Raw genomic sequence first — 55,189 nt, 5'->3', positions numbered from 1 at the left:
TGTAACAATGAAATTTTTTATCGGATCAACCACTTGGTCGATCATTTGGACAACAATAATTGTGTTCGCAGTTCTGATTGCTGCTAATCTTGTTAAAAAACACTTAAAGTAATATTTTTAAGACCTATGCCAAATTATACTTTAAAAACATGAAAACTAAAAAGGATGAGGATTAAACCCATCACAATTGGAAAAAGGTAGATCCAATTACTGTCTTTAGTCAGGTTAAATTTTTTCATTTCGATATTCATTAGGAGGATATGTTGTAAAGTTAAATTTTTCAAGTGATTTTGTTTGGATTATTCAGCTTTGTTGTAACTGACAGTAATTAAACTTTCCCGACCTAAAAACCCCCTGTATAGCTTTTTTGTTATCATGCTACAGTTAAATTGTCGCATATTAAACTGACAGCTACCAACGCGCTTGATGTCAAGCGGGAATTAAATAAATGAAGGATGAGCCTGAAAGCATACGAACAAAAAAGGGACTTTAAAAAGACGACCGAACCAAAAGCAGGAAAGAGTAAAGATAAAGATCATCTGATCTTCGTTGTTCAAAAGCACGACGCCTCCCGCCTGCATTACGATTTCCGATTGGAGATGGACGGCGTCTTAAAGAGCTGGGCAATTCCGAAAGGCCCGATGCTTGACCCAAAAGTAAAACATCTGGCTATGATGGTGGAAGATCATCCTTTCGATTATTTGAACTTCGAAGGCATTATTCCAAAAGGTGAATACGGTGGCGGAACCGTAATCGTCTGGGACTAAAGCACCTACGAACCCATCAAAACGATCAAAGGAAAAAAGGCACAGGAAAAGGCGTTGCTCCAGCAACTGGCATCCGGTCAATTAAAGATCAAATTGCATGGTGAAAAGCTGAATGGTGAATTTGCTTTAGTGAAAACGCATGGTATGGGTGAAAATGCCTGGCTCATGATCAAACATAAAGACGAATTTGCTACCGGCGACGACGTAACGAAACAAGACAAATCAGTGCTTTCCGGAAAAACCATCGAAACAATGGCGAAGACCAGTGAAAAGGTGTGGCAGCATGGTCATGAAGAAGCTGTTGTTCCCGACCGGGAACCTAAGGCCTCAAAAGCGGATGTCACTAAAATCTTAAAAACTGCGCCAAAAGCTAAAATACCCGCCAATATCAAGCCTATGAAAGCCACATTAGTGGATGAGCCATTTGATGAAGCCGGCTGGCTTTTTGAGGTGAAATGGGATGGTTACCGTGCTATCGCTTTACTTGACAAGAAAGACGGGGCGAGCCTTATATCCAGGAACAACCTTCCATTTGAAAAATATTACCCGATCAATGACGCGCTGAAAAAATGGCAAATGGATGCGGTGCTCGACGGAGAATTGTTAGTGTTGAATGATAAGGGCATTTCTGACTTCGGCGCCATGCAAAACTGGCGGAGTGAAGCAGACGGCAACCTGGTTTATTATATCTTCGATATATTATGGTACGAGGGTAAGAATCTGATGGGTCTACCCCTGACCGATCGGCAGGCGGTGTTGGATTCCATCATTCCCGCTGACAATGAGCACATTCGTCAAAGTAAAGTTTTTGATGCCAACGGAATAGACTTTTTTGCCGCGGCCGAACGAATGGGCCTGGAAGGGATCATTGCGAAAAAGGCCGATAGTGTTTACACTTCTGATCTGCGGAGTAAAGAATGGCTGAAAATTAAAGTTCAGCGACGCCAGGAAGTGGTGATCGCCGGCTTCACCAAAAATGAAGGGACGGGTAAAACATTCAGCGCATTGGTGCTCGGCGTTTATGATGGCAAAGGCGAACTGCAGTTCGCCGGCAAGGTCGGCACCGGCTTTTCGGATAAACTCCAGAAAGAGATGATGGCGCAATTCAAGCCATTAATTACAGCTCAGAGTCCTTTTGATTACGAGGTAGATGTGGATAAGCCGACACGCTTCCGTCCAAAGCGCATGGGTGCAAAGCCAACCTGGCTAAAGCCAGAACTGGTTTGCGAAGTAGGATATGCTGAAGTTACCGGGGACGGCGTTTTCCGTCAGGCATCGTTCAAAGGCATGCGTACCGACAAAGATGCCAGGGATGTTGTCCTGGAAACTGCATCAGGCACGGAAGAAACCATAGCGGAAACAGATCGGAAAGCAGATGCGAAAAATAAAAAGGCAGCGCCACAAACTAAAACGACGGATTTGAAGCTTAATCCCATCAAAAACACCGAAAGAAAGACCCTGCTTAATCCGACCGAGGACACCCAAACCAAAAAAGTCTGCGGGCATGACTTAAAATTCAACCACGTCACTAAATTGTACTGGCAGGAGGATAAGGTGACCAAAGGCGATATGCTTAATTATTATTATAAAGTTGGTGAACTGATGATGCCCTACCTTAAAGACCGGCCCATGTCGCTCAACCGTTTTCCGGGGGGAATCCACGGACAAAGTTTCTATCAAAAAAATGTGACTGACAAAGCCCCTGATTGGGCTGAAACATTTGACCATGTGACCGGTGAAGGAAAAGTTACCAAATATTTGGTAGGAACAGACGAAGCCAGCCTTTTATGGATGAACTCACTCGGCTGCATAGAGATCAACCCCTGGTTCAGCCGTGCCCAGACACCGGACAACCCAGATTATTGCGTCATCGACCTGGATCCGGACAAACATACTTACGACCAGGTGGTGGAAGCGGCCCGTATTACCAAAGAAATATTGGATGCCATCGACATACCGTGCTATCCCAAAACATCCGGCTCGACAGGAATGCATATTTACATCCCGCTGGAGGCCAAGTACACCTATCAGCAATCACAACTATTTGCGAACATTATCGTTAAGCTGGTGCACAAGCAGATCCCTGATTATACGAGTCTCGAACGGAGTATAGCCGCCAGAAAAGGTAAAATGTATCTCGACTTTTTGCAGAACCGCCCGGGTGCAACTATTGCTTGCCCATATTCGCTTCGCCCAAAACCCGGCGCTACCGTATCGACGCCCTTGAGTTGGGATGAAGTTAAACCCGGCTTAACTATCCAGCATTTTAACATTCGAAATGTAATCGACCGCTTCAAAGAAACAGGCGATCTTTTCAGGGGAGCCCTTGGTGAAGGCATCGATCTGGAAATAACATTGAACAAAGCGCAGAGCTTGTTTAAGTAGCTAATCACTCGCTACTTCTTTTTCCTTTTAGCAGCTATCGCCTGCAACATTTTTTGGTAAGGTTCCTTAAATTTTTCGATGCCTTCAGCTTCCAGTTGGCGGCTAACCGCTTCCAGATCGATACCGGCATTTTTCACTTGTCGTAATGTAATGCCGGCAGTTTCTAAACCGCTTTCCAGAGTCGCATTAACAATACCATGATCACGGAATGCATTAATGGTATCGAGTGGTGCAGTATCAACGGTGTCGGGACCGATCAGGGCCTCAATATATTTGGTATCTTTTATCGCCGGGTCCTTGACGCCGGTGCTTGCCCAAAGCAAACGTTGCGGTTTGGCGCCTTGTTCAGCAAGACGTTGCCATCTTTCTCCGCTGAACATACGCTTATAAATAATATAGGCGGCTTTCGCTAATGAAATTGCTGTCTCTCCCTTAAGATCTTTCAGCCCTTTCTCTTCCAGCATAGGATCTACCAGGATGTCAATCCTGCTTAAAAAAAAGCTCGCAACTGAAGCAATTCCGCTTACAGGCTCGCCTTGACTCAACCTATCTTCGAGTCCGCAGATATAAGCGTTAGTAACAGCTTCGTACCGCTCCAGGCCGAATAATAAAGTCACGTTAATATTTAATCCGGCAGCAATCGCTTTTTGAATCGCAGGTAAACATGGTTTTGTGCCTGGAATTTTGATCATAACGTTTTTCCGGTCAACTCTCTTCCACAGGTCGAGTGCCTGACTGATCGTATCGTCCGTTTGCAGGGCCAGTTCGGGGGACACCTCCAGGCTTACAAATCCATCGGCTCCAACAATCTTATCATTGTAAACGACATCAAACAGGTCGGCTGCCTTTTGGATATCACCTATAGCGAGCTCGTAAAATAATTCCTCGTCACTTAGACCGCTGTCGGCGCGTGCTGTGATATCTTCATCATAATCCGCGCTTGACGCTATCGCTTTTTCGAATATGGCCGGATTAGAGGTCACGCCCCTTAAACCATCCTCCTCAATCATCCGCTGCAACTTACCCGTGCGCATGATGGCGCGGTCTATAAAATCAAGCCAGATGCTTTGTCTGTATGCGTATATTTCCCTAACCTTATTTTCTTCCATAATCATTCTTTAACAAGTCAAAGCAAACCTTGTTCTATTTAAATCATAAATTAAAAAGTTTAACAATTACTAAAAATTGGAAATAAAAATGCAAAGAGCCTGTTCTACTAAACCAGCGACCTATGGCCCCAGAAAAGACGATCAATAAATTATTTTAAAGCTTTTAGAACAGTTAGCCGGAGATCTTCCAGGTCGAAAGGTTTGGCCAACACATGATCAGCACCTGCGGTTATTGCCAACTCCCCGATATTACTGTTGGCTGAAAAATAAATCACTGGAATTCGCTGAAGTACCGGGTCTTTTTTCAAGATTTGAGTAGCGACGATGCCCCCTTCATCAGGTATCCAGTTATCCATTAATATGACATCGGGGCGGAATGCTGCTGTTCTGGCGATGACATCCCGGCAATCCGTATAAGCAATTACTTCCCAGCCGGCATCCTCCAGAACATAAGTACAAATCGCCAAAATATCCTCATCATCATCGAATATCAGCACTTTTTTCATGCCAGCGGTAGGGTAAAGTAAAAAGTGGAACCACTGCCTTCTTTGCTTTCAACCCAAATCTTGCCCTGGTGGTCAGTGACGATCTTCGACGTGATGTAAAGACCCATGCCCAGGCCGGTATGGCTTTTAACTACATCGCGGGCCCGGTAGAATTTTTCAAAGACCGAAGCCGTTGTTTCAGGGCTCATGCCTCTTCCCTGGTCGCTGATGCTGATCATAATCATGCCATTCTCCGTCAAACTGGTACCCACAGTAATCCCCGTATTTTTTTCTGAATATTTACCCGCATTTCCCAAAAGGTTGGCCATAACCTGTTCCATGCGCAGCTCATCGATCAGCACGTTTACATTTTCATCAAAGACAGTATTAAATTCATGATAGGGCAGAATATGACGCATGATAGCTACCTGACCACTGAGAAAATCGTTTAAGCTAACCACCTGTACATTGTATTGCAGGTTCCCGTTCTCTATTTTGGAAATGTCCAGTAATTGCTGAACCAGCGTAAGTAACTTATTAGACTGCAGGTCAATCTTATCGAGAAGGCTACGAAGCTTATCGCTGACCGGTTCGTTAATTGCCTTAGCCATTTGGGTGTAAGCCTTCAATACTGTCATAGGAGTCTTGATCTCATGGCTTGCTATAGAGATAAATTCCGTTTTCTTTTCATCGATTAATCGGTTCTGCCGAAGTTCCTCTTCCTGGGCACTGGCGATGCGGTTCAGACTGGCATTACGCTTTTTGATTTCTTCATATGCGTTTAGCGGAGCTTCTTCATCAAAGCTCTTCTTTAATGCGGCTATTTTGGGCGGGTCCAGTTTTAATGAACGCGGAAGCCCGATCTGCATAATAATGGTATTTTGGAACTCTGTCTCCGTTAATTCGAAACCGGGTACGAGTTTTTGTGCATAGTAAAAGCCGGCATCCGCGTTGGTAAAGCGGATCTCTTTGTCAAAGGATACCGTAGCCATCAAACTGTACCGAGTCTTGTTTTGTACCAAGCCAATGTCCAGCAGTCCGTCATCAGTATGTTCTATCACCGTGCGGGCGATCTCGGATACCGCGGTCGCAAACGTCGTTTGAGTGGCCACCGTAAGGCCAAGCCGCTCTGCGACTTTCATGGACCGTTTATGTGCCAACACCAGGTCCATCTCATTTTCCAAAGAGATAGCAACTATATTGATCATTTTGCTTTTGCGATTACCACCGACATGTCATCATTCCGGCGGGCGTGGTCTTTGTAAATAGCTGCAGCTAATATAGTTAAATCATATTTATACATCAGCGGATAACGCGCCATATCGATCCGCGTCTTGATTCCGTCCGAACAAAGCATCACCTGGTTAAATTCCTCCGCAGGATAATCCTGGTCGTTCATGGTATTTGGGATATTATGCCCGACAATTCCATTGTAGGACATTTGGTTCTTGAAGTTCACCGGCCCAAACATCCGGGCGGCAATATTGCCTACTCCCGCGGATGTCCATATTTTACGTGCAAAGTCGTAACACAATACGTTAATGACTGCGCCGCGGGTTTTTTTGATGGTGCTATGTATAAAGCGGATAGTTTCGGTCGGGCTGTAATCCGGGAAGACTTTAAAGGCTGCCGCCGCTTCGTTTACTGCCAGGTTAGCCTCCGGGCCATGGCCCAAACCATCGGCCAGCATCATTTTTACATATTTATCGGTCTTTTTATAAATAAAAGCGTCACCGCTGGTTTTTTCACCGGGTTTGAAAACCACAATGGGCCGCATGACGACCTGGTGATTATTTTTGATCTTTTCAGGATCGCTGTAAACCCGGCTGAGTACGATAGTACCCCAGCCGATCTGAGAGTACAACTCGAAAGTATCTGACATTCTTTTCATACTGCCTAATCCATGGCCCAGCGTATTGGAGGTAGACACGCCATCCTGCATCATCCTGGAGGGATTGATCATCCCAGGTCCATTGTCGATGCTAATGAGTTCAACGTAGGGATTGCCGCCATTGGGAAATACGCCCATCAGCAATTCGCCATCGTCACTGTATTTAAATAGATTAGACGTCATTTCGGCCACGATCAGGTCGAGCGCATTGATCCGTGCGGGTACAATGCCTCCTTCGGTCGCCATCCGGTGAATTTCTTTTTTGATCAGCGAGAAATAGCTGCGGTCGTCGGCCGCAAAACTGATATGCGTGGCATCAACCATTGGCCCATTTTAAAATCGTTACTACTGTCCCTTGACCCACTTTACTTTTGATATCAAATTCGTTCACTAATCGTTTGGTGCCTGGCAGGCCCAGACCGAGGCTTTTGCCGGTGGAAAAACCATCGCGCATAGCGGCCTGGATATCCGGTATACCCGGCCCCCGGTCAGAAAACGTCAGGCGAACACCATTAACTCTGCCGCTGGAAACCACTTCAATAATACAAACGCCGCCATCGGCATAGCGCATCATGTTCCGCACTAATTCACTGGCTGCAGTCAGTAATCGGGTTTGGTTTACCAGTCCCATTTTTATCTTGACAGCAGTTTCTTTAATACGATTCTTTAAAAAAACCACATCCTGCTCTTTCAATACCTGTATGGTATCTTTACTCAGCGATAAAGTCATCATGAGTCTGGTCTTCGTCTGCGTCTTCTTCGGTCTCGTCGATCATAGATTTCAGCAACTTCATGCCTTTTTCCATATCCAAGGCCGTATGCACACCTTTCAGCGGCAAACCCAGCTCGATTAAAGTAATTGCTACTGCCGGCTGCATGCCTACAACTACCGTTTCCGCATCCAGAATCTTAGACATACTGGCAATATTTCCAATGATTCGGCCCATAAAAGAATCGACGATAGACACCGCCGAAATATCGATTAAAACGCCCTTTGCGCTGGTTTTGTTGACCATCTGTACGAGGTCGGCCTCCAAGTTTAGCGCCAGCCGGTCATAAAGGTCTACTTGGATCGTCACCAGCAAAAAGGCACCCATCCTTAGAATAGGAATTTTATCCATTGCTTAATGATTAAGGTTTAGAAACTGTGCTGATCTTTTTAACCTCCAGGCGCATCACTCTAAAAGAATAAGCCAGCGCGCTGGCGAGGCTTGCTTTGGTAATGATATTGGAAAGATCGATACCGAGATGAACTACGGTCTGCGCAATCTCGGGACGTATACCGCTGATAATACACTCAGCACCCATCAGGCGTGTGGCGCTAACGGTTTTGATCAGGTGTTGCGCTACCAAAGAATCTACCGCGGGTACCCCTGAAATGTCCAGAATTGCAATGCTCGAACCGGTTTCCACGATTTCCTGCAGCAGGTTCTCCATTACTATCTGGGTGCGGGCGCTATCCAAAGTGCCGATGATCGGCAGCGCTAATATTCCATCCCAAACCCGGATCACCGGTGTTGAGATTTCCGTGATCTCATCTGTCTGGCGGAGGATCACCTCTTCTCGGCCTTTTATAAACGTTTCAAAGGTGACAACGCTCAGGCTATCCATCAGGCGATTGATCTTTTGACTTTCCGTATACAGGTTGGACTGATCGCCGGTAATTTCCTGTTGAAGGACTTCCAGGATAGCCTCTTTTAATGAAAATACAAAATTTCCGGTCTCGCGCGGGCTAAAACCCTGTCGTGCCCGCGTGATGGCGATGCCGCCTAAAATTTCGATGACCGGACTCCATTCATCAGCATCCAGGTTGGTAAAATTCTCTCCGGACAGATTGGTTACCAACGCGTTGATTAGTTCTTCCGACTGGCTTCGCAGTTCGTCATTACTGATCAGGTCTTCTCTTAAGCCTTCATCGGCCAGCTGGTTCTTCATCCAAAGCTCCAGAATATTTTTTTTCTTGTTTTTTAACAATTGATTTGCTTTTTGTGACATGAATGAGAGATACAGGTTAAAAATTGATAAGCTATATTATCCAAACTTGGCAAGTTGAATTAGGGTGGAAAGCTACTCATAAGGATTGATAATAAAAAACTATTTTTAGTAAGAGTTGGTGGCTGATAGAGTCAGCATTCGGGCATAAAAAAAACCGCCTTGCGGCGGCTTTCCAATCACAATTTTTGAACTTATTCTACTTCTGCCGCCGCAGCTTCATTCACGTAATTCTCTGCAACCTGGGTTAGCAAAGTATCCGCATTTTTTTCTTCAGCTAAAGTTTCATCCAATAAACCTTGCGCTTCACCGAATCCTAAAGTACCAGCCAGCGTACGCAGCGTGCCGTACGAGGCGATCTCGTAATGTTCCACTTTTTGAGCGGCTGAAATGATGGCAACGTCGCGTACTTCGGTACCTTTTTCCGTATCTTCGAGCAGCTCGGTCGCTTCTTTCAATAAACCTTCCATGGCCAGGCATTTTTTTGCCGCCGCTTTTTCGCCCACAGCGGCAAAAACGCTTTCCAAACGGGTGATCTGGTTCTTGGTTTCCTCGAGGTGAGTGCTGATCGTTTTCTTCAGTTCTTCCGAAGTAGCGCCTTTCACCATTTTTGGAAGCGCTGTAGCCAAATGTTTTTCCGCCCAATAAATATCTTTTAATTCATCAACGAATAATTCTTTTAAAGCGCTTTCCGCTTCCGGAGTACGGGCTGCAGCTGCTGCAGTCGACTTTTTGTTTGTTTTTGTAGCCATAGTGTAAATAATTTAAGGTGTTTGATTAATTTTTGATTGCCCGTATCAGGCACAAAGTCATAGTGCAATTATTGGTCCGTTAATCTTTGGATGAAGGATTAAGTCCATTCCTTTAGCCAGCCAGTCGATGCAATGCGCGGCGGTTCATGATCTTGGCAACCAGAATGTTCAATCGCGCTTTGTAATCATCCTGCAGCCATTCGGTATAATTCTTAGTGACCCTGCCCAGGCACTTCGCATATTGCTTAACACGCCAGGCAATTTCTTTATCCAGTAATTCGGTTAATGCGAGGGCTTCAGTTACGTTATCGCTATTGTCGGCGCACATGAGCGCATGCTGACGAATGGCGTCGCGGATCACGATCTTTGACTTTAGCTGGTTGGCTACGGCCCGCTGGTGCGCTTCCTGCACATCGAAGGATAATTGCAGTGTATTCGGAAAATGCAGGCGGAGCTCACCCGTTAAGTGATGTGCCTCAAATTCGGTTTTGCTGTGCAACGCTTCATGGTAAGCCTCGGGACGTTCAAAAACTTCCTGCCAGTCGATGGGTGTTTGCCACTCGCCGAAACGTTCAGTGTTATTGCCCAGGTCAATGATATTAAATGTTTTCTTTTGCGGGAGTCTTCGGGCCCCACGACCGATCATTTGATGATATAGGGTCAGCGAAGTCGTCGCCCGGTTCAGGATTACCGTCTGTACGGTCGGTTCATCAAAACCGGTGGTCAGAATTGACACTGATGTCAAAATAGCGCTTTTTGTTCTTTTGAACCATTGCAGGATCTCGGCGCGTTCGGCCGGAGGCGTATGGTTATCCAAATGACGGATGGGGTAACCCGCATCGCGAAATCGTGCCAGCACGGCTTTGGAAGTAAAAATCCCATTATTAAAGATCAGCGTCTTTTTATTTTTTGCGTGAGTCTGATAAGCGTGCTGCAGTAATTCTAGCATGGCCGGTGAGCTGTACAGCGCATCCGAGGTGGCCACCGTAAAATCGCCGCTGATGCCTGTCTGCAGTGTGTTTAGTTCAACGTCATAGCGCCAGGTTGACGGCCTAGCCAGGTAACCTTCTGCAATCAGGTTACCGATGCTTTCGCCGACGACAAGCTCGCGATAATGTTTATTCATGGGCAGGTTAATATCTGAACTGAAAGGCGTTGCAGTGACGCCAATGATCGCAGCCCGTTTAAACTTCCCTAATAGTTTATGAAAGGAGTTATGATGTGCCTCGTCGATAATCACTAACCCCACATCATCGGTATTGATAATCCCGCTTTCCATCCGGTTTTTCAGCGTTTCGACCATCGCAACAAAACAGGCATAACGTTCGCGGGCGGCGAGTTGTTTAACCTGGCTGTTAATCACTTTATTGCGAATGCCCAGCGATTTTAAAGTCAATGAGGTTTGGCTGCAGAGTTCTTCCCGATGTGTCAGGACCATCACTTTTTTGCCGAACTGTCGGTTGTAGCGGTTCGCAATCTCGGAAAAAATCCGGGTTTTTCCGCCGCCGGTAGGCAACTGGTAAAGTAGCCGATATTGTTCATCAGCGTGCTCCAGCCGTTCAAACAGGATGTCCAGGTCACGTGCCTGGTAAGGGTAAAGTTGGTTAAGCAAGTGTTTGCGGGTGTTTAGTTAAACGATAGGTGATGGTTGCAGCCACGGCAAAAATAATATGTGCCGGAATGCGCTGCAGGTAGTAATGGCTATAATTAAGCCAGGGCGGCAGCGGATGCGCTTTAAATGTCGCTTTCCAAATCAGGTATCCCAAAACGCCGCTAATGGCGCCCAGAATGATTCCGTTTCTGATACTGTGCCTGACCTTTTTGGTTTCCCAAAGTTCGACATAGATAGCCGCGAAGACCAGACCCATGGCAAAATGAGCGCCCCAACCAGCAATTTGCTTAGCTTGTTTCGACAGGTGCGGCAGTAACCGGCTGATCAGTGTTTCCAAATGTTCAGGCTCCCGGAAATTTTCATGAAAGATAAGCGACATCAATTCACTACCGGCGGTCATAACCGTAGTACCGGCCAGCCCGGTCAGTGCAGTCTTGCTGAGTTGATCCATGGCATATAAATCACAATATCCGTGCCGTCAACGATCCGCCAGGCAATTGCTGTTCCATTTCGCCGCTACAGGTCAATTGTTCCTTTTTTCGCTACATTTGAACAAGAAGTAGGAAATTTGCCATCTTATATTTATCATGCGCGCTTTAGTTACTTTTTGATCGCGCTGATCTCGCCGTTGCGTTCGATGTAAACTTTTTTGATCTGGCTCATGTCTTCGGTTAAGGCCGATTTCCTGACGCCCTGCATCAGATCTTCTTCGCAGACCAGCGCACGTTTCATATGATCTTTTAGAAATACACCATTCTCATACAATAAAATCTTTTCGCCTTCCACCACACGGCTAAACTTTTTGCTAACGGCAATCAGCCGGCCGGTCCCGCGGTGCAGCAACACAATAACGAAACAGCAGACTACCACCGGAATAAATGGTGAAGCGCCGACCACGGCCCTGCTCATGATAGCACCGAGCGAAATAGCGATGATATTATCCAGCGCGGTGCGTACGCCAAATGAGCGCCTGCCCGAAATGCGGATCAATAAGAGCATAACCAGGAACATGACGATTCCCCGGCAGCTCATCTGGAGGGCATTCAATTGTTCGCCCTCTCCAAAAAGTTTTAATAATAAGTCCATGATACATTAAAGTTCTTCAATCCCAACCATGCTGAACGGCTTATTTTCCATGATCTAAAAGTTTGGCTGCCTCTGCAGCGTTTAGTCTTTTCATTACCCGGAATGCTTTACCTGCCTGTTCATTGTAGTTTTTGAAAAAGTGTTCCAGTTGATTTAAAATGGCGTCCGGCAATTCATTTAAATCATTGACCTCTGAAAATAACTGCGAAACGCCCGGTATCGCTACATAACGGTCGTTGCGCATGGTCTTTCCGTCACGCTCCGTTTGTTCGCAGGCAAATGCGCCGATCAGGCGGCAATCTACCAGGCAGCCCGGAAAAGTGCCATGTTCCTCCACCAAAATGATGTCAAGCGGATCCCCGTCCTCCCCTTTCGTGCCGGGGATCATCCCGAAATCGAATGGGAACGCCAATCCTGCCGGGAGGATCTTGTTCAGTTTCAATCGCCCGCTTTCGGGCTCATAATCAAATTTCTGGTTAAATCCCTTCGGGCTTTCTACCATCACTGTCAATACCATATTTTCCCTTTTTAAAATCTTTCAAAAATTCCCGGTAATACTTTTTAACCGTAACCGCATAATGCTGTGCATAAGTGATCACTGCCTCCTGCCAGCCCTGATCCGCGCCGAAACTCATCAGGTCATCAAGCGTACCCGAGCCCTGCATGCCACCACTGCGCAATTGTGCCGAAGCCGTCAGCGCTGCCATATCATCGATCACCTGGTACATGTCACGGTAATCATCGAGCAACTTAAATTTAATGCTATCCTTTACCGGCTGCAGTTCCTGAATGATAAAGGGCTTGTCCCGAAAAACTGTTGTGCTCAGCAAAGCCGCGGGCACGTTTTGCATTCGTTGCTGTACGCTGATTACTCTTTGCGCTTCCGTTTCCCATTGCAACTGTTGCACATGGACGTAGGGTTGCGCCGATGAGGGCCGCGCCTGCTTCATATCAAGTAACAAATAATGATTCTTCGTGTTCGTGCTTTTCAATAAAAACAGGTAACGATTTACGCCAATGCTGCCGGTTCCGGCCAGCCGGAAAACCGAACCAATGACCTTGTAATTATAGGGACCGTCACTGCTGGTCTGTATCCAGTCGTTGATATGCGATTTTAATTCGCGGCGAAGACTTTTTTCCAGCTTAAAATGGCGTTCATCGGATAAAGCCAGCATGATACTTTTCTTTTTGCTGACCGTTCTTTTTTTGAGCAGGTCCTTGTAGGTGGTTTTCGTTGCCTCCGTCAAAAAATTACAAACAATGCCTTTGGCAGTACGCGGCTCAATGCTGATCGCTTTACCTTTGGCGAGCGTCGCCGAATATGTTTTCAGGAACAGCTGCGCCATTTTGAGCGCTTTTTCTTCTTCAAAGCCCAAGTTATCAAAAGCGATAAAAATGCTGCAGACCATCCGCACCGTTTCATAACTGGCGGGCCCCAGCAGCGCCTCGTCAAAGTCATTCAGGTCAAAATAGACGAGTTTATTATCGGCTTTATAACTGCCGAAATTTTCAATGTGGAGATCGCCGCAAATCCAGGCCAGCGGAGATAGAGGCAGTGGTTCCGCTGCTGCCAGGTCTTCGTAAAACAGGTGGCAGGTACCTCTGAAAAAACGGAAGGCATTTTCCGACATGGCTTCGTATTTCAGCTGTACTTTATCAGGCAGCAGGTCTTTGTTAAAATCGGTTAGTCTTTGGTACAATTCGGACATTTTTAAGTTGATGTTAGTTATCGCTCACGAGCGCTTTTTTCTTGCGTTGTTTATTTACACTATGAGGCTTTAAAAAATTGTAGGTCAAAGCCAAACCCATATATTGCGTGCTCCGGTTGTCATTGGTACCATCATAAAAGACATAGCCCTGTGTTACCGCAACCGCGATGTTTTCGGAAATATTAAAATTGATGCTGTTGCAGATCTCGGTCATCAGCGCCTGTTTGGCCCCGAAGACATAACCTCCTCCGAGGCATAAGGCTTCCGCGAAACGCCCTTTGGAAAAAACATTGATCGTCGGACGGAATTCCAGGTAATGAGTAGTATCCCCGCGCAGCGTGTTGGTATAACCCGTAGCCAGTCCGATATCAAAAATACCGTAAGTACGGCCAAACTCTATGGCCGGAGCAAAGCGTTTGGCAAAACCGCCCCGGGTGTTGACAAATACATTCGTATTGACCGAGAGGTAATAATACCTGGGCTCTTTATTCTCCTTAGAGGTATCGGCTTCCGTAGTTGTATCGTGATGGGTCAAAGCGGCTCTGGCTATGATGGGTGCCGTTGGGGGTTTCTGTGCGAAGCCGGAAAAAGCCAAAAGTATGAGCGAATAGGTAAACAAGTTCTTCATAGGCTTAACTGGTTTTTGAAGGATTCGGCCGCTGCCCCGACTTCCGTTTTTGATTTTCTGCGGCCGCGTCTATGGAATGGGTCCGGGTCAGATCGGCGTCTTTTTCAGCAAGCTCCGAAAGCCGGATATAAAATTTATACAAATGGTCCAGCTCAGCTTCGGTCAGGTCTTCGATATTGACCATGCGGTTACTGGTTCCTTCGTGCGAAGCCAATAGTTCATTTAATTTTAAGTGAATGGCTTTGGAATCCTTGTTTTGGGATTTCTGAATAAGGAATACCATCAGGAAGGTAACGATCGTCGTACCGGTATTGATCACCAGCTGCCAGGTTTCTGAATAATGAAACAATGGCCCGCTTACCGCCCAGACCACAACGGTTGCCGCGGCGATGATAAATGCGGCAGAACTCCCGGTGGCGACGGTCGCCCAGTTGGAGAAACGCTCAAAAAAACTTTTTTTCTTTTTCATTTTAATTCCATTTAATAGCTAAGCTGCTGTTACCCGGCACTGTATATTCAATATTGCCGTTTTTTACTTTCTTACCCGGCAGTTCAGCGTTTTGATTTTTCACGCTCAGTTCGGGCAATTTCTTTTTGCCGTTTTTAATGACCAGCAAGCGGCATTCCAACCTTTCGTCGCCTTTCACCTTCAGGTAAATTTCCCCCCTACTATGCTTAAAACTTCCGGTTGGATAGTCGAGATAGATCATAAACTCTTCACCCGGCACCTGGTAAAAATGCCGCGGAATAATGCCGAAAGCAACGCCTGCACCGTAAACTTCCTGGCCCACTGTGCCTGATTGTTCCCAGCCATCGTGTATGTCTTCAATGGCAATCCAAAGTTGATGATCGATCTGGCCTGTCTTGACATCATCGGAAAGCATTTCTTTGGGCAGGTTCGGCGGATAATAATATGGAGAACGGTTAACCACGTATTTAAGAAATTCCGGGATCAGTAATTTCACGGACGGCAATATATCCTCATCTTCAGCATACAACAGGAAGTTATGTAGTGCGGCAAATACCTCCTGTTCTTCGTAAGCTGCTGTATAGGGTGCGTCGTTCAGGGGAAACATGGCGAAGAATGTCGGATAATCTTTCGCATAACCGTAGTCACATTCCCAAAGCTGGATATTTTTAAAAATGCCGGCGATGCACAGGTAGGCGAGGTCAAGGTATTGCTGTTCTTTAGTTTCTTTGTAAAGCCAGAGCATCGCGTTTGCACCAAAAGCAGTATTGTTCGCCTGGTAAAAAAGATCGAAGCCCTTTCCATGCAGGGTCTTTGCCGCTTTTTTAGCCTCCAGCAGAAATTTGTTATCTTTAGTCAGCTCCCAGGCATGCAGCATCACCGAGGCGTATAGTCCGGCTACATCTTTTTCCCCGCCTTTACCGGGTTGCGTTTCCGCTTTGACTGGTTCCAGCGTTTCCATGTTGTACAATACCGGCCATTCATAATTGAAATGGTGCGCTACACGGATGGTAAAATCCAGCGAGTCCAAAAATAGTTTTTTACCTTGTTTATCACCGCGCAAAGCCATCCTTCCCAGGTTAAGTAAAGGGTGATGCAGATACCAAGCATCCATGACATTAGGTTTAAGCTGTTCTTCATCGCCGCTCAGCTCCTGTGCCAGTGCCGGGAGGAAACGCACGACGGTTTTGAGCTTTTCGCTATAAAATGCGTCCAGTCCGTTTTGTATCTTCCGGATCGCAGGAAGGTCTGCCTTGCACCAATCATAATAATCGATCAGCGGTAATAATACGGCGAGCTGCACCATCAGTTCAGGCGGCGTTTTATAATCAGCAACATACGCGTTCAAATAGTCCTGTTCAGCGCCGTGCGACCAGCAGCCATGACTAAACTCCAAATCATGGAGCCCCTGGTCAACCATGTCGGGCCAGCTATAATAGCTAGTTTGAGGTTTTGGCAATACGAGATAAACATCAGCCAGCAGATTAAGAAATTGTTTAGCTCGCGCAGCTTCATCTTTGGGATAGTCTTTGTTGAAAGCCAGAAAGGCATCCGCAATAACCAGCTCCTGGCCTGCCGGTATCGGTTTATCTTTGATGGTAGGCGGCAAAGCAAAACCCAGTTCCGGCCACTTACCGCCGACGGTATTACCCATTGAAGTTTCGGTCGCCTGCGCATAATCGTTGAGCGCGGTCAGGTTTTGAAAATAAAGTAAGGTACCGTCTTTAGGCTGATCGAATGTGAGATACAGCAAGCCGGAACGCGTACCTGCCTGGCTGATGTGCACGGTTTCTTTTTGTCCTCTCAAGACCATATCGCGCGGCCAGAAAGGCACCAGCAAGGATGTATTCGCTTTGAGTGTCGTCGTGTAGCGAATAATGGCAGTCTTTTCTGACGCAAATTCCAGTCGGACCCGGTAATCACCCATGGCCGCTTTTAATTGCACCGTAACGCCTGTCTCGTCCTCGGTTAGCGTTCCTAATTCCAGTCTATCGTTTGGTGCATAGGCCGGGCGAAGCAGCACCTGGGAATCGCCGGGGCAGGTAATGGAAATCCATAAGGACTGTTCAGCATGATGAACCGCAATGCTGTAATCGCCTAATTCCCGCTTGAAAATGGCGGACAGTTTTTTTGTGGCAAAAAGATGCAGGGCTGCGGCAGCCCAGGGTGAAAGTCCGTCCATAGCGATGTTGTAAGGGTTAGTCGAATCGTGTTAATAACTGATGCTAAATTTTTTTGTTTTAAATTTACTTTGAATTAAATATTTTAATTTAAAACATCGCGTCTCCCCTGGGGTTATATGAATGCGATCCTTCTCTACCCAGCCGCTTTCCGCACTATTCATTTACCATTAAATTCATTTTAATATGTTTCACCACGTTAAAGACTTACAATTCAATGCGCGTGTATCGCGCCCTGACCCGCGTTTTGCCAACTTATTATTAGAACAGTTCGGCGGTGAGAACGGCGAGCTGGCTGCGGCTATGCAATATTTCACCCAGGCATTCGGCGCCAAAGTGCCGCACCCGGATAAATATGATATGCTGATGGATATCGCTACCGAGGAGTTTTCCCATTTGGAGATCGTCGGAGCGACAATTCAAATGCTGTTAAAAGGCGTAAATGGCGAATTGAAGGATGCCGCCGAACAAAGCGAGATCATGGTTGCCATGAACGGAAAGGCCGAAAAAGAAAGCGTCATCCACGCTGCATTGTCCGCCAACCCGCAGTTCCCGATAATTACCGGCGGGGGCCCGACGCCACGCAACAGCCAGGGCGTACCGTGGTGCGCCTCATATATTAACTCCAATGGAGACCTGACGGTTGACCTGCGCAGCAACCTGGCATCTGAATCACGTGCCAAACTGGTCTATGAACACCTGATGAAATTTACGGATGACCCTTATATTCACGAGACGCTGGCCTTCCTGATGACACGGGAAGTGACGCACTATAAGATGTTCGAGGCGGCATTGAACAGCATCCAGCCTAATTTCCCGCCGGGCGTTTTGGCGGCCGATCCCCGCTTCCTGCAAAACACCTATAACTTGTCTGCAGGCACGGTTCGCGGCCCATGGAATGAAGGCGAGATCAAAGGAATGGGTAAAGATTTCGTCTATGTAGAAGACCCGATTGCCCAGGCCAGGAAAACGGAAGGCCAGACAAAATTACCTGATGATTTTAGCAAAGAGTTAAAAGCCACTAATAAAACGGATAAGCAAATGAGTGAAATCAAAAGTGCTGAAGTTAAAAATGCGGAGCCGGATGGTGTGGCACAGTGGAGCACTTATAACGAAAAGGAAAAATAAGATGGATGAGCATTTGTTCTTAAAGGGCCAGCGGGTAATCACCCCCGAAGGTGAAGGGGAGGTTGCCGATGCCATTGGCGATAAGGTCGTCATTAAACTGGATAACGGTACTACGCAGACTTTCTCTTCGAATGATGTGCATGATAATAACAGCGCAGGCTGAAGCGCAAATCAACTTAATCGAATAAAAAAATACTACCTATGGAATTTAATGAAAAAACAGTTGATGTGATCAATGATCTTATCAAAATCAACAATGACCGCATTGCGGGTTTTGAAAAAGCAGCATCAGATCTCGAAGGGGATGACAATGGCATCGTACCGGTATTTACCAAACTGGCCGACGAAAGCCGCCAGTACGTAGCTGAACTGACTGTAGTTGCGCAGCAGCATGACGGCGAGGTTGCCGAAGGTACCAGTACTTCAGGCGACCTGCACCGTGCCTGGATCGGAATTAAGGCAACATTTACCGGCAATGACCTGCTGTCCATCCTGAACGAATGCGAACGTGGGGAAGATGCGGCTAAAACCGCTTACCTCGACGCCTTGAATCCGGAATACGAACTGGATCCGGAGGTAGAATCTTTATTGCGCACCCAGCAGCAGGGAATAAACCAGGCACATGATACCATTAAGTCTTTACGGGACCAGGTCGATACGGAAGCAACCGGTGAAACAGAAAATGTTTATACGCCGGGCGGAGCCGCAACTGAAGATGATGATTTCACCCATCAGCCAGCCTTTGAAGGTGACGCAAGGGAATTTCAAGACCGGGAAAGATTTATTCCTGAACCGGAAAGCATTGAGCAGGAAGAAGCTTGGGAAGAAGAACAGGAAAGCGGTGAATCCAAATTAATGGAATTCTTTGTTAACGAGTTAAAGGACCTGCTTTGGGCAGAGCGTGAACTGATCGATACCCTGCCTGATATGGCAGAAGCAGCAACTTCCCCGGAACTGAAGAATGCTTTCGAGCTGCATTTATCGGAAACGGAAACCCATGTTGCCCGTCTTGAGCAAGTATTTGGCATTTTGGGCCTGGAACCGGAAAGCAGAAAATGCGAGGCAATGTCGGGGATAATAGATGAGGGCGATGAGATCATTAGTGCCACCGAGGAAGGCACCGCGCAGCGCGATGTAGGCTTGATCTTTGCAGGTCAAAAGGCGGAGCATTACGAAATAGCCTCTTATGGTGGCATGATCGCATTGGCAAAAACGTTGGGTTATTATGAAGTGGCGGAATTGTTCGTGCTGACGCTGGATGAAGAAAAAACTGCAGATGCCAAACTTACCGAGATTGCTGAAAACCAGGCGAATTATGACGCGAGCACGGAGCGTGCAGCAAATTAATAATAGGTGTGTGTGTTAAGAGGCGGCCGCATGGCCGTCTTTTTTAAGGATCCATCCCCTTTCTGTTACCTCCGCTTTCCTGAATGCAGCCCAAAATTCAGCAGCATCAGCGAAAGTAAGTTGTGGAATCAGCCTGACCTCAAAGTAAATTCGAAAATGCTTGCGCTCAAAAGGCCATGGCCGGACGGTTAGTGTGTCCGCAGCGAGCTCGACCAGATGATAGGCTTTATCCTCCGGTCCGTTGCTGATTTCGATGACCCTGGCTTCCGGTTGGTTTTCGTGTTGACATAATAACAAGGACAAAGCATCACACCATTCCAGTAAACGGTAATCCTTTTCTGCCTCTTCCCGGCTCAGTCCCAATTCTTTTCGCCAGCCTTTTTGTGCAATTTTTTGTCCTTGCAAAAACCTAAGGGCTTTGCTGTTATGCTGACATTGAGCGCCATAAACAAAATCCAGGTGCATCGAACACAGGAGCGCGATGTAGCGGCTCTTAGACAAAGCAAAGTCCATGGTCTGCGTGCAGTGCCGCTCCTCAAATGTTTTCATTTTGAAATCGACCGGGCCGCCAAGCGGCGTAAGCAAGTTATCACGTTCCAGTTCCACCTGCGCATCATCGTGATCGGCTATGGCAACCAACAGTTCTGTCCAGCGTTTGTGCCGGAATGAACTTTTCCATTGCTGTGCAAATTGTGCCGCCAGCAGGCCATGGGCCCGCTGTGTGATTACCTCCCAGCCATTTTCTGTATAACTGACAATCATCAGCGCCAGTTGTATGTTATGATCATTTTAAGTTAATTTCGTCATAATTTCCCGGATGGAGAAACGAGCGCCGCAGACAAATTCATCCGCCGCGCCGTAATAAATGGTCAGCTCATCGCCGTCCACGACATGCCCGTTGGTAAATACCACGTAACCAAAAAAACCGCTAAGTTCATAAGCTTCCGTCGGTACCATGATTGGCTCTTGGGTACGTCCGATCACCTTTGACGGATCATTCAGGTCCATCAAAAATGCGCCAAGGCAATATTGATTTTCAGCGTTTGCGCCATGATAAATTTCCAGCCAGCCCTGCTCCGTGCGGATGGGTGCTGCCCCTGCCCCAACCCGGGCACTGTCCCACATTCCCTGCCGGGTCTTAATCAGGCAATGGTGGTTTCCCCATTGCCGGCAGTCTGAGGATTCGGCCAGCCAGATATAATTGCCACCGATCTCTTTACTACTGGGTCGGTGCAGGCAATAGTACTTATCATTAAAATATTCCTCAAATATGGCGCAATCTTTATTATGCGGAGGCAGGATCATTCCGCCGGATTCAAAATTTAGCCAGTCCTTCGTAATTTTCAATCCCACGCCTACCCCGCTATCAGAAACAGCTGTATAGGTTAAATAGTAAGTATTGTCGATCTGACTTACCCTGCAGTCTTCGATTCCGAAACGCTCCAGGTAGCCTTTGCCGAACAGTGCTGCATTAACCGCAGGCTGGGTAAAATGCACACCGTCATCGCTGCACAATAAGCGCAAATGTGATACTGTGGTTAAATAATCCAGCCCTTTATAATTGATGACCCGGGCGTCGGTCGCAACCAGATCAGGGTCATTCAATGGCACCTCGACGATTTCGGTATTACCGGTGGCATTGAGTGCCGGAAAAAAAATCACGCCGTCTTTTTGCGCAATACTTTCAGCGACCCTAACCAATAGCCAGGTTCTGTCTTCAAAACGAAATACGCCAGGGTTAAGCAGGCTGATGATTTGAAAGCCTTCGACGCTTGGCTTTAGGTCCTTCGGTAATAACAAGGGGTTTTCCGGGAAACGCCGGGCGAGGTCTTTTTGTATGGCCATAGTATAACTACAAAGACATAGCCGCACTGTTTGAACTATCTCACATATTATTAAACAAATTATTTTACTTCAGGTTAAATAGATATATCAAAACTAAAATCTACTTATGAAAGCAGCAGTATTTCACAAACCCGGCGATATCCGATATGATAACGTTGAAGATCCGCGACTGGAGCAGGACACGGATGTTATTTTAAAAGTGACTTCAACGGCGATCTGCGGTTCGGACCTCCACATCCTAAGTGGTGGTGTGCCGCAGCCCAAACCAATGGTGATGGGCCATGAGTTTATGGGTATCGTCGAAGAAGTGGGCAAGAGTGTAAAAAACTTAAAGAAAGGCGACCGGGTGGTCGTACCTTTTCCTATTTCCTGCGGGCACTGTTTTTTCTGCCAGCATGATGCCTCGCCGGCCTGTGAAAACTCGAATTACAAGCACTATGGACCGGATGGGGACATGGCCGACCAAAAAGGAGCGGCGCTATTTGGTTATACCGATTTGTACGGCGGCTATTCCGGCGGACAAGCCGAATATGTCCGTGTTCCCTATGCCGATATCAGCCCGAGGGTAGTGCCAGAAAACATGACAGATGAACAGGTTCTGTTTTTGACAGACATATTTCCCACCGGCTGGTCAGCAATCGACTGGGCGCAGCTTAAAGGCGGAGAAGTGGTGGCTATTTTCGGCTCGGGACCGGTAGGTCTAATGGCGCAAAAAGCGGCCTGGATCAATGGCGCCAGCCGGGTGATCGCGATCGATCCGCTCAACTACCGCCTGGAAAAGGCTAAAGCCGTCAATAAGGTAGAAACGCTTAACCCGCATGAAGTTGACGTGGTGGAAGCTATTCGTGCAATGACCGGCGGCCGCGGTGCCGACGTTTGTGTTGACGCAGTCGGCTTTGAACCTGAACGTGATATCCTCGATAAGGCCAAGGCGCTTTTTAATTTCGAAGTGGGCAGTATGAAGGTACTCGATATGGCTTTCAAAGCCGTGCGCCGGATGGGTACGGTTTCTATCATGGGCGTGTACGGCTCAACTTATGACAACTTCCCATTGCACCGGGTCTTTGATAAAGGCATTACTTTAAAAATGGGACAGGCGCCGGTGTTGAACTATATCGATCACCTGATCGAACTGGTTAAAACCGAAAAGGTAGTATTGGACGATATCATCACCCACACATTGCCATTAAGTGAAGTTACCCATGGCTACGAAATCTTTAACAAGAAAGAAGAGGACTGCGTGAAAGTGGTGCTTAAACCCTGGGAACAGCGCAAGGAAACCAATACAGAACCAGTTAAAATAGAGAACTAATGGAAAATCAAAAAACAGCGTTGATCACCGGGGGCACCAGCGGAATCGGCAAAGAACTGGCAAAACTGTTTGCCAAAGATAAATACAACCTGATTATTGTCGCACGCGACCAGGCTGAGCTGGACAGCACGGCCGCTGAGTTGGGGTCAGACGATGTGAAGATAACAACAATCGCAAAAGATCTTTCCGATATGGAGCAGGCGAAAGCGCTGTGTTCCGAAATTACTGAGCAGATTGACGTTCTGGTTAATGATGCGGGGCAAGGGGTTTACGGTTTATTCACCGAAAATGACCTGGAACGCGAACTGGGAATTATCCACCTAAATGTATGTGCCACAGTCATCCTGACCAAACATTTTTTAAAAGAAATGGTCAACCGTGGCAATGGCAAAATATTGAACCTTGGTTCGGTTGCCGGTAAATTGCCCGGCCCCTGGCAGGCAGTTTATCATGCCACCAAAGCATTTGTTTTATCTTTTACCACTGCGGTTCGGGAGGAAGTTAAAGACAGCGGCGTAACACTGACCGCTTTGATGCCGGGTGTAACGGATACGGATTTCTTTAACAAAGCGGGCATGAACGACAGTAAAGCCGTGCAGGATAAAGATGCTATGGCCGATCCGGCTGAGGTTGCGAAAGAAGGCTACGATGCGCTGATGGCAGGTAGAGACCGCGTGATTGCCGGCTGGAAAAACAGCGCGGAGGTTCATGCTGCCAACTTAATGCCGGACAGTACGGTCGCCCACCAGCTTTATGAACAACAAAAACGGGTAACGAAACAGTAGATCATGGCAAAGACTCCAAAAAAACAAAACAGGCAGCCGGGTATCGAGGCCAGGATGGATCCGGCACCGGAATACATCAAAAGCAGCTATACCGGTTCGGGAAAATTACAAAATAAGGTTGCCCTGATCACCGGCGGTGATTCCGGGATCGGCCGCGCGGTCAGTGTCCATTACGCCCGCGAGGGCGCGGATATCGCTATCGTTTATTTCAATGAAGATACCGATGCCAATGAAACCAAAACCTTAATTGAGACCGAAGGCCGGAAATGCCTGCTGTTGAAAGGCGACGTTAAAAAAGCGGCATTTTGTAAAAAAGCGGTGGCGGCCACGGTAGAGAAATATGGTAAGCTGAACATCCTGGTCAATAACGCGGGGATGCAGTTCCCGCAAAAGGATCCGAAATCCATCGATGAACAGCAACTGGAAAATACCTTCAGAACCAATATCTTCGCTTATTTCCATTTTGCCAACGAGGCGTTGGAATACTTGCAGGAAGGCGATTGTATCATCAATACCACTTCAGTTACGGCTTACCGCTCCTCCCCCAACCTGATCGATTATTCTTCGACCAAAGGGGCGATCACCAGTTTTACCCGTTCGCTGGCAACCAACCTGACCGACAAAAAGATCAGGGTCAACGCGGTTGCGCCCGGCCCGGTCTGGACGCCGCTGATCGTGGCTACTTTCGACGAGGAAAAGATCAAATCATTCGGCAGCGAGACGGCCATGAAACGCGCGGGTCAGCCTTCCGAAGTGGCACCGGCTTATGTTTTCCTGGCTGCTGACGACGCCTCATTTATTACCGGGCAGGTGATTCACGTCAACGGTGGCGAAGTGGTCAACGGCTAATCTCATGTAAAGTGCATTATTAACAAGTTGAATATAAATTTTAGAAACAAAATCAAATGAAAGACAACACCATTGAGCGCAGAGATTTTTTAAAAAAATCCATGGCATTAAGCGCAGGCCTGACATTAGCAGGCGGTATGCTACAATCATTTAATGCCGGGGCAGCAACTGTTGTCGATCATCCTATGGCAGCAAATGAAAAGGAATTCCGGATGGGGGTTATCGGCCCTGCCGAACTATCGCTGGCGACCAGCCAAATTGCAGTGAACAAAGCTACCAACAAGAACGCGAAAGAATTTGCCGGTTTTGAGTTGGGCGAAGCAATTGCTGTGACCGGTGTGCTGAAAGACCTGGGGACACCCGTGCCGGCCATGGATGCCAAGGCAAAAGCCACGCTGGAAAAAATTAAATCTACCCCGGCAGGACCCGAGTTTGACAAGGTCTACATCCAGGCGCAGTTGGAGAACCATGAGTTTCTCCGCGATCTGGCACAAAATTACATCAGCAAAGGGAAAATGGCCGGCGCGGCTGAAAACCAGGGACGACACCTGGCTACATTATCATTGGCTGTATTTAAAGAACACGTAGCCATTACCAGCAGGATTTTAAAAGAGCTGGGTGCTTAAAAAAAACCTATGAAAGAAGAAAGTAAAATGACCCGGCGCCAGGTGGTGGCCGGGTTAGGGACTACGCTGGCAGCAGCAGCGGTAGTACCCGCATTCGCCGGGAACGGATTGAATTTGAAACCGGCAGATGGCGTAAAAATCAGCGATCCCACTACCCTGCATCCCAAACCGCCCTTTAAAAGTCAGCCCCAGCCCTGGCCAGGCCTGCAAAGTAAAATGGACCCGGTACCGGATTGCGGGGAAACCAGTTATAAAGGCTCCGGTCGTTTGATGGGCCGGAAGGCACTGATCACCGGCGGCGACTCCGGCATGGGGCGTGCTGCTGCTATCGCATACGCACGTGAGGGAGCGGATGTCGCGATCAATTACTACCCTACCGAAGAGCAGGACGCGCAGGAAGTGATCGCACTGATCAAAAAGGAGGGCCGTAAAGCCATTGCTATTCCCGGCGATCTGCGCAGTGAAGAGTTTTGTAAATCTTTGGTACAGAAAGCCATTGCCGGTTTGGGCGGTCTGGACATTATCGTGAATAATGCGGGACGCCAGCAGTCGATCAATTCGATTGTGGATGTAACTACTGAAGAATTCGATTCGACGATGAAAACGAATATTTATGCGCCATTCTGGATCATACGCGAAGCATTGCCGCATTTACCCGCCGGTTCGGCCATTATCGGCACGACTTCCGAGCAGGCTTACGATCCTTCACCGGATCTTTATGCCTATGCACAAACGAAAGCGGCCACTATGAATTATGTGAAATCGCTGGCGAAACAATTAGGGCCGAAAGGCATCCGGGTGAACGGTGTTGCACCAGGTCCGATCTGGACAGCGCTGCAGATCAGCGGCGGCGCGCAGCCGGAAAAACAGCAAATGTTTGGCAGCTGGACAATGCTCGGACGGCCGGGACAGCCCGCTGAACTGGCTTCTATCTATGTGCAATTGGCGGCAGCTGATGCCAGCTTTGCCAGCGGGCAGGTTTATGGTTCTTCAGGAGGGGTCGGACAGCCATGAGAAAAGTATTGCTACTAACTTTATTGGGTTTTGGTACCATGGCCAAAGCCCAGATCCCGCAACCGGATCCGGATACTACGGCCAAACATTTTTTGATTGTCGCGAGTATCAAGAACTTGCAGGAGGTCAGCGCGGGCCGGCAAGCCGCACAAAAAGCGATGCGCCCCGATGTAAAAATGTTCGGGCAGATGATGGAGAAAGATCACGGCGATGCCGAACAAAAACTGCTGGCCTTGGCTAAAAACCTGGACATGACTTTGCCGTCCGCCTCAACCGGCGGCATCCAGCCTGATTTAGAACTGGTAAACGCAGGAGACAAATTCGACAAACTGTTCGTACATGGCATGGTTTCCGGGCACGGTAATACGGTGCAAGTTTTTGAAAATTACGCGACCGTAGGCAAAAATCCTGCTGTGAAAGCCTTTGCGCAGGAAATGTTGCCGAAACTGAAACAGCATTTAGCGGAGATCAAAGCCATCGAGGAAAAAATGAAATAACGATACATGCGTACCATCACATTAGAAGAACATTTCGCCACGCCGCTTTTTATCAGTGGCCCGGGCCAGGACATTAATAAACAACCAGAGATCGCAGAAAAATTGCTCGAACTGGGTGAGAAACGCATTGCGGAAATGGACAGCGCCGGCATCGATATGCAGGTGTTGTCCATTAATGCGCCAGGTGTTGAGCAATGCCCGGCAGGCGAGGCCATCATACTGGCAAGAGAAACCAACGACCGGCTGGCGCTGGCCGTAACGTCTTTTCCGGATCGTTTTGCGGGTTTGGCAGCTATTCCAACCCCGGATGTAAAGGCGGCCGTTGCCGAACTGGAACGCGCCGTACAGGGTCTTGGTTTTAAGGGTGTGGTGATCAACGGACATGTGAACGGAAGGTATTTGGATGACCCTTATTTCCATCCTGTCTTTGAAACCGCCTCACGCCTTCAGGTGCCGATCTACCTGCACCCGACCAAAGCACCGGAAGCAATCACGAAGACCTACTACAGCGGCTTTTCGCCACAGGTAGACGACCTGTTTGCGCGGGCTGGCTATGGCTGGCACATCGAGACTGGGGTACACATCATCCGCCTGATCCTTGGCGGCGTGTTTGACCGTTTTCCCGATCTGCAACTGATCATCGGACACCTGGGTGAGTCCCTTCCCTTTATGCAGGAGCGCATGGACAAAATATTCGCCCAGCAAACAACCGGCTTACAGCAGCCCATCAGCTACTACCTGAAGCACCATGTACATTATAGCATAAGCGGTTTTAACTTTACAGCCCCTTTTCAGACCTTACTCACCGAAGTCGGACCATCGCGTATCTTATTCTCGGCGGATTATCCCTACGCATCTATGGAAGCTGCGCGCAAGTTTTTGGATAAGCTGCCGGTAAGTGATCATCAGCGGGAAATGATTGCTCATGGCAATGCCGAAAGACTGCTAAAACTCTAAACCATGCCAGTGAATTCCACCCTGTTTTCCTGGTGCCGTTCGATACTTAGCATCTGTAATGAATTTTTGTTAACTTGTTGGTAATGAACCTGAAAACTTTCTGACTACATTTTCTAAGTCGATCAAATCAAATGGCTTTTCCAGATAAGCATCTGCGCCTACTTCATTTGCAATTTTTTCTAAACCCATTTCTCCCGAAAAAAACAAAACAGGAATGTACCGGGTAAATGGATTTGCCTTTAATTCTTTGCAAAAAGCACTTCCAAGACCAGAATTCAAACGGTTGTCTAAAATGATAATATTGGGATTCATGTAAATGACACGTTCTATGGGAATCAGGTCATTAACAGAAATAATCTCAAAGGCGCTTTCAAAAATAAGCGTGACGACTTCTGCGGTATCGGCATCATCCTCTATAATCAATATTTTTTTCAAAGCAACAAATGTAATTGATGAATCAGCCTCAAATATAAATCATTTTTGTTCTAATTTAATTATTTAAATTTAAAGAAAATAGAAAAAACTTTATAAATTGCCTTTGCGTAATTGTCGTAACAATATTGCCATCTTATATGCCTTTGAATATTAAAAAAACTTTGTTGAACATCAGACAACGCCGTGAAAACTTACAATATAGCCAGGAATATGTTGCATCCAAATTGAAACTCACCCAACATGCTTACAGTAAGATTGAATGCGGAGTGACCGAAATTACGCTAAGGCGTTTGGGTGAAATCTCTGACATCCTGTTAACAAGACCTTCTGCTTTAATCGAATCTTAATGGAAAAGCGGTCATCAGTTCAACAAAAAAGGCGTCTGTTTTTTTAAAATGATATGCTACTTCAGGTTTATTTCCAAAGCAGCGAAGTTAAGTTTTGGCTACTTCTATGAACAAAGCCAATAATCAGGAAAGCCGGCTGAGCACGATGATCAATTTGATGTCCTGGCCAAGTCATAAATTTGCTCGTCTGCAGGATTAACTATAACTTAAAAGCGTTTTTTTCTTACGCTGCTTATTGACGCTATACGGTTTCAGGCCAGCCCGTATACTGTGTACTGCGGTTGTCGTTGGCTGATCCATAGCAAAAAACAACAGGTAATTTTCCATAGACTTAAGCGGTTGGCGATAGGATATTTATGTTAATCATTATTCTGCGATTGATCCCATGAGGCAGGGTTGTCGAAGATATCGCTCAATTGTCCAATCAGTCGTGCACGTGACAACTGTCCAATTCCAACTGATCATAAGCGATGTAGCTAAAATGCACCCTCGTTTTTCGAAAGTGATGAAGCCGTAATATTCCGGGTCGCCTATATTTACCAGTTTCAGGGTTCTTTCCTGATCCAGGCTAAGCAGCGAGTTGCCGGCACCAATAGTATCAGCTGGTCTTGTAATTCAACAAATTAAGGAGTCATGAAGCAGATTTTCCATCCTGAACAATGACTGCTAAAGGGCGTGTCGCCGGGCCGTTTAAAACCTTACCCTCAATGTCATAGCGCGCGCCATGACAAGGACAATCCCAGCTCCTTTCCTCGCCGTTCCAGTTAACGATACAACCCGCATGCGTACAAACAGGGCTGAGCGCGTGGATCAATCCGGCCTCATCACAATAGGCCGCTATCTTTTCGCCGTTGACATCAAGCACTTTTCCGGTTCCCGGCTGTAATCTTTTCAAAGAATCACTTTCGTGGATGCCTAAACGGTCGGCCACGAAATGATAGACTACATCCGCATTTTCTTTGACGAATTCGCTAAAACTGTCAACGGGTTTGAGGCGTGAAGGGCTGAATAAAGCTTCGTATTTATTCTTTTTACTGGTTATCAGGTCGCACAGTAACTTGCCGGCCATACTGCCTAGCATCATGCCGTTACCATTGTACCCCGTTGCACAATAGATACCTTCAACGCTCATGGGCAATCGCCCGATATATGGCAACCCGTCCACCGGCACATAATATTGTGATGACCAGCGGTATTTCACCGAGGATATACTGTAGTATTTCCGGATATACCTCTCCAGATCAGCGAAAGCCTTTTCAGGGTCTTCATGGCCCGTCTTATGATCATGGCCGCCGGCTATTAACAGTTGCTGGCCATCGATCGTATGGGAACGCACATAATGATACGGTTCCTGCGAATCGTAGATCAGCGCGTCGGGATATTTGCCGCTTTTGAGTTTTACCGCCATGACGTAACTGCGGTAAGCGGCACATTCAAAATTGAACAGGTTAATATTGGGCGGCATGTGCGTAGCGTAGATCACCGCATTCGCCTGTATGGTGACCGCGGCAGATGATGCAAAATGTATTCCATCCTTGGTCTCTACGCCAGAGACAAGCGTATTTTGAAGCACCCTGCCACCGGAAGCTAAGAAAGCTTCCTGCAAGCCCTGCAGATATTTCAGCGGATGGAACTGAGCCTGCCCTTCCCAAACCAATGCTTTTTGAAAAGGAACCGGCGTAGGTACGTCGGTGGTATAATTAACCGCTACACCCACTTTCACCGCGCCCTCGTAGATTTCGTCGAGCTGTTTTACCTCGTCCTCATTTTCCGCGTACAAAAAACCCGGCTTGCTTGAAAAGTCACAGTCAATCTTCAGCGCCGCCGACTGGTCTCTGATCAGTGTAAGACCCTCAGCGATGGCTTCCTTAAACAGTTTTGCGCCCGCTGCACCAAAAGCGCGCTCAGCTTCCGGATAGGTTGTGTCGGCAAACGTATTGATGTGTGCGCTGGTGCCACCGGTCGTGCCGAAGCCCGGTGTATATGCATCGGCTATGATTACCTGCTTACCTGCCTGCTGAAGCAGCAGTCCGGCTGTCAGACCGGTAATGCCGGCCCCAACAATCAGTATATCACAGGTCTGACCTGGTATTGCGTTTACGATTCTGTTTTTAATCAATAAACTTTTTTGCCAGGGGCTTTCCCTGAACCCGTCGCGGGATAGCGTTTGAAAATTTTCCATTGTCATAATCATACTACAATACTTAGCCCCTACAGTTTTGGAATAGTTGATAATTCATAAAATCAATAATTTGCTTAACAGGCAATCCAACAGGCGCCTACCCGATTTCTTCTAAAAACTGCATTCGAGTCTGGAAGATCCCAATACGGTTTTCGCCACGTTTAATTTAGGAGGCGTCCCGCGGTTCGATGTTGTCTACCTGTCGATGCAGCTTTTGCAGATCGATATCTTCCTTCATGTCTTCCAGCTCACCATCCTGTTCATCGTTACCCATTTTTTTTGCGTTTTATGCAGCATGTGCAGGATTTTGGTTATTTCATGTACGGCGCATACCTTTACCTCAACTCTACCTGCTGGCGCAATTTTTCCAATCTGTTCTGCCGTCTCTGACTCATCAATACGGAGACGGACAGGATAACGTCGAATACGGAAACCACCATTTCCAACCCTGCAAAGGGGTACCGGTCAAACGGCTTTACATCAAGTAATAAGCTCGTGTTCCATGTGATCCAGCTCATAAAAAGTGTGGCAGAGGCATAAAAAACGTAAACTGCCGAAGGTATCGGTGATCAGGAATGCGAGCCTATCGCCGGGACTTTTTTTATCATCCAGATTAGCTTCAGCAATTCGCTGACCGAACCACACGAAGCGGGTAAATTCTGTGAATTCATTTGATTCTGTTTCAAAGGAAAAACAATTTTTTAGCGCTCGAGAAGCACAAATACTGAATAATTATTGATCCTTAATATTGCCTTACAGTTGGGCAGGTTTTGACAGTGTGCGATCAAAAAAGCTGTATCCCATTTAATTTGGCAAATGACTAACAATGCAAGCTGCTGCTTGTTGCGTTTAAACAATTCATACATTATGAAAAATCCATTGGAAAAAAATGATCACAAAATACTGATCGCAGGCGTTATAATCGGTGCAGTTGCCGCTGGCGCAGCCGCGTACCTATTACTCACCGAGGATGGCGCGGAGTTGCGCAAACAGCTAAGTGCGCAATTGGAAAAATTTCTTGGCCGGGACGCGCAGGAAGACGAAGCGATAGCTAATGAAGGCAAGTAAGATCTTATGGATCCTGGCTTTTGTCTGCCTGATCGATTCCATTGGTTTTGGTATAATGATCCCACTGATCTATAGTTACGGTAAAAAGTTCGGACTGAATAAAGAAACGCTTGGCTTATTAACGGCAGCGTATTCATTAGCGCAATTCTTTGCAACGCCGATATTAGGAGGCATGTCCGATAAGATCGGACGCAAACTTCTGCTGGTGATTTGCCTGTTTGGCACCTGTTTATCGTTTGTGTTATTTGGAATGGCAGGAAGTTTAACCATGCTTTTTCTTGCCCGTATACTTGACGGACTGACGGGTGGCGATATTTCGGTGGCCCAGGCGATGGTTGCGGACATTTCACCCTCATCGGAACGCGCAAAAAACTTCGGCATCTTAGGTTCCGCTTTTGGTCTGGGTTACGTGATCGGGCCGGCTATCGGCGGTTTACTCAGCGGTTTTGGAATTACGGTCCCTTTCTTTTTTGCGGCCGCCCTATCATTAACCGGCGCTTTGCTCAGTCTGATCTTTTTGAAAGAAACCCATCCCAAGAAGAACACTAAACAAGCGAGGTTCATTTACCGCTCACTCTTTACCATTTTTAAACGCCCGGTGGCCGGTCCGGCTGTTCTCACCGGGTTCCTTTTGACCACGGCGCAATTTGTGATGCTGATCGGTTTCCAGACCTTCTCCAGCGATAAATTGAAATTAACGCCGACACAGACCGGTCTGTTTTACGGCGGTTTTGGCCTAACAGGAATCCTGATGCAAATGGGCGTTCCGCTGATCAATAAATGGATTTCATCGCGGGCATTAATTTTATTGGGATCCACAATATGTTGTGCAGCAGCAATGCTCTTTTCCGGTTTAGCTACGGGAATGATTTCCTTTGCAATCGGTATCGGTGCCTATGGGTTTTTCAACGGGCTGCGCAACCCGATGCTTAATGCGATCATAGCCGATCACAGTAAGGTCAGTGAGCAAGGTGAAATTATGGGGATCAACCAAAGTTATACATCTATCGGACAAGCTGTGGGTCCTGCCATTGCAGGATTGGCTGCAGCTATTTCCTTGCAAATGCCGTTTTTCCTGGCGGGGGTTTTGATTCTGGCGGGTCTGGCAGCCAGTATCCGCTTAAAGCACAGGGCGACCGAATAATTAAGATGAAATAGTTGGTCTAAACGTCCTTGTTGCTGGGCTGTTACATTAAAGAAAAAATCGATTTTATCCTAAAAACGTTTTTACGTAAACAACATGAATAATAAAGCGAACATCGCGCAGTTTATTATTGAAAAAGCTAAGGAACGCGGCGCGCTCAAAAGTACATGCCCGTCAGAAATTGCCCGCGAACTATACCCGGCAGACTGGCGAAAACATATGGCTGAAATCAGGTTTGCCGCCATTGACCTGCATAAAAGTGGAAAAGTTAAGCTTACACAAAAAGGAATAGCAGTAGATCCCGATCACTTTAAGGGACCGATCAGGATCAAAATCGGTAAAAGCTGATTTTCACGATTAAAACGCATACCTGATCACGCAATAGGGAATCAGTTCCGTGCATAGATTGACCAATTCATTCACCAGCTCCCCCTTCAGGTTGTTTTTGTACCGTACGTTACGCTGACCGGTTTGGCTGTACTTGACCTGCTGGATATCCGGCCGCCACAGCACCTCTTCGCCCTTGGGATGCCAAAGCAGGTTAACGTTGTGCAGCGCTTCGTTATGCGTCAGGAAGATAATTTCGGTAGCCAGCTGGCGCTTGACCCCTTCACTCAACACTTCATTCATTTCGGTAAACAACCTGCGCCAGTCCTCCAGCCAGCCATCGTAATAAATAACGGGAGCAAATGAGACATTCACCTCATATCCGGCTTCGTAGAATTCATTCATCACGGCGATCCGGTCGCTGATCGGCGTAGTTCGGACATCGACCAGTTTGGACATCGTGTGCGGCATAAGGCTAAATCGAATCCGAGTTTTGCGCTGGGGGTTATAATTCAGCATTTCCCGGTTCACAAACTTAGTGGCGAAGGTAAGCTTGGCATTGGGCAGCGTGGTGTATAAAGCGATGAGGTCTTTGACATTATCACAAATAGCGGCGTCTGCTGAACAGTCCCCATTCTCACCGATCTCATATACCCAGTATTCCGGATCGATCGCGTCAGGCAATAATTTTTTGCCCTGGCGTCCTGCATGCCTCGTGAGGTAGCCCATGATCTGCTCGATATTGACAAAGGTAGTGATCGGATTGGCATAACCCTTTCTCCGCGGGACGTAACAATAGGAACAGGACATGGTGCAGCCATTGGACTGGCTGGGAGCAACCCAGTGAGAGCTGCGGGTGTTGGGGCGCGCACTCAGGGCTTTCTTGGTTCCCAGTATCAAAACATTTTTTTTGTTCCAGAGCCAATCTTCTACGGATCCCTCAAACCCAAAAAGCTCCGGGATTTGGTTATGCGAGGGCACTTCGATTAGTTTTGCGTCCGGATATTTGGCCAGTATTTCCCTGCCGCGCGGAAATTCAAGGACGTTGGGCTCATGATAGATCTCATGAATGGTCAGCAGATGGTCGATTGTTTTTTCGTGCAGCATGGCTTAAGCATCTTCTTCCGGAGGAGTTCCGCGAAAGGTGTCCAGGGTGGTGATTGGTTCCAATTTTACCGGCTGGCCGCTCTTGGCCGAAACATAAATCGCTTCCATGATCTTCTGATCCTGCAGTCCTTCTTCACCAGGCGTGTAAGGTGTTTTGTTTTCCAGGATGCACCGGGCAAAATGATCCATCTCCAGCGCAAACTGTTGTGCTTCTTTGATGGAAGGAGCGATCTTTACCTCTTGTTTTCCTTCGGCATATGCACCTTCCATTTGCAAGCGCTCGTAATCAAAAGCCGGATCGAGACCGAAATAGCCACCCTTATCCCCGAAACAACGGTAGCGCCGCGACTGGTGGACACCGTAACTGGTTGAGGCATTTACCAATGCCCCACCCGGGAACTGCATTTGCCATAATACGGTTTCCTCAACTTCCTTGAACCGAACGTCGCCCGGCGTGCTATACAACGTAGCGGTCACCGTATGTGGTTCTTCTCCTAAAAGGTAACGGGCGGTATTTAAACAATACAGGCCGATATCGGGTAAGGCGCCGCCGCCGGCCAGCGCCTTATGCAGCCGCCATTGCGCAAGGTCACCAATATTTTGGGAATTGTGCAAATCAATCAGCTTAACTTTGCCGAATTTTTGTTCGCGCACCCAATGTTTGGCCAGGCGGTTATGCGGTTCATACTGGATGCGGTAAGCCACCATCAGTTTCTTACCGGCCTGCTTACAGGCATCGATCATTCGCTGGCAGGCCTGGGCCGATGTGGCCATAGGTTTCTCGCAAAGTACATGCTTGCCCGCTTTGGCGGCGCGTACAACATATTCTTCATGCATACTGTTGGGCAGCACAATGTAGACCGCATCGATCTCCGGGTTATCTTTGATATGATCGAAATTCTGGTAGTTGTAAATATTTTTAGGATCTATGCCGTATTGAGCGGCAATCTTCTTTGCTTTTCCGGCATCACCGCTGACCAAGGCCACCGGTTTCGCATATTTGCTTGCGCCAAAGCCGGGTAAGATCTGGCCCAGGGAAAGATTGCCCAAACCGACGATAGCGTAACCGATCCGTTTCTCCTTCGGCATAGCGATAGAAGAAACCGCTTGCTCCTTTTCCGTCGCTTGTTCCAGCGGCGGCAGTTTAACGGTGATCAGATCATCGATGTTTTTATTTGTTTTCATATTCGTTGCTGCGCCGGCAGGAAGCCCGCCAAGCAATGCTGCGCCGGCAAGACCGGTTCCTGCTTTATTTATAAAATCTCTTCTTTCCATAGTAAAAAAAGCCGCCCTTTTGGAGGCGGCTTCTATTGATAGCTTGATAAATTACTGTTTTGCAGTATCGCGCAAAGCCTTGATCTGATCATGTGCGGAATTGATTTCCTGCGCCTGGTTTTGTACCGTGGCAATTGCATCAGCCGGTAGATCCTGGCTGTTTAAGGCATCCTGGTAAGCTTTCTTGATCGCATCCTCTCCCCTTTCGGCTTCTGATAAAATGCCGGCACGGTCGCTGCCGCCAAAGATTGATTTCACATCGATCCAGGCCCGGTGCAAACTACCACTGGCGCTCGTTCCGGTTACTACCTCATCTGTATTTCCGATGATGGCAGCCAGTTCCTGGCCGTTTTTACGGCTTTGCTCTGCATAACCCTGAAATAATTCTTTCAGGTCGATGTTTTCATCTTTGATATCCGCAATAGCTTTTTCAAAACCGGCTACGCGGTCATTGTTGATTTCGATCAGGTCGTTCAAAACGCCTGTTGCATTTTCTGTAGTTGACATAATATTTTTCTTTTTAGATAGGTAAACCTTTAATCTAATATCATGCCACTGATGATTAAACGGATGAATTCTTGCCTCAAGCCCTCACTTATTACTAGCAGCGCGGTGTGACCGGATTCGATCTATCATTGTCATATGCGAATAATGCCCCCGGCATTGTAATATCAGCTGTCCACTTTAATAAGCGAAGGAGGGCCGGTTTGCTACATAAAAACGTTTAGTAGCAGGCACGCAAACGCCAAACCCTACTGGTAACACCTTTGCTGCACCCGCATTATTATTCACTTAAGGAATTATAATATGAGATTACAACCATACATTGTCGCTGTCATCCTGATCATAGGCTGGGCGATTGAAACACTTGCCTACCCCGCCCCCGGCCTGATCCACATATTGCTGGTTATCGCTATCATTTCTTTAGTGGAGCGTTTCCTGAAAAGAGACACTACTACTGTTCAGATTAGAAGATGACGTTACCTGAGGCACGGCTTGAGCCCTATGCCCTTATTCCACGGAGATTACCCGCCATCTTATAAAAACCGGCCCCCTTCTAAAAGCTAAAGGGGGTGATCGCTACTGAAATCATCCTGGAAAGATCGCTAGTCCTCGAAATAAATTATCAATGCGGCAAGTCTATTATCACCTCGATGTACCGGAAATATCTTTCCGAAATGCGCGGTACATGCTGGAAGGCACCTGAATTAACCGGCATATTATGCATAAATACGCTTTAATGAAGTCAGCCCGGATATCCGGCAAATAAAATTTCTTTAAGAAGAAAAATTTCGCTGATCATTTTATAACAAATGAATCGAAACAACGCGCCTTAAATACCTGTTGAGTAAAGAAAACTAAAGCCATGATGACAGCTAACGAAAATGACCTGGGCGGTGCTACAAACCTCAACCTGGAACAATTGAAAAAAGAAGGCGGATCTGCCAATCACCACCAGGAGACAGAAGCCACCAATGATCGAAATGAAATCAGGGCGTCTGACGATCTGGATGAGCCAGGTGAAGATGATGATTTAGATGCCACCGACGCAGAAGATGATCTCGAAACAACTGACACAGATGATGATCTGGAAGACTCGGAAAACGGCGATGATTTAGATGACGATTCGGCCGATATCCCGGAAAATAATACTTAATGTTGTTGACAAGCTGATGTTGTGGAAATTTGAAAGAAATTCAGTTCCGCAGTATCAGCTTGTTCGTAAATCCCATCTTTATTTTTTATGACTGTCTTGCACGCTGAAGACAGCCCTGATGTCTGTGGCGATAGGCTCGGGCAAAATTGAATTGCCCTTAATGCTTACATTGATCCAATCATTCGTTTCGTTCGGCTCGATGAGCACATATTGGGTAATATAGGATTTTGTGATTTCAAAAAACTCGAAATACTTTTCTTCTATTTCTTTTAATGCCTTATGAACCGCTTCGTATCTTGTCATTATCAGTAGGATTTGCCCATACAAATAAACAAATAATATGCCACAGCACACTTGGATATAACCAGGAGCTGCCAAAAAGTTGCTGCCTTTCTCCATCAATCTAACAATTCTTTTTCATCGTGGGACAGCAATATTAATTCCGTATTTAGCATGTTGCTTATAGAAGCTTGTTGGCACTACGTTTGCATGTCAACTGATAATGACAAACGATCAGCAAGTACACGAGTTTTTGAGCAGACCATTCCGATCAACAAATAGTCTTTTGGAATTTAATTTTTATTTTCAAACCGACCGCCAGGGCTTGATGGAAGTAGTCTACCTGCTGAGAGAAAAGGTGATTCTTTAAATTTGATATAGAATCAAATGGTTATATGCCTGAAATAAAATTTGAGGACGTCGAAATAACACTGAAAACCGGAGAAATCATATCAGAGATCAACTTTTCCGTAAATGAGGCAGTGTATTGTTTTACCAACCAAATTGAACGGATATGGAGAAAAAATTACAATGAAGCGATTTTATAAGTATTAATAGAATTACAGGCGAAATACCTAATTTTTACCTAAAATGCTATAAGTAATGCGCGGTAATTTCGTGGAACAGGGCTTTGTCTTCGCACGCGTCATCATAGCATTCCAGTAGTAATTGGCTTACTTCCGGCAGGCCGAGGCCATCGGCTACCAGCAACATCGTCTTAAAAGAAGCGGTTTCAATACTTTCAATGTTATACATATAAAATAGCACTGACATATCCCGTAAAGCCGGACTATCACCGGCTACTCCAGTTGATTGAAACGCTTCGTCTAACAAGCCCAACAGGCCGGTACAACTTTCCGGGTGGTACCAGGCATCCATTGCAATGTAGATTTCTTTCATGCGCATTATTTGCATGCGAACTGCTTCGGTCGTTTCAGCGATGGCTTGCTTCAGGTCAAGAAAATGCGAAATCTTTTCCAGCAGCGGCAACTTTTCAACCAGCTGGGTTTTCGCGCAGTAAATTCGGTGCAGGTGACTTAGCAAAAAATGCCGCAGGTCATCTTGATTTAGCGCGGTCGCTGGTTGTCGTGGTTGGTTTTCCATAACTGAATACTTTAAATCTGACCAATTATTTTATACGGCCGGAGGGATTGGCATTTCCTTTGTTACTTTTAGCTGAATCCTTGTCTGCGCTGTCTTTAGCAGTGGTGTCCAAGTTTACCGGCCCACCGTGGTTCATACTGGTCGTATCCCGGCTGATGGTTGCTTTATTACGGCTTTGATCGCAAGCAATCATTGTGAACATGATCAGTAAGACCGTTAACGGATAAATAGGATGCCTGTTATTTTTCATATACTTCATTTGATTTCATTTTTTGTGCCGCGTCAAGGTGCATTTTCAAAATTGGCAGTGTTTTTTTCACAAAACCCAACATAGCAGTGTCTTTCACAATCTTTGTTCCTCTTTCAAACTCCTCGATGTCTTCTTTATGGTCCTTGACCATCGCGTCAGCATAAGCCTTGTCAAAGTCTTTTCCGGTTTTGCCACTCAATTCGGCTTTTAACTTCAAACCATCCTCACCCAGTTGTTGCGGCAGGGTGATCTTTCTGTCTTTGGCTAATTGTGCCAGTTCCACATTGGCTGCACTATGGTCTTTAACCATCATAGCGCCGAAATCTTTGACTCCCTGGCTGCTTCCTCTTTCCTGGGCTAGTTTCCCCAGTTCAACTTCAACCAAGCCGCCGGCAGCAGCTTTCACGGCGAAGTCTGCATCATCCTTACTGATTTCTAACGCGTTGGGTACGACGTGCATTTTTGCCCCTGAATCCCTGGTCATGTTTGTGCTGTCCGCCCGGGCAGTACTGTCTTTTTTTGATCCGCTGCAACCCGCGAGCGCCAAAGCCATGATGGCGATATATTTGGTATTTCTCATAATTTTCAAATTAAAATCTAATGATCAAAAAGATTCGGCCATGAACTAATGCCTATAATTGTAACCGATTGCAGGACATTTAGTTTTTAACTTATTCAAACAGTTTACTTTCAGTGCGGCTTTAAAATTGACTTCCGGCAATCTAACCTCCGGTCAATCGGAATACAAAAGCCATTTAAAACACGTAGTCCAGGCAAATTTTATAATATAATATTAATATAACCTCATAGTTTCTAAGCAGCCAGCTTTTTCAACCGGGTGTCATCGCTACCCGTGCCATATACCGCTCTGAGTGCCAGGTTGCCCAGCCGCCAACGGGTTTTCACCGTTCCTAATGAAATATTAAGCGACTCGGCCACTTCAATATGTTTGTAGCTTTTATAATAAATAAGATGAAAGATAATTTTCTGTTCCGGCGTCAAAAGATTCAACAGCGAGCTTACACCAATACTATCGGTGTTAATCACGGTCTGATTACATGCATCCGCGTTATCCAAATGCCGGGCAATAGTAACCATCCATGTAAATAAACGGCCCTTTTCTGCATCGTATTGCTCAATAGCGTTCCAGATCCTGACAAAAGTCTCTTGCAATAAATCCTCAACAGCTTCTTCATTAATCACAATTTTCACGATCACACCATATAAAGTTGTCGCGTACATATGGTACAAAGCTTCCGCACCCATCCTTTCTTTTTCCAATATAGCAGCGACCAGTTCTTTTTCGGGAAGCTTTAGCCCGGTTGATTTCGTCTAATAAGCTTAGGATCTTAAAGCGTTGAAGCCTGCAATTTCCCGGAACTGATCCATGGTAAAAGGCTTGGAAATAAATTGCTTGACAAAAGTGTATCCTGAAGCGCGTTCCCGATCGGATTTTCTAACAGATGCTGTTAAAATGTACACATTGATCTCTTTACACAAGGAAGCCCTGATTTCTTCGTAAGTATTCAGGAAATTCCAGCCGTCGTTTACCGGGATGGAAAGGTCGACGAATATTACATCCGGTAAATTGGCTGCCAATTGTTTATTTAAAGATAGGTAATCTATTAGCGCCTCAACTTCAAAGTGATGATAAATATGATGGAAGAAATTGGGTTTATTGGCGAAAGTAAGAATGCGGTGAAACAAATCATCATCATCCAAAACAAGGAGGGTCTTAGTTTGCAAACATGTATTTATTTATGGAGGTGTTCAATTAGCCAGAAACAACAATCGTACCATGGAGTTGGCTTGCTTAATGCCTGGCCTAAGTCGAAAACAGTTGTGCTAATTAAAGGGCTGCCTGTCCGAAATTAAGGTGACATCAGCGGAATACTGATCGCTATCGATCAAAAACTATCCACTGTTAACCCACGTAAATAAAAAAGATGGAAACGATATTATTTAAAGTTGAGAAAGTCCTCAGGAACATTCGTGCACGCAGATGTGAAATGAATTTAACGCAATATGATATGGCAGATAAACTGTCCATGAGCCAACATGGCTACGGTAAAATCGAAAACGGTTTTTCACAGTTAAGCATTGAACGCTTTATGGCAATAGCAGAAGCCCTTGATACGCCGTTTACACATTTCATCGATGTGTAAAATCTGGCGCGGTTATTTGCCCTAAATCCGGAAAGCTACATGCTTTATTCTAATTCCAGCACCAGCCAGCGCCCTTTGATAAAGAGCGAAAATGATTGTTTTAGGGGTCCCCGAATACTATTGATTTACAATGGATCAGAATTCAGTTTTAACAATTTTGATAATTAATATTGCTAAAATAAAATTTATTTACTAAAGGTTATAACAAAGTGTCCCGTACTGTGTTGCTCCATTATAAAAACAAAAGAACATGAATTTAGAAAACAATGACAAAACCGAAGGCAAGGTAGCTACAGCAATAGAGGAACAAACGGCTAAGATTCCGTCGGATTTATTTCTTTGGGCAGCATTAGGCTCGATGGCCGTTTCACTTACTTTGAAATTTTTTAAATCAAAACAGCATACCGCTTTATTTGTCGGCCAATGGGCAGCGCCTTTTTTATTATTGGGCGTCTATAACAAAATCGTGAAACTTGAAGGTCACGACAAAAATGATAAGGCAAATGAGCAATAATCTCAACACCCTGCATCATGTTGGTATTGTCGTCAGCGATATGGAAAAATCCAAAGCTTTTTATTCCCGTCTTTTGGGAGTAACTCCTAAAAAAGATACCACCATCAGCGGACCTGCACTTTGGAAACAAACCGAAATACAGGGCGCCGCTATGCGAATCGTGTTCCTGGAATTTGACAATGGTAGTACAGGGTTGGAACTCATCGAGTTTGTTAATAAAAAGGGTGAACAGACCAACCCGCGCCAAAACGCAACCGGTTCGATGCATTTTGCCTTTAAAGTGAATAATGCCAAAGCCATATACGAACAAATGGCGGGAGAAGGTTATAATTTCATCGCCGAGCCACAATACATGAACAGGGATTACGGGGAAATGAACGGTTACACCTTTGCCTATCTGCGCGGCCCGGATGGCGAGCTAGTAGAGATTATTGAAAACCCTGGTTTTCTGGATAAGCTTTTAGGTTAAAAGCTGAATCGCTTAAAATAAAAGCCTATGAATCGACCAGCTCAGCAAACCGCAATTATTAAACAGATTAAAGAGTACCTGGAAATTAAGATCAAACTGCTTAAGTACCAAGGCATTGATAAAGCAGGTGAGGTCATTGCCGATGTCGTAACAGATGTAGCGCTCGGCATCGCAGGACTGCTCGCTTTTATTTTTTTCAGTATCAGTTTAGCACTGCTAATTGGATATTTCCTAAAGTCATATTGGGCCGGATTTGGTTGTGTAACGCTTTTATATATCCTCATTTCGTTTTCGGGACATTTGATAAAAGTTCGTTTGCAAAAGGTGTTCATCAGCCTCTTCTTTAGTAAAATTTTTAGGAACAGGAATGTCGTCGGAGTTAACGCTGAAACCCCAAAAGTTAAGCCATCTGAATACCCCAATGAATAATTCATTGGCCTAGTTGGCTTGTAAAATTATCGAAACTTCATTTATCATTTGACAAAATAATTAATTCAAAATCACTATGAAAAAGTTTATTACCATTACATTAACTGCAATTTTTTTCATCGGCCTTCATGCCAGCGCACAGATACAGGAAGGAAACGTCATGGTCGGCGGCAATTTTGCCAACCTTAATCTTGGTCTAAACCGGCCTAAGGTTTTTAGTTTAGATATTACTCCAAAGGCGGCCTGGTTTGTCGCTGATAATGTTGCACTTGGCGGTTATGTTAACCTGGGCATCCAGACAGCACAAGGCTCCAGTACAACGACTACGTACGGCGTGGGTGCTTTGGGCCGCTATTACACCGGCAAGGACGTAGAAGTACTACGTCACGGCCGACTTTTCGGTGAGGCAACTTTAGGAATTGGCGGCACTAACGTAAGCGACGGTGGAGGCAATACAAATGGTATAGATTTCAGTTTTGGGCCCGGTTTTGCTTATTTTATAACACCGAGCATCGGTCTGGAGACCTTATTAAAATACAACGGTCTTGGAGGGTTTGGAGATCAGGGTTATCAAAGCAAGCTTAACCTGTCTTTTGGATTTCAAATCTATCTTCCCGGCAAATCTACAGCAAGAAAAGTGAAGGGTGACCTAAAATAAGAATTAAAAAAAGCACTGGCAATTAGCCGGTGCTTTTTTGATAAACGGCTACCTATAGCTTAATAACTTCATTAAAAACTTACCAGTAATTATGAAAAATGCATTGATCAGCGGGATCGTAATTGGCGCATTAAGCGCATTGTGGCTTTTTATTCTGCTTTGGACCGGGGTTACGACGACGAAGGGGCAGACTTCCGGATTTGAATATGGGGTAGTAATTATCCCTGTTGCCGGCGTTTTCCTGGGCGTCCTGAGTTACAAGAAAAACGAAAAACATAACGAGATCAACTTCTTCGAGGCGCTTTTGCAATGCTTTAAGATATTGCTGGTTGCCGGGTTTCTGGCAGGTTTTCTAGGAATAATGTATGTTAACTTTTTCGGGAGCAAAAATGGCTCTCAGGATTTTTCCGGACGGCTGTTCGGGGCCCTGTTGGTCGGCGTAATCGTTTCCCTTGGCGTATCGGTTATATTAATGAGCCGTTCAAGCAGAATTGACTAAGAAATCGCTTTAGCAGATTAGTAAATTAAAGAATGTTCATCCATTACATTCTTACGATCGCATTTATTCCAACCTTGTTTAACAAGTCTTGGTATATCCTAAAAAATGTTGCATTTAGTCCAAACATTTTATAAAAACAAGTCTTATTCCAATAAAATTGACAATCAAGGCATTACGTCAAATAGTTATGGAAAAAAAAATAGCCTTAATCACCGGTGTTACCGGTCAGGACGGTGCATATTTAACAGAGTTATTGCTTTCTAAGGAGTATGAAGTTCACGGGATCAAAAGACGAAGCTCTTTATTCAACACCGACAGAATTGATCATTTGTACCAGGATCCGCACGATGATGATAAATCTTTGATTCTACATTACGGGGATCTGAGCGATAGTACAAATTTGATCCGGATCATCCAACAGGTACAACCGGATGAGATTTACAATTTGGGTGCAATGTCGCATGTTAAGGTGAGCTTTGATACGCCCGAATACACGGCTAATGCGGATGGTATTGGGACGTTAAGGATATTAGAAGCCATAAGGATATTAGGGCTTGTTAAAAAAACCAAGGTTTATCAGGCATCAACTTCAGAGCTCTATGGGCTCGTTCAGGCTGTACCACAATCAGAAACAACACCTTTTTACCCGCGCTCGCCCTATGCCGTTGCAAAATTATACGCCTATTGGATCACTGTAAATTATCGCGAGGCTTACGGCATGTTTGCCTGCAACGGAATATTGTTTAACCATGAAAGCCCATTACGCGGTGAAACATTTGTTACCCGTAAAATTACACGGGGAGTGGCTAAAATAGCGATGCAAATGCAGGATAAACTTTATCTGGGTAACTTGGATGCACAGCGAGACTGGGGGCATGCCAAGGACTATGTTGAGGCAATGTACCTAATTTTGCAGCAAGAAGAGCCTGAGGATTTTGTAATTGCCACAGGTATAACCACAAGGGTGCGTGAATTTGTACGTTTGGCTTTTTTGGAAGCAGGTATTACTGTTGAATTTAAGGGAAGCGGTGCAGATGAGATAGGTTATGTAACAGCATGTAATAATCCTGACTATCAGTTACCTTTCGGTAAGGAAGTAGTTGCGGTTGATCCGCGTTATTATCGCCCTACAGAGGTTGAACTTTTAATAGGCGACCCTACTAAATGTCAGCAAAAATTAAACTGGAAACCCAAATATGATTTGCAGGGATTGGTTAAGGAAATGGTTGCCGCTGACATTGAGCTGTTCCAGAAAGAGAAGCTATTGAAGGAATCGGGTTATGTTATCAAAAACCAGTTTGAATAATTCATGAAAAAGACTTCCAAAATATACATAGCGGGTCACCGCGGTATGGTTGGATCGGCTATACACCGTAAACTGGAGCGAGAAGGGTTTACTAATATTATTACCCGGGTACCTGCTGATCTGGACCTGCGTAATCAGCAAAACGTGGCCGATTTTTTTGCACAGGAAAAGCCTGAATTTGTTTTTTTAGCCGCGGCAAAAGTTGGCGGCATTGTGGCAAACAACACCTACCGGGCCGATTTTTTATATGAGAACCTGCAGATCCAAAATAACGTCATCCATTCATCATACGTTAACGGCGTAAACAAGCTGATGTTTTTGGGTTCAAGCTGCATATATCCAAAACTTGCCCGGCAACCGCTTAAAGAAGAATATTTGTTAACAGGTTTGCTTGAAGAAACTAACGAACCCTACGCTATTGCAAAAATTGCCGGTATAAAAATGTGCGATGCTTACAGGGCACAATACGGTTGTAATTATATCTCTGTAATGCCTACTAATCTTTATGGCTACAATGACAATTATCACCCTCAAAACTCGCATGTGTTGCCAGCTTTGATTCGCAGGTTTCATGAAGCAAAAGAGCAGGGGCTTGAAACAGTAACGATATGGGGAAGCGGAACGCCCAAACGTGAGTTTTTATTTGCTGATGACCTTGCAGAGGCTTGTTATTACCTAATGCAAAATTATGATGAAGAGGGCTTGGTAAACGTAGGTACAGGCGAAGACCTGTCGATCAAAGAATTGGCAATGCTGGTTAAAGATACAGTGGGTTATACCGGCGATATTAACTTTGATACAACCAAACCCGACGGTACACCAAGAAAATTAATGGATGTAAGTAAATTACACAGTAAAGGCTGGAAACATACTATCGAATTAAACGACGGTATCAAACTGGCTTACGATGATTTTTTGAAAAATTATGCCGGGCAGAAAAATATTTCATCGTGATAAATACTGTATGCAGTATGGAAACACCAAATTTGCGCGCAATAGATACAACCATCATCCCAATGACCGGTTGGTCTTTGCTACCCATATTCAAGCAATATTGGCTTCAGCTAATGATTGTCGGCGTGATTTTTGGACCGTCGGTTACTAACGCATCAGCCATAAAATCATTTGGCCTTCCCAATAAAGTAAAAGATTCGGCAATAATTTCCGTAATATATTGGTGCGTTCCGCTACTGTCGGTAATAGACCTTGTTTTACACTTTCCGGCTATATGGATAAGTATCCCTTTCTTTAACAGTTTCATAGCTCTCTCTGCCACACTCCGCCACATCACAATATTGTGCCATTCAGTTTGTTCATGCCTTGACCCATGCTTGCCTATATACTCTGTGGTAGCTAAAGTGAACATAACCAATGATACACCGCCCTCAGTTTCTTTAAGTTCAGGATCTTTACCCAAATGCCCAATCAATATCACCTTGTTAATCCCTGACATAACACCAATTTAAATACTTCAATATAAGCAATGAAAGATGCAAATGTTTCAAATATAATGGGTAGCTATATTCGTGATCGGAAAGATGACGCATGGCCTCGGGACATCTTCAGTAAAGACGCTAATACCGCATGTCCTGCTTATAAGATAAGTCTACCTAAAATTAAGTGGCATTGTAATTGACAGATTAAAAATCGGTTATAGACAATGATACATATGACCTGAATGCGATACTTTAATACAGAAGAAGGACCTAAGCAGTTCAGGTCCTTCCCTTTATTTGTCACTGCATCCAAAGATATAGGGCATGGGCACCATAAATAAATAAAAAATATGAGATACGATGAAAAAACGTTTGCGGTCAAAGGTGCACAGCTATGACTACACGAAATGGAATGTCTCAATTTTTTACTTCCCTTTCCGCTTTTATAAATAGCGATGCTGAAGATCATTTTCCGTTAAAGTTTTTTACATTTCTTCGGGATCACGATGTTTTAAAATTTAATCTGCCCGCTAAAAATATTCGAACCATTTTGATACTGAATCTGCTGAGAGAAGTAGGAAGAAAGCATTTATCGGGCGGGCGAATATTAGAGGGCCATTTCAATGTGGTACAATTGATCAAGGCCTTTGCCAGCTCCGTACAGCTATCCAGATGGTCCGAAGACCTGGCTGAACAAAAACTATTTGGCGTTTGGAACACCCAGGGAACAGACGGAGTTGAGATAACCGACCAGGGCAATGGCACCTTTCGTTTAACGGGTTGCAAGACATTTTGTTCAGGTGCTGACTTTATTGATCGCCCGCTGATCACGGCGCAATGGACCGATTCGCCTCGTAAAGGTTGGCAAATGATTATTTTATCGGGTGAAAAAGCAAGGCTGGTCAAATCCGACCCTGAATTCTGGCATCCTTTAGGTATGAAGGGCTCGGTAAGTTACCGCATGAATTTTACAGGGATACTTATAAGCGGTGAGGATTTGCTTGGACAACCAGGTGATTATTACCGTCAGCCGTTATTTAGTGGTGGCGCGATACGGTTTGCAGCGGTACAACTTGGCGGTGCTGAAGCGATTTTAACGGAGGCGCAACGCGTGTTAAAGCTTTCAAACCGTACCGGTCATCCTTTTCAGCAATCCCGAATCGCAGAAATGACTTTTTTAGTCGAGACTGGTCGTTTATGGTTGACAAAAGCCGGCAGCCTGGCAGATGATTCTTTTGTAAATGACTCAGGTAGCGCAAAATTAGTTGCTTATGCAAATATGACCCGGACCGTGATTGAGAGAATTTGTTTAAAAGTTATGCAGCTAGCAGAAAAGAGCATTGGATCGCAAGCGTTTATGCAAGTTAGCCCACTGGAACAATTACATCGCGACCTGACTACTTATTTACGACAACCCGGCCCGGATGCAGTGTTAACCAGCATCGGAGCTTATGCTTTTGATCAAACCGATATGATCAATTTATGGAACTTGAAAGATGAGTGAATTTTTTACTAATGTAAAACAAAGTGCTATCGAGATCATTTCTGATACTGGAGTACTTCTTGTCATTGCTCCCCACCAGGATGATGAGTCTCTGGGCTGTGGCGGAACAGTCGCTTTGGCTGTAAATGCAGGAATAGATGTGCGGGTTATCTTTGTCACGGATGGAAGCCGTTCACATCCGGAATCTAAAGCTTATCCTTTCGAAATACGGGTAGCATTAAGAGAAGAAGAGGCGGTTAAAGCCCTCGCGACATTAGGTGTCAAAGATAGTCATATTCATTTCATGAGACTGCCGGATGGGCAATTGCCAGGTCAATCTGAATCTGATTTTGAGCTATACGCATCATTGATGAAAGGTCTTATAAAGGTCATCAGGCCAGCAACGATACTGCTTCCATGGCGGCGGGACCCGCACAGGGATCACCGTGCCACCTGGGCCATCGTTATTTCGGCCTTGCGTTCAACGGGCATGACACCCGTATTATTCGAATATTTTATATGGCTATTGGAAAGAGCAGCCCCCGAAGATATGCCGCTGGATGGGGAGGGAGAATTATTTTTTATAGATGTCTCTTCCGTACTGGCAATAAAAACAAAAGCTATAGCAGCACACATCTCGCAAACTACGGAACTGATCCATGACGATATAAATGGTTTTAGATTATCAGCGGAGATGCTGGAACATTTTAATCATTACAAAGAATATTTTATCAACACAACAGCCGCAATGGAAAATAAGAACCAAACATTATCAGAGCACTACTTTGACCAGTTATATCATCAAAGAGAAGATCCCTGGGATCTGGCGACCAGTGAATACGAAAGAGAAAAATACAACACTACGGTCGGGGCGCTACCGGAATTATCTTATGTCAGCGCTTTGGAAATAGGCTGCTCGATCGGGGTTTTGACGCAGGCATTACTCCGGAAATGCCGCGGGATTTTGGCAGTAGATATCGCTGACGCCCCTATTGCCCAGGCTAGAAACCGTTTGCGGAATTATCCTCAGGCGCGGATCGAAAAGATGCAGATACCTGCTTTTTTTCCCGAAGAATTATTTGACCTTGTGGTGATGTCCGAAGTGGGCTATTTTTTCGCTATGGAGGATCTTACGCTGCTTCAGAAAAAAATCGTAGAACATCTCCAAACAAATGGCCAGTTATTACTGGTGCATTGGACCCCATTTGTGCCGGATTTCCCGTTAACCGGCGATCAGGTCCATGACTTTTTTATGGAATGCTCCGGAGATAACAAACCCTTTAAGCATTTGAAACATTTTCGCGCTGATAAATACCGGTTAGATTTGTTTGAAAAGCATTAGTAACCGGATTTCGCGTGAACTTTCGCAATTTTCTGATCGCGCGCTCGATAGGCTCGTAGGTCGTCTGGTATTGTTGACGGATCTTGCTGGCTTGCCATGCGGCTTCCCAGACAGCGCCAAAAAATTCATGCGATCCGAGTAAGGTTTCCAGCCACCTGGCAGATACAGCAAGCGATTTTGCGAGATCTACCATAAAAGCGGACTTGCTGTCAAATTCTTTACCGCTCCAGACGGCATATAATTGACTTTTCATAAAACAGGAGTAAATATACAACTCGCTGCTTTCTACGATCTGTGGTACACATTCGCTATGCTCCTGCGACCATTTTTTAAGTTGCTCTGAAAAGCCGACTGCCACACGCCCGTCAAACCTTGCCGAAGTAATAACTTTTACCCGGGGGCTTCGCCTGATGCGGGCATCACATCGGAGCAGGGCAGCATGAAAAGCCATGTCTTCCAAAGAATCGACTGCAGGGATACCGCCGGATTTGTGATAATATTCCGAAGTAACCGCCATATTAGCGCCAAAAAAATGAAAATGCCGGGGAAGAGGATCATGGATTTGCGGAAACAAGATTTGTTCCACTTCTGTTAGCAGATTTCTGTATTGCAAATCCAGCAGGTAAGCACGGTACGCCGATCCTGCTTTGCCTCTAATCGTTATAAGCCCCCCGACCGCATCGTTACCGGCATTGATCTCTTGTTCAATATAGTAGAGCCACTGGCTATCGGCAACTGTGTCTCCATCGATCGATGCTATAATGCCACGTTGTTTATTTAAAATATTAAAGCGCCGGCTGGCTTCATTCATAAGCAGCCTGCGAACTGTGCCGATGTTAGCTAATGGCGGAGGGAGTTCGAGGTCACAAATGATTAACCGGAACGATGGGTTGTTGAATTTAAAATCTGATGCAATTTGTAGTGACCCGTCATTGCTGTTGTTGATTAACAATAAAACCTCGTAAGATCGGTGATCAATCCTGTTTCCATTTTCATGTAATTGCGTAAACAGGGATTCCAGCGTCGATTTTAAATGTAAGGCCTCATTTTTAACCGGAATGATCACACAGATGCTTAAATCCCGTTCAGGCATTTTTCGCTGAAATGCCGGCAGCTGTATATCTTCAAATTTCATATTGGAAAATCATTTTTTGCGCTTGTTTTAAGGCGTCCGCATAAGGCCGGACAAGCACCCGCTGCCGTTCTCCGGACGCTAGGAAATGCTCGTCCCACAGACCGCTATGATGCCAATAACTGGTATCGTCCCAATCAGGTCGGTCTATGATCGGATAAAGGCAGATCCCCCACAACGGCACGCCATCCGAGATCGCTTTTCCGGATTCCTTGCTTATAAATTCGATCCATTTGGGACGGTCTTTACCCGGATGACTCGTTTCTGTAAGTACAACCGGCTTCCTGTAGCGTAGAAAAGCTTCCGTTAATAATTGACTGAAAGGTTGCCAGCGGGGATCCAGATCTTCGTTAGCCCATTTTAAAAATTCTCCTGTACCAAATATCCATTGGTTGTTGTAATAATAGTTGAAGCCCAATATGTCTAAAAGATCGGGGGAACCGCCCAATTCGGGACATAAAGCGCCGGTTAATATATCAATGGACTGAAATTGGTTCGAATGGGCGCTTTCTGCCAATGATCTTTCTGCAGCTGAACAAAAAAGTGGTGGTACTACATTCACCAGCGGTTCCGTGCTGAGAATACGGATCACCGGCATGATTTCTTTCATCGCTTTAATGCCGGCGATGTAGGCCCGCATTAAAGCGTATTTGACCTCCCAACCCATACAAACGCCGTAAGGTGAGGTGCCTTTAACCTCCCCCCCCAGCCAGGAAATGAAGCTTACTTCGTTAATGGGGGTGACAATCAGTATCTCGCCCGGGCATTCCTGTAAAAACAGCTCTACGAAGGCCTTACAAACACCTGTAAACCTTGCTGTGAAATGCGGGTGAAGCGGTGTCAAATCATCGGGAAAACCAAAATGGCAAATGTCCCAAATTTGCTGGATTCTATGCTTACGCCCCTTGCGCAGCATGATTTTAACCACACTGAAATCATATCGATAGGGTGCCCGCTCGATCTGGCTCCACCTGATTCCTTCCCTAACCGTGCCGATTGCGAAATCAGAGAGGCATTCGTAGTCACTGTCGATGTTCTGTAAATGCCGGGTAAGCTCCAGAAAATCAACCCGATCACCGAAAGCGTTCAAGTGGTCTGCGCTTTCAAACCCGCCCATCCAGAAAGATTTTAAAGGATTATTCATTAGAGAGGCTGGAATTGCTTGCGACCCGCTCAGGATCCAAGTTTAACTCATTTTCCTGTTTTATTTTTTTAAAGACTGATAATGCCTGCGCGACTACCTGGTCCATATTATAATACTTATAAGTCGCCAAACGTCCGACAAAAATCGTCTCGCTTTGGGATGCCAGCGCCTGATACTTTTTGTAAAGTTCGTTATTTTCCGGTCTCGGTATCGGGTAATATGGGTCTCCGTCGCTTTTTGGGAATTCGTATACTACGGTGGTCTTTTTATGCTTTTGTCCTGTCAGGTATTTGAATTCGGTGATCCGTGTGAAATCGTAGTCGTTTGGATAGTTGATGGTCCCTGTGCGCTGGTAAGTTTTTTGGTCTAATGTCTCAAATTTGAAATTGATGGACCGGTAGGGTAGTTTTCCAAAACAAAAGTCAAAATACTCATCTACCGGTCCGGTGAAAATCATTTTTTCAAAGCTGATCTCATGCATGATCTCATGATAATCGGTATTGAGCATAAGCTTGATGTTAGGGTGTGACAACATTTTCTCAAACATTTTAGTAAATCCGTGCAAAGGCATCGCCTGATAGGTATCTGTAAAATAGCGGTCATCCTTGTTGGTACGTGTCGGCACACGGGAGGCGACAGACGCATCGAGCTCGGAGGGATCGAGGTCCCACTGCTTTTTTGTATATCCCTTAAAAAACGTTTCGTACAACTCGCGCCCCACGGCTTTCACTACCACATCCTCCGACGTTTTTACTTGCTGGACGTCCTCTTTTATTGCGGCGAAAAAATCAGTAACCCCCGATGAGTCCAGGTTTTTTCCGTATAAATCATTGATCGTCGTGAGGTTAATCGGTATAGGGACGTACTGCCCGTGTGTATGGGCTAAGACCTTGTGCTGATAATTCCGCCAATCCGTAAATTTGGCCAGGTAATTAAACACCTCAGCGCTATTGGTATGAAATATGTGCGGGCCGTATTTGTGAATAAGAATACCCGCTTCATCATAAAAGTCGTAAGCGTTCCCGCCGATATGATTTCGTTTGTCTATCAGTAATACCTTCTTTCCTTCAACTGCGGCCAGTCGCTCAGCCAGGACGCTTCCGGCAAATCCGGCACCTACGATTAAGTAATCAAACATAACGGTCCGAGGCTAAAGGTTGATTTTTCTGCGCGATTACTTTAAGCATTTCCTGTTTAATTCCATCAAATGTCTTATCCCAGGAATTGAGCGCGAGAAATCCATCTGCAATAGCCAGGCGATCTGGCTCATTCAGTTTGTCAGCCAGAATGTCTTCCGCAAGTTTTATAAATTCGGCTGCATTTTTTCCGATGTCTACCAAACCGTTTAAGCCATAAGGGTTTACCACATCGAAGATCGGCGTCGAAATCACAGGTAAGCCCGCAGCCAGATACTCAGGCGTCTTGGTTGGACTTATAAATCGTGTCGATTCATTGAGTAAAAATGGTATCATTGCGATATCCCAGCCCGCCATATAGCCGGGCAGTTGCTCATATGTTTTAGGTCCAAGGTATTGAATATTGACCTGTTTCGGCAGACTGTCCGGGTCAATCTTTACGACCGGCCCTATGAGTACGATCTGCCAATCAGGCCTGGCTTCAGCCAAATCGGCAATCAGGGCGATGTCAAAGCGCTCATCGATCACCCCATAAAAACCTAATATCGGCATATTACCGCTTACCTGGTCAAGGGGTAAATCACCTTTGGCTCGAGCTTGCGTAAAATGTACCATATCGATGCTGCTTGGAAAAGCATGAATATTATGATGACTTGCTTTCTTCGCTTCATAAAGCGATCTGCCACCTGTTAATACCAGGTCAGCTTTAAGCATTAGTTCTTTTTCAAGTGTCCGGATGTTTAACGGAGCAAATTTGAAGGCGGACAGTTCATCCATACAATCATAGATGATGATTTGTGGTTCATAGCTGGCTGAAAATTCCAAAGCCATTGGGGTATAATACCAAAACGCGGTATACGCCAGGTCAAATCCAGCAATAAATACGTTAAAGAGACTGGATAGTCCGGCTATAGTAAATTCATGACTTAAGCCAGGTTTGAGATGCGGTACCATAACCGTGACCTTGTTTTTAACGACGCTTTCGAAATAAATTCGCTCGTATGCGTCAAATATCGGTTCTTCGATGTAAAACAGATTCGAAAGTTTGGCCAACCTGCTGGCAAGATGTTGCGGACGCTGGTAAACGAAATCCCATCTTAAATGTGAAAATATAATCAGCTGTTCCGGAAGCCGGGGTAAATGAGTTTCATTTGTCTCAGTAATCGTTAAATCCATTAGTTTTTTATTATCAGACAAACAGCAAGGGGTTTTGTTGTTGATTTATAATTAAAAAATTTTATTTATAGAAAATAACTTTAAAGTTTCGAAATAATTTGCTCACCCGCTTAAGGGATGACTAACTGATCAAGTAACAGGAATGAATTTCCGTTTGTTCCAAAGCCTGTAGTATGCTTTTCCCTCGGAAAAACGGTAAAAACAGGTTTCCCGTGCATGACCTGATTGTGGGATCATTAGCGTAATACAGTGGCCCGCAGGCAAAAAAATAATTTGATGAATGTCCGTAGCCTTGACAAAATGTGACGTACCTGGCTCGCGTTCAATATCCCTGAACGCGAAGCCTCCGGCACTATCAATACTATAAACGCGTTCCGTATAACCTCCGCTTAAAATATGTGTTATAAAGTCGAATGGATGATCGTGCGGGTCGCCATTATCCGGTGCGCTAAATTCATTCAGTGAAGCCGCAAAGGGTAAGCCTTCGATATGGTGCTTCCTAAAAGCACTGGATAGTTTTTCTGGTCTGATCGCTAATTTCATAATCGATGAACAACTTACGACAAATTAATCGTTTAAATTTCCTATTTATTATTTTGGAGATAACATCGTCCGTCGTTGGCTACAGCCACCTGAATTGCCAGGCAACTCGACATTCAATTAGGCGAGGTCAAGACGTGCCCTCCGCCCTATTTCGGAGCCGAATGTCGATCAACGCCACATAGTAGAGATTGATTGGCGGACGGTATTTATAATAATCAATTGCTATAATAATTCGCAGCGATGATCCCCCGGGGAGGCCGGGTTCTCATCTCTTCAGTTAAAGATAGATGGAGGAGAACATCGAAATCTTCAACTCGCCGAACAAAACCAGGCGGTACCCTAATCTTGGGCCTTGGTCAGAATCGGCAGCATGTTGCAAAACTTAATTATCGAAATTGACTAATTTATCCTCGCACCTATTTGCTTCAAAATTCCCAGTTCATCAGAAATGCCCCAGCGTTCGGTCATTTTACCATCAACAAATTTACTGATCTGCATTCTGCGGACGTTGATGGTTTTACCGGTACCGGGATGTCCCATGAAATCGCCCTCGTGCGTGCCGGTAACCCGGTAGGCGAAAGAGACGGTGTCATCATCGGCAGTTAGTTGTTCCACGGCCAGTTTCATATCCGGGAAAGCCGTGCGCATTTTGCCGAAAAATTTCGCGTAACCTTCCGGTCCTGGTACTTGTCCCGGGGCAGGGTCATGATCAATGCAATTGGCAGCTACCAGGCCGTTAAATAATTCGTAGTTCCCTGTGTTCACTGCTTCACCAAATTTGGTCTGTGCGGCGATGTTTGCTTCTTTATTCATAGTATTATTTATTTACATTTTATTATTTCAAAGGCAAGGTAAACCAAAACGAAGATCCCTTGCCCAATTCGCTTTCGACGCCGATCTCACCGCCGTGACGTTTAACGATCCCGGCGCTGATATAAAGGCCGAGCCCAAGTCCGGAAGTTTGTTCATCGTCCGTTTGCCCTTTGTAAAAGCGGTCAAACAGAAAAGGCAGACGTTCAGCCGGGATGCCTTCGCCCTGATCACTTACCGTAACTTTGGCTGTTTGGGCAGTAGCTGAGATATGAATATTTATCGTTTTCGAGCCGGCGGCATACTTAACCGCATTATTGACCATGTTTAAAACAACCTGGTCCATA

At 45.7% G+C, this 55,189-nt stretch carries 66 protein-coding genes; 28 read left to right on the top strand and 38 right to left on the bottom strand.

Features of this window, described 5'->3' with window-relative positions; translation table 11 throughout:
- Positions 1-455 precede the first annotated feature (455 nt).
- Both FO440_RS24950 and ligD read left to right on the top strand, forming a co-directional pair.
- Positions 456-767, top strand: a complete 312-nt coding sequence (locus FO440_RS24950; protein ID WP_246104306.1) for a DNA polymerase ligase N-terminal domain-containing protein — start codon at positions 456-458, stop codon at positions 765-767.
- A 54-nt stretch (positions 768-821) separates the two neighbouring features.
- Positions 822-3,152, top strand: a complete 2,331-nt coding sequence (gene ligD, locus FO440_RS22995) for a DNA ligase D (RefSeq protein ID WP_246104305.1) — start codon at positions 822-824, stop codon at positions 3,150-3,152.
- 11 nt (positions 3,153-3,163) lie between these two features.
- On the opposite strand, the gene tal is transcribed toward ligD, so the two are convergent.
- The 16 genes from tal to FO440_RS22915 all read right to left on the bottom strand — a co-directional run bounded on the left by tal (position 3,164) and on the right by FO440_RS22915 (position 17,067).
- On the bottom strand, positions 3,164-4,261 hold the full coding sequence (gene tal / locus FO440_RS22990; protein ID WP_144250665.1) for a transaldolase: 1,098 nt from the start codon (positions 4,259-4,261) through the stop codon (positions 3,164-3,166).
- A gap of 149 nt (positions 4,262-4,410) precedes the next feature.
- Positions 4,411-4,767, bottom strand: coding sequence for a response regulator (locus tag FO440_RS22985; protein ID WP_144250664.1), 357 nt, complete (start codon positions 4,765-4,767; stop codon positions 4,411-4,413).
- Positions 4,764-5,954 carry an ATP-binding protein gene (locus FO440_RS22980; RefSeq protein ID WP_144250663.1) on the bottom strand — a complete coding sequence of 397 codons (1,191 nt, stop codon included), beginning with the start codon at positions 5,952-5,954 and terminating at the stop codon, positions 4,764-4,766. Before FO440_RS22980 ends, FO440_RS22985 begins: the two co-directional genes overlap by 4 nt.
- Complete coding sequence (locus FO440_RS22975; RefSeq protein WP_144250662.1) at positions 5,951-6,961, bottom strand: serine/threonine protein kinase; 1,011 nt, start codon at positions 6,959-6,961, stop codon at positions 5,951-5,953. The genes FO440_RS22980 and FO440_RS22975 overlap by 4 nt, the downstream gene beginning before the upstream one ends.
- Complete coding sequence (locus tag FO440_RS22970) at positions 6,954-7,370, bottom strand: anti-sigma regulatory factor (protein ID WP_246104304.1); 417 nt, start codon at positions 7,368-7,370, stop codon at positions 6,954-6,956. The genes FO440_RS22975 and FO440_RS22970 overlap by 8 nt, the downstream gene beginning before the upstream one ends.
- Positions 7,348-7,758: an STAS domain-containing protein gene (locus tag FO440_RS22965; protein WP_144250661.1), complete on the bottom strand. Its 411-nt coding sequence runs from the start codon at positions 7,756-7,758 to the stop codon at positions 7,348-7,350. Before FO440_RS22965 ends, FO440_RS22970 begins: the two co-directional genes overlap by 23 nt.
- Positions 7,759-7,768: 10 nt before the next feature.
- Complete coding sequence (locus FO440_RS22960) at positions 7,769-8,632, bottom strand: STAS domain-containing protein (protein WP_144250660.1); 864 nt, start codon at positions 8,630-8,632, stop codon at positions 7,769-7,771.
- Between the two features lie 191 nt (positions 8,633-8,823).
- Positions 8,824-9,381 carry a YciE/YciF ferroxidase family protein gene (locus FO440_RS22955; protein WP_144250659.1) on the bottom strand — a complete coding sequence of 186 codons (558 nt, stop codon included), beginning with the start codon at positions 9,379-9,381 and terminating at the stop codon, positions 8,824-8,826.
- A 112-nt stretch (positions 9,382-9,493) separates the two neighbouring features.
- Positions 9,494-10,993, bottom strand: coding sequence for a DEAD/DEAH box helicase (locus tag FO440_RS22950; RefSeq protein ID WP_144250658.1), 1,500 nt, complete (start codon positions 10,991-10,993; stop codon positions 9,494-9,496).
- Positions 10,986-11,444: a hypothetical protein gene (locus FO440_RS22945; RefSeq protein ID WP_144250657.1), complete on the bottom strand. Its 459-nt coding sequence runs from the start codon at positions 11,442-11,444 to the stop codon at positions 10,986-10,988. Before FO440_RS22945 ends, FO440_RS22950 begins: the two co-directional genes overlap by 8 nt.
- A 149-nt stretch (positions 11,445-11,593) precedes the next feature.
- Complete coding sequence (locus tag FO440_RS22940; protein ID WP_144250656.1) at positions 11,594-12,079, bottom strand: DUF421 domain-containing protein; 486 nt, start codon at positions 12,077-12,079, stop codon at positions 11,594-11,596.
- A gap of 40 nt (positions 12,080-12,119) precedes the next feature.
- Positions 12,120-12,596, bottom strand: coding sequence for an inorganic diphosphatase (locus tag FO440_RS22935; protein WP_144250655.1), 477 nt, complete (start codon positions 12,594-12,596; stop codon positions 12,120-12,122).
- Positions 12,556-13,788 (bottom strand): DUF2252 domain-containing protein, encoded by a 1,233-nt coding sequence (locus tag FO440_RS22930; RefSeq protein WP_144250654.1) that lies wholly within the window; start codon positions 13,786-13,788, stop codon positions 12,556-12,558. Before FO440_RS22930 ends, FO440_RS22935 begins: the two co-directional genes overlap by 41 nt.
- A gap of 13 nt (positions 13,789-13,801) precedes the next feature.
- A complete protein-coding gene (locus FO440_RS22925; RefSeq protein WP_144250653.1) occupies positions 13,802-14,416 on the bottom strand; it encodes a hypothetical protein in 615 nt (204 codons plus the stop codon).
- A 4-nt stretch (positions 14,417-14,420) separates the two neighbouring features.
- Positions 14,421-14,885: a low affinity iron permease family protein gene (locus FO440_RS22920; protein WP_144250652.1), complete on the bottom strand. Its 465-nt coding sequence runs from the start codon at positions 14,883-14,885 to the stop codon at positions 14,421-14,423.
- A gap of 1 nt (position 14,886) precedes the next feature.
- Positions 14,887-17,067 carry a hypothetical protein gene (locus tag FO440_RS22915; protein WP_144250651.1) on the bottom strand — a complete coding sequence of 727 codons (2,181 nt, stop codon included), beginning with the start codon at positions 17,065-17,067 and terminating at the stop codon, positions 14,887-14,889.
- Between the two features lie 184 nt (positions 17,068-17,251).
- Between FO440_RS22915 and FO440_RS22910 the strand changes: the two genes are divergently transcribed.
- Genes FO440_RS22910 through FO440_RS24945 form a run of 3 tightly spaced genes read left to right on the top strand, consistent with a single transcriptional unit; the run spans position 17,252 to position 19,540 of the window.
- Positions 17,252-18,193 carry a manganese catalase family protein gene (locus tag FO440_RS22910; RefSeq protein WP_144250650.1) on the top strand — a complete coding sequence of 314 codons (942 nt, stop codon included), beginning with the start codon at positions 17,252-17,254 and terminating at the stop codon, positions 18,191-18,193.
- A 1-nt stretch (position 18,194) separates the two neighbouring features.
- Positions 18,195-18,356 carry a hypothetical protein gene (locus FO440_RS24605; protein WP_186292770.1) on the top strand — a complete coding sequence of 54 codons (162 nt, stop codon included), beginning with the start codon at positions 18,195-18,197 and terminating at the stop codon, positions 18,354-18,356.
- Between the two features lie 38 nt (positions 18,357-18,394).
- Positions 18,395-19,540, top strand: a complete 1,146-nt coding sequence (locus tag FO440_RS24945) for a DUF892 family protein (protein WP_144250649.1) — start codon at positions 18,395-18,397, stop codon at positions 19,538-19,540.
- Positions 19,541-19,555: 15 nt separating this feature from the next.
- On the opposite strand, the gene FO440_RS22900 is transcribed toward FO440_RS24945, so the two are convergent.
- Together FO440_RS22900 and FO440_RS22895 are read right to left on the bottom strand one after the other, a co-directional pair.
- Positions 19,556-20,302: a DUF3891 family protein gene (locus FO440_RS22900; RefSeq protein WP_144250648.1), complete on the bottom strand. Its 747-nt coding sequence runs from the start codon at positions 20,300-20,302 to the stop codon at positions 19,556-19,558.
- Positions 20,303-20,329: 27 nt separating this feature from the next.
- Complete coding sequence (locus FO440_RS22895; RefSeq protein ID WP_144250647.1) at positions 20,330-21,385, bottom strand: glycoside hydrolase family 130 protein; 1,056 nt, start codon at positions 21,383-21,385, stop codon at positions 20,330-20,332.
- 106 nt (positions 21,386-21,491) lie between these two features.
- Here FO440_RS22895 and FO440_RS22890 point away from each other — a divergent pair, with 106 nt between their 5' ends.
- Genes FO440_RS22890 through FO440_RS22860 form a run of 7 tightly spaced genes read left to right on the top strand, consistent with a single transcriptional unit; the run spans position 21,492 to position 27,425 of the window.
- The gene (locus FO440_RS22890) at positions 21,492-22,697 is read left to right on the top strand and encodes a zinc-dependent alcohol dehydrogenase (protein WP_144250646.1); all 1,206 of its coding nucleotides are present in this window, start codon (positions 21,492-21,494) and stop codon (positions 22,695-22,697) included.
- On the top strand, positions 22,697-23,482 hold the full coding sequence (locus FO440_RS22885) for an SDR family NAD(P)-dependent oxidoreductase (protein ID WP_144250645.1): 786 nt from the start codon (positions 22,697-22,699) through the stop codon (positions 23,480-23,482). Before FO440_RS22890 ends, FO440_RS22885 begins: the two co-directional genes overlap by 1 nt.
- A 3-nt stretch (positions 23,483-23,485) precedes the next feature.
- Positions 23,486-24,331, top strand: a complete 846-nt coding sequence (locus FO440_RS22880) for an SDR family oxidoreductase (protein WP_144250644.1) — start codon at positions 23,486-23,488, stop codon at positions 24,329-24,331.
- A gap of 56 nt (positions 24,332-24,387) precedes the next feature.
- Positions 24,388-24,957 (top strand): DUF4142 domain-containing protein, encoded by a 570-nt coding sequence (locus FO440_RS22875; protein WP_144250643.1) that lies wholly within the window; start codon positions 24,388-24,390, stop codon positions 24,955-24,957.
- A 9-nt stretch (positions 24,958-24,966) separates the two neighbouring features.
- Positions 24,967-25,971: an SDR family oxidoreductase gene (locus FO440_RS22870; RefSeq protein WP_144250642.1), complete on the top strand. Its 1,005-nt coding sequence runs from the start codon at positions 24,967-24,969 to the stop codon at positions 25,969-25,971.
- The gene (locus FO440_RS22865; RefSeq protein WP_144250641.1) at positions 25,968-26,468 is read left to right on the top strand and encodes a DUF4142 domain-containing protein; all 501 of its coding nucleotides are present in this window, start codon (positions 25,968-25,970) and stop codon (positions 26,466-26,468) included. Before FO440_RS22870 ends, FO440_RS22865 begins: the two co-directional genes overlap by 4 nt.
- Before the next feature lie 6 nt (positions 26,469-26,474).
- A complete protein-coding gene (locus FO440_RS22860) occupies positions 26,475-27,425 on the top strand; it encodes an amidohydrolase family protein (RefSeq protein ID WP_144250640.1) in 951 nt (316 codons plus the stop codon).
- A gap of 69 nt (positions 27,426-27,494) precedes the next feature.
- On the opposite strand, the gene FO440_RS22855 is transcribed toward FO440_RS22860, so the two are convergent.
- Positions 27,495-27,860 carry a response regulator gene (locus tag FO440_RS22855; protein ID WP_186292769.1) on the bottom strand — a complete coding sequence of 122 codons (366 nt, stop codon included), beginning with the start codon at positions 27,858-27,860 and terminating at the stop codon, positions 27,495-27,497.
- A gap of 137 nt (positions 27,861-27,997) precedes the next feature.
- On the opposite strand from FO440_RS22855, the gene FO440_RS25160 reads away from it, so the two are divergent.
- Positions 27,998-28,207 (top strand): helix-turn-helix domain-containing protein, encoded by a 210-nt coding sequence (locus tag FO440_RS25160; protein WP_144250638.1) that lies wholly within the window; start codon positions 27,998-28,000, stop codon positions 28,205-28,207.
- Between the two features lie 631 nt (positions 28,208-28,838).
- On the opposite strand, the gene FO440_RS22845 is transcribed toward FO440_RS25160, so the two are convergent.
- Positions 28,839-30,389 (bottom strand): FAD-dependent oxidoreductase, encoded by a 1,551-nt coding sequence (locus FO440_RS22845; RefSeq protein WP_144250637.1) that lies wholly within the window; start codon positions 30,387-30,389, stop codon positions 28,839-28,841.
- A 335-nt stretch (positions 30,390-30,724) separates the two neighbouring features.
- Positions 30,725-30,952, bottom strand: a complete 228-nt coding sequence (locus tag FO440_RS25155) for a DUF1003 domain-containing protein (RefSeq protein ID WP_394348383.1) — start codon at positions 30,950-30,952, stop codon at positions 30,725-30,727.
- Positions 30,953-31,256: 304 nt separating this feature from the next.
- On the opposite strand from FO440_RS25155, the gene FO440_RS22835 reads away from it, so the two are divergent.
- The 3 genes from FO440_RS22835 (at position 31,257) to FO440_RS22825 (ending at position 32,949) form a co-directional block, all read left to right on the top strand.
- The gene (locus tag FO440_RS22835) at positions 31,257-31,457 is read left to right on the top strand and encodes a hypothetical protein (protein WP_144250635.1); all 201 of its coding nucleotides are present in this window, start codon (positions 31,257-31,259) and stop codon (positions 31,455-31,457) included.
- Complete coding sequence (locus FO440_RS22830) at positions 31,444-32,601, top strand: MFS transporter (protein WP_144250634.1); 1,158 nt, start codon at positions 31,444-31,446, stop codon at positions 32,599-32,601. Before FO440_RS22835 ends, FO440_RS22830 begins: the two co-directional genes overlap by 14 nt.
- Positions 32,602-32,697: 96 nt before the next feature.
- Positions 32,698-32,949, top strand: coding sequence for a DUF3253 domain-containing protein (locus FO440_RS22825; RefSeq protein ID WP_144250633.1), 252 nt, complete (start codon positions 32,698-32,700; stop codon positions 32,947-32,949).
- A gap of 9 nt (positions 32,950-32,958) precedes the next feature.
- On the opposite strand, the gene FO440_RS22820 is transcribed toward FO440_RS22825, so the two are convergent.
- Genes FO440_RS22820 through FO440_RS22810 form a run of 3 tightly spaced genes read right to left on the bottom strand, consistent with a single transcriptional unit; the run spans position 32,959 to position 35,817 of the window.
- Positions 32,959-34,035, bottom strand: a complete 1,077-nt coding sequence (locus tag FO440_RS22820; RefSeq protein WP_144250632.1) for a spore photoproduct lyase family protein — start codon at positions 34,033-34,035, stop codon at positions 32,959-32,961.
- A 3-nt stretch (positions 34,036-34,038) separates the two neighbouring features.
- Positions 34,039-35,310 carry a Gfo/Idh/MocA family protein gene (locus tag FO440_RS22815; RefSeq protein WP_144250631.1) on the bottom strand — a complete coding sequence of 424 codons (1,272 nt, stop codon included), beginning with the start codon at positions 35,308-35,310 and terminating at the stop codon, positions 34,039-34,041.
- 51 nt (positions 35,311-35,361) lie between these two features.
- Complete coding sequence (locus FO440_RS22810; protein WP_144250630.1) at positions 35,362-35,817, bottom strand: ferritin-like domain-containing protein; 456 nt, start codon at positions 35,815-35,817, stop codon at positions 35,362-35,364.
- 300 nt (positions 35,818-36,117) lie between these two features.
- Between FO440_RS22810 and FO440_RS22805 the strand changes: the two genes are divergently transcribed.
- Complete coding sequence (locus FO440_RS22805) at positions 36,118-36,288, top strand: lmo0937 family membrane protein (RefSeq protein ID WP_144250629.1); 171 nt, start codon at positions 36,118-36,120, stop codon at positions 36,286-36,288.
- 388 nt (positions 36,289-36,676) lie between these two features.
- Entirely contained in the window at positions 36,677-36,967 is a 291-nt protein-coding gene (locus tag FO440_RS22800; RefSeq protein WP_144250628.1) for a hypothetical protein, read from the top strand.
- Between the two features lie 78 nt (positions 36,968-37,045).
- Here the strand turns inward: FO440_RS22800 and FO440_RS22795 are convergent, their stop codons facing one another.
- From FO440_RS22795 to FO440_RS22775, 6 genes are all read right to left on the bottom strand, one after another.
- Positions 37,046-37,270 (bottom strand): hypothetical protein, encoded by a 225-nt coding sequence (locus FO440_RS22795; RefSeq protein WP_144250627.1) that lies wholly within the window; start codon positions 37,268-37,270, stop codon positions 37,046-37,048.
- A gap of 570 nt (positions 37,271-37,840) precedes the next feature.
- On the bottom strand, positions 37,841-38,350 hold the full coding sequence (locus tag FO440_RS22790; RefSeq protein ID WP_144250626.1) for a DUF892 family protein: 510 nt from the start codon (positions 38,348-38,350) through the stop codon (positions 37,841-37,843).
- 25 nt (positions 38,351-38,375) lie between these two features.
- The gene (locus FO440_RS24600) at positions 38,376-38,600 is read right to left on the bottom strand and encodes a hypothetical protein (RefSeq protein ID WP_186292768.1); all 225 of its coding nucleotides are present in this window, start codon (positions 38,598-38,600) and stop codon (positions 38,376-38,378) included.
- The gene (locus FO440_RS22785; RefSeq protein WP_144250625.1) at positions 38,590-39,180 is read right to left on the bottom strand and encodes a DUF4142 domain-containing protein; all 591 of its coding nucleotides are present in this window, start codon (positions 39,178-39,180) and stop codon (positions 38,590-38,592) included. Before FO440_RS22785 ends, FO440_RS24600 begins: the two co-directional genes overlap by 11 nt.
- 233 nt (positions 39,181-39,413) lie before the next feature.
- Complete coding sequence (locus tag FO440_RS22780; RefSeq protein ID WP_246104303.1) at positions 39,414-39,881, bottom strand: RNA polymerase sigma factor; 468 nt, start codon at positions 39,879-39,881, stop codon at positions 39,414-39,416.
- Positions 39,882-39,941: 60 nt separating this feature from the next.
- Positions 39,942-40,346 carry a response regulator gene (locus FO440_RS22775; RefSeq protein ID WP_186292767.1) on the bottom strand — a complete coding sequence of 135 codons (405 nt, stop codon included), beginning with the start codon at positions 40,344-40,346 and terminating at the stop codon, positions 39,942-39,944.
- Between the two features lie 200 nt (positions 40,347-40,546).
- Here FO440_RS22775 and FO440_RS22770 point away from each other — a divergent pair, with 200 nt between their 5' ends.
- The 8 genes from FO440_RS22770 to fcl all read left to right on the top strand — a co-directional run bounded on the left by FO440_RS22770 (position 40,547) and on the right by fcl (position 45,594).
- Positions 40,547-40,765 (top strand): helix-turn-helix domain-containing protein, encoded by a 219-nt coding sequence (locus FO440_RS22770; RefSeq protein WP_144250623.1) that lies wholly within the window; start codon positions 40,547-40,549, stop codon positions 40,763-40,765.
- A gap of 250 nt (positions 40,766-41,015) precedes the next feature.
- Positions 41,016-41,279 (top strand): hypothetical protein, encoded by a 264-nt coding sequence (locus FO440_RS22765; protein WP_144250622.1) that lies wholly within the window; start codon positions 41,016-41,018, stop codon positions 41,277-41,279.
- On the top strand, positions 41,269-41,748 hold the full coding sequence (locus FO440_RS22760) for a VOC family protein (protein WP_186292766.1): 480 nt from the start codon (positions 41,269-41,271) through the stop codon (positions 41,746-41,748). The genes FO440_RS22765 and FO440_RS22760 overlap by 11 nt, the downstream gene beginning before the upstream one ends.
- Before the next feature lie 27 nt (positions 41,749-41,775).
- The gene (locus FO440_RS22755) at positions 41,776-42,177 is read left to right on the top strand and encodes a hypothetical protein (protein ID WP_144250620.1); all 402 of its coding nucleotides are present in this window, start codon (positions 41,776-41,778) and stop codon (positions 42,175-42,177) included.
- Positions 42,178-42,253: 76 nt separating this feature from the next.
- Positions 42,254-42,835: a hypothetical protein gene (locus FO440_RS22750; RefSeq protein ID WP_144250619.1), complete on the top strand. Its 582-nt coding sequence runs from the start codon at positions 42,254-42,256 to the stop codon at positions 42,833-42,835.
- A 91-nt stretch (positions 42,836-42,926) separates the two neighbouring features.
- The gene (locus tag FO440_RS22745) at positions 42,927-43,334 is read left to right on the top strand and encodes a DUF4199 domain-containing protein (protein ID WP_144250618.1); all 408 of its coding nucleotides are present in this window, start codon (positions 42,927-42,929) and stop codon (positions 43,332-43,334) included.
- 187 nt (positions 43,335-43,521) lie between these two features.
- Positions 43,522-44,640, top strand: a complete 1,119-nt coding sequence (gmd, locus tag FO440_RS22740) for a GDP-mannose 4,6-dehydratase (RefSeq protein ID WP_144250617.1) — start codon at positions 43,522-43,524, stop codon at positions 44,638-44,640.
- Positions 44,641-44,643: 3 nt separating this feature from the next.
- Positions 44,644-45,594: a GDP-L-fucose synthase gene (gene fcl, locus FO440_RS22735; RefSeq protein WP_144250616.1), complete on the top strand. Its 951-nt coding sequence runs from the start codon at positions 44,644-44,646 to the stop codon at positions 45,592-45,594.
- Positions 45,595-45,700: 106 nt separating this feature from the next.
- Here fcl and FO440_RS22730 read toward each other — a convergent pair whose 3' ends face one another.
- The gene (locus FO440_RS22730) at positions 45,701-46,093 is read right to left on the bottom strand and encodes a single-stranded DNA-binding protein (RefSeq protein WP_144250615.1); all 393 of its coding nucleotides are present in this window, start codon (positions 46,091-46,093) and stop codon (positions 45,701-45,703) included.
- Positions 46,094-46,470: 377 nt separating this feature from the next.
- On the opposite strand from FO440_RS22730, the gene FO440_RS22725 reads away from it, so the two are divergent.
- On the top strand, positions 46,471-47,580 hold the full coding sequence (locus FO440_RS22725; protein ID WP_144250614.1) for an acyl-CoA dehydrogenase family protein: 1,110 nt from the start codon (positions 46,471-46,473) through the stop codon (positions 47,578-47,580).
- Positions 47,573-48,901 carry a bifunctional PIG-L family deacetylase/class I SAM-dependent methyltransferase gene (locus tag FO440_RS24765; protein ID WP_222104038.1) on the top strand — a complete coding sequence of 443 codons (1,329 nt, stop codon included), beginning with the start codon at positions 47,573-47,575 and terminating at the stop codon, positions 48,899-48,901. The genes FO440_RS22725 and FO440_RS24765 overlap by 8 nt, the downstream gene beginning before the upstream one ends.
- On the opposite strand, the gene FO440_RS22710 is transcribed toward FO440_RS24765, so the two are convergent.
- The 7 genes from FO440_RS22710 to FO440_RS22680 all read right to left on the bottom strand — a co-directional run.
- Complete coding sequence (locus FO440_RS22710) at positions 48,840-50,036, bottom strand: glycosyltransferase (protein WP_144250613.1); 1,197 nt, start codon at positions 50,034-50,036, stop codon at positions 48,840-48,842. The genes FO440_RS24765 and FO440_RS22710 overlap by 62 nt on opposite strands.
- Positions 50,026-51,177, bottom strand: coding sequence for an amine oxidase (locus tag FO440_RS22705; protein ID WP_144250612.1), 1,152 nt, complete (start codon positions 51,175-51,177; stop codon positions 50,026-50,028). The genes FO440_RS22710 and FO440_RS22705 overlap by 11 nt, the downstream gene beginning before the upstream one ends.
- Positions 51,170-52,315: a UDP-galactopyranose mutase gene (glf, locus tag FO440_RS22700; RefSeq protein ID WP_144250611.1), complete on the bottom strand. Its 1,146-nt coding sequence runs from the start codon at positions 52,313-52,315 to the stop codon at positions 51,170-51,172. The genes FO440_RS22705 and glf overlap by 8 nt, the downstream gene beginning before the upstream one ends.
- Positions 52,308-53,510, bottom strand: a complete 1,203-nt coding sequence (locus FO440_RS22695; protein ID WP_246104302.1) for a glycosyltransferase — start codon at positions 53,508-53,510, stop codon at positions 52,308-52,310. The genes glf and FO440_RS22695 overlap by 8 nt, the downstream gene beginning before the upstream one ends.
- 108 nt (positions 53,511-53,618) lie before the next feature.
- Positions 53,619-54,032, bottom strand: coding sequence for a hypothetical protein (locus tag FO440_RS22690; RefSeq protein ID WP_144250609.1), 414 nt, complete (start codon positions 54,030-54,032; stop codon positions 53,619-53,621).
- A 399-nt stretch (positions 54,033-54,431) separates the two neighbouring features.
- On the bottom strand, positions 54,432-54,845 hold the full coding sequence (locus tag FO440_RS22685) for an ester cyclase (protein ID WP_144250608.1): 414 nt from the start codon (positions 54,843-54,845) through the stop codon (positions 54,432-54,434).
- A gap of 22 nt (positions 54,846-54,867) precedes the next feature.
- Positions 54,868-55,189, bottom strand: a 322-nt coding sequence (locus FO440_RS22680) for a sensor histidine kinase (protein WP_144250607.1), incomplete at its 5' end; no start/stop codon positions are given.

The organism is Mucilaginibacter corticis (genome assembly GCF_007558865.1).
GTDB classification, from domain to species: domain Bacteria; phylum Bacteroidota; class Bacteroidia; order Sphingobacteriales; family Sphingobacteriaceae; genus Mucilaginibacter; species Mucilaginibacter corticis.
The sequence above is the reverse complement of the archived record's forward strand: the minus strand, read 5'-3'. Positions and strand labels throughout refer to the sequence as shown.

What these genes read in the sequence shown, in the direction of transcription:
- FO440_RS24950 (WP_246104306.1), top strand. Translation starts at nt 456, where the DNA reads ATGAGCCTGAAAGCATACGAACAAAAAAGGGACTTTAAAAAGACGACC.
- tal (WP_144250665.1), bottom strand. Translation starts at nt 4,261, where the DNA reads ATGGAAGAAAATAAGGTTAGGGAAATATACGCATACAGACAAAGCATC.
- FO440_RS22985 (WP_144250664.1), bottom strand. Translation starts at nt 4,767, where the DNA reads ATGAAAAAAGTGCTGATATTCGATGATGATGAGGATATTTTGGCGATT.
- FO440_RS22980 (WP_144250663.1), bottom strand. Translation starts at nt 5,954, where the DNA reads ATGATCAATATAGTTGCTATCTCTTTGGAAAATGAGATGGACCTGGTG.
- FO440_RS22975 (WP_144250662.1), bottom strand. Translation starts at nt 6,961, where the DNA reads ATGGTTGATGCCACGCATATCAGTTTTGCGGCCGACGACCGCAGCTAT.
- FO440_RS22970 (WP_246104304.1), bottom strand. Translation starts at nt 7,370, where the DNA reads ATGATGACTTTATCGCTGAGTAAAGATACCATACAGGTATTGAAAGAG.
- FO440_RS22965 (WP_144250661.1), bottom strand. Translation starts at nt 7,758, where the DNA reads ATGGATAAAATTCCTATTCTAAGGATGGGTGCCTTTTTGCTGGTGACG.
- FO440_RS22960 (WP_144250660.1), bottom strand. Translation starts at nt 8,632, where the DNA reads ATGTCACAAAAAGCAAATCAATTGTTAAAAAACAAGAAAAAAAATATT.
- FO440_RS22955 (WP_144250659.1), bottom strand. Translation starts at nt 9,381, where the DNA reads ATGGCTACAAAAACAAACAAAAAGTCGACTGCAGCAGCTGCAGCCCGT.
- FO440_RS22945 (WP_144250657.1), bottom strand. Translation starts at nt 11,444, where the DNA reads ATGGATCAACTCAGCAAGACTGCACTGACCGGGCTGGCCGGTACTACG.
- FO440_RS22940 (WP_144250656.1), bottom strand. Translation starts at nt 12,079, where the DNA reads ATGGACTTATTATTAAAACTTTTTGGAGAGGGCGAACAATTGAATGCC.
- FO440_RS22935 (WP_144250655.1), bottom strand. Translation starts at nt 12,596, where the DNA reads ATGGTATTGACAGTGATGGTAGAAAGCCCGAAGGGATTTAACCAGAAA.
- FO440_RS22930 (WP_144250654.1), bottom strand. Translation starts at nt 13,788, where the DNA reads ATGTCCGAATTGTACCAAAGACTAACCGATTTTAACAAAGACCTGCTG.
- FO440_RS22925 (WP_144250653.1), bottom strand. Translation starts at nt 14,416, where the DNA reads ATGAAGAACTTGTTTACCTATTCGCTCATACTTTTGGCTTTTTCCGGC.
- FO440_RS22920 (WP_144250652.1), bottom strand. Translation starts at nt 14,885, where the DNA reads ATGAAAAAGAAAAAAAGTTTTTTTGAGCGTTTCTCCAACTGGGCGACC.
- FO440_RS22915 (WP_144250651.1), bottom strand. Translation starts at nt 17,067, where the DNA reads ATGGACGGACTTTCACCCTGGGCTGCCGCAGCCCTGCATCTTTTTGCC.
- FO440_RS22910 (WP_144250650.1), top strand. Translation starts at nt 17,252, where the DNA reads ATGTTTCACCACGTTAAAGACTTACAATTCAATGCGCGTGTATCGCGC.
- FO440_RS24605 (WP_186292770.1), top strand. Translation starts at nt 18,195, where the DNA reads ATGGATGAGCATTTGTTCTTAAAGGGCCAGCGGGTAATCACCCCCGAA.
- FO440_RS24945 (WP_144250649.1), top strand. Translation starts at nt 18,395, where the DNA reads ATGGAATTTAATGAAAAAACAGTTGATGTGATCAATGATCTTATCAAA.
- FO440_RS22900 (WP_144250648.1), bottom strand. Translation starts at nt 20,302, where the DNA reads ATGATTGTCAGTTATACAGAAAATGGCTGGGAGGTAATCACACAGCGG.
- FO440_RS22895 (WP_144250647.1), bottom strand. Translation starts at nt 21,385, where the DNA reads ATGGCCATACAAAAAGACCTCGCCCGGCGTTTCCCGGAAAACCCCTTG.
- FO440_RS22890 (WP_144250646.1), top strand. Translation starts at nt 21,492, where the DNA reads ATGAAAGCAGCAGTATTTCACAAACCCGGCGATATCCGATATGATAAC.
- FO440_RS22885 (WP_144250645.1), top strand. Translation starts at nt 22,697, where the DNA reads ATGGAAAATCAAAAAACAGCGTTGATCACCGGGGGCACCAGCGGAATC.
- FO440_RS22880 (WP_144250644.1), top strand. Translation starts at nt 23,486, where the DNA reads ATGGCAAAGACTCCAAAAAAACAAAACAGGCAGCCGGGTATCGAGGCC.
- FO440_RS22875 (WP_144250643.1), top strand. Translation starts at nt 24,388, where the DNA reads ATGAAAGACAACACCATTGAGCGCAGAGATTTTTTAAAAAAATCCATG.
- FO440_RS22870 (WP_144250642.1), top strand. Translation starts at nt 24,967, where the DNA reads ATGAAAGAAGAAAGTAAAATGACCCGGCGCCAGGTGGTGGCCGGGTTA.
- FO440_RS22865 (WP_144250641.1), top strand. Translation starts at nt 25,968, where the DNA reads ATGAGAAAAGTATTGCTACTAACTTTATTGGGTTTTGGTACCATGGCC.
- FO440_RS22860 (WP_144250640.1), top strand. Translation starts at nt 26,475, where the DNA reads ATGCGTACCATCACATTAGAAGAACATTTCGCCACGCCGCTTTTTATC.
- FO440_RS25160 (WP_144250638.1), top strand. Translation starts at nt 27,998, where the DNA reads ATGCCTTTGAATATTAAAAAAACTTTGTTGAACATCAGACAACGCCGT.
- FO440_RS22845 (WP_144250637.1), bottom strand. Translation starts at nt 30,389, where the DNA reads ATGGAAAATTTTCAAACGCTATCCCGCGACGGGTTCAGGGAAAGCCCC.
- FO440_RS22835 (WP_144250635.1), top strand. Translation starts at nt 31,257, where the DNA reads ATGAAAAATCCATTGGAAAAAAATGATCACAAAATACTGATCGCAGGC.
- FO440_RS22830 (WP_144250634.1), top strand. Translation starts at nt 31,444, where the DNA reads ATGAAGGCAAGTAAGATCTTATGGATCCTGGCTTTTGTCTGCCTGATC.
- FO440_RS22825 (WP_144250633.1), top strand. Translation starts at nt 32,698, where the DNA reads ATGAATAATAAAGCGAACATCGCGCAGTTTATTATTGAAAAAGCTAAG.
- FO440_RS22820 (WP_144250632.1), bottom strand. Translation starts at nt 34,035, where the DNA reads ATGCTGCACGAAAAAACAATCGACCATCTGCTGACCATTCATGAGATC.
- FO440_RS22815 (WP_144250631.1), bottom strand. Translation starts at nt 35,310, where the DNA reads ATGGAAAGAAGAGATTTTATAAATAAAGCAGGAACCGGTCTTGCCGGC.
- FO440_RS22810 (WP_144250630.1), bottom strand. Translation starts at nt 35,817, where the DNA reads ATGTCAACTACAGAAAATGCAACAGGCGTTTTGAACGACCTGATCGAA.
- FO440_RS22805 (WP_144250629.1), top strand. Translation starts at nt 36,118, where the DNA reads ATGAGATTACAACCATACATTGTCGCTGTCATCCTGATCATAGGCTGG.
- FO440_RS22800 (WP_144250628.1), top strand. Translation starts at nt 36,677, where the DNA reads ATGATGACAGCTAACGAAAATGACCTGGGCGGTGCTACAAACCTCAAC.
- FO440_RS22795 (WP_144250627.1), bottom strand. Translation starts at nt 37,270, where the DNA reads ATGACAAGATACGAAGCGGTTCATAAGGCATTAAAAGAAATAGAAGAA.
- FO440_RS22790 (WP_144250626.1), bottom strand. Translation starts at nt 38,350, where the DNA reads ATGGAAAACCAACCACGACAACCAGCGACCGCGCTAAATCAAGATGAC.
- FO440_RS24600 (WP_186292768.1), bottom strand. Translation starts at nt 38,600, where the DNA reads ATGAAAAATAACAGGCATCCTATTTATCCGTTAACGGTCTTACTGATC.
- FO440_RS22785 (WP_144250625.1), bottom strand. Translation starts at nt 39,180, where the DNA reads ATGAGAAATACCAAATATATCGCCATCATGGCTTTGGCGCTCGCGGGT.
- FO440_RS22770 (WP_144250623.1), top strand. Translation starts at nt 40,547, where the DNA reads ATGGAAACGATATTATTTAAAGTTGAGAAAGTCCTCAGGAACATTCGT.
- FO440_RS22765 (WP_144250622.1), top strand. Translation starts at nt 41,016, where the DNA reads ATGAATTTAGAAAACAATGACAAAACCGAAGGCAAGGTAGCTACAGCA.
- FO440_RS22760 (WP_186292766.1), top strand. Translation starts at nt 41,269, where the DNA reads ATGAGCAATAATCTCAACACCCTGCATCATGTTGGTATTGTCGTCAGC.
- FO440_RS22755 (WP_144250620.1), top strand. Translation starts at nt 41,776, where the DNA reads ATGAATCGACCAGCTCAGCAAACCGCAATTATTAAACAGATTAAAGAG.
- FO440_RS22750 (WP_144250619.1), top strand. Translation starts at nt 42,254, where the DNA reads ATGAAAAAGTTTATTACCATTACATTAACTGCAATTTTTTTCATCGGC.
- FO440_RS22745 (WP_144250618.1), top strand. Translation starts at nt 42,927, where the DNA reads ATGAAAAATGCATTGATCAGCGGGATCGTAATTGGCGCATTAAGCGCA.
- gmd (WP_144250617.1), top strand. Translation starts at nt 43,522, where the DNA reads ATGGAAAAAAAAATAGCCTTAATCACCGGTGTTACCGGTCAGGACGGT.
- fcl (WP_144250616.1), top strand. Translation starts at nt 44,644, where the DNA reads ATGAAAAAGACTTCCAAAATATACATAGCGGGTCACCGCGGTATGGTT.
- FO440_RS22730 (WP_144250615.1), bottom strand. Translation starts at nt 46,093, where the DNA reads ATGTCAGGGATTAACAAGGTGATATTGATTGGGCATTTGGGTAAAGAT.
- FO440_RS22725 (WP_144250614.1), top strand. Translation starts at nt 46,471, where the DNA reads ATGACTACACGAAATGGAATGTCTCAATTTTTTACTTCCCTTTCCGCT.
- FO440_RS24765 (WP_222104038.1), top strand. Translation starts at nt 47,573, where the DNA reads ATGAGTGAATTTTTTACTAATGTAAAACAAAGTGCTATCGAGATCATT.
- FO440_RS22710 (WP_144250613.1), bottom strand. Translation starts at nt 50,036, where the DNA reads ATGAAATTTGAAGATATACAGCTGCCGGCATTTCAGCGAAAAATGCCT.
- FO440_RS22705 (WP_144250612.1), bottom strand. Translation starts at nt 51,177, where the DNA reads ATGAATAATCCTTTAAAATCTTTCTGGATGGGCGGGTTTGAAAGCGCA.
- glf (WP_144250611.1), bottom strand. Translation starts at nt 52,315, where the DNA reads ATGTTTGATTACTTAATCGTAGGTGCCGGATTTGCCGGAAGCGTCCTG.
- FO440_RS22690 (WP_144250609.1), bottom strand. Translation starts at nt 54,032, where the DNA reads ATGAAATTAGCGATCAGACCAGAAAAACTATCCAGTGCTTTTAGGAAG.
- FO440_RS22685 (WP_144250608.1), bottom strand. Translation starts at nt 54,845, where the DNA reads ATGAATAAAGAAGCAAACATCGCCGCACAGACCAAATTTGGTGAAGCA.